This is a genomic window from Psychroserpens jangbogonensis, assembly GCF_000797465.1.
Lineage (GTDB): Bacteria > Bacteroidota > Bacteroidia > Flavobacteriales > Flavobacteriaceae > Psychroserpens > Psychroserpens jangbogonensis.
Genome location: NZ_JSWG01000009.1, coordinates 1 through 57,671, shown reverse-complemented (window position 1 = coordinate 57,671; position 57,671 = coordinate 1). Strand labels below are relative to the sequence as shown.

Here is a 57,671-nt window from a genome sequence, read left to right as displayed (position 1 = left end):
CAAGTTTCCTTTTTCCTTGGCTTTCTCTTGAAGTGTATCCCATAAATATCCCGAACTTGTTACGATATTTAAATTGTGTTCTTCTTTAGCTGTTGAAATAAATTCACCTTGATATGTGGTATTATGTAAAATTGGTTTTTCTTCGGAAGTCTTTGTTGGATTCCCAAAGCTGTAACTAAATCTGTCATCTTCCCAGTGATTAATTGACTTTAAATAATTAATAAATAAGCCTGAGTAGTTCTTTAGTTTTTCAGTTTGAGTTTTTTTATCCACATCAAATTCTGAGATGATATACAATTGTTCTATTGCTCTTGTAAGAACTACATAGAGTAAATTAATGCTATCTAATTCAAGTTCTGATTGGTATTCATTATATATGGTGTTGCTAACTTCATTATAATCTTCGAAGTCTTTGTTAAGATTCAGATACAAATTAGAAAATCCATTAAAATTATCTTTATCGACAGGAAACCAAACTTTTGGATTTAAATCAAAATAAATACCTTGATTAGCATAAGGAAAAATAACTACCGGAAACTCTAAACCTTTCGACTTATGAATTGTCATAATCTGAACTGCATTTTCACCTTGAGGCGAAACAATACTTAAAGTGTCCTTTTTCCTATTCCAATAATCCAAAAACCCAGAAAGACTTGTGTTATACTTTTGAGAATAGTCTAAAACTTCATCCAAGAAAAACTGAATGTAAGCATTTGACGAAGTATTAAGTTTGAATTGTCTAACAATACTTTCAATAGCTTCGTAAATAGGTAACTGTAAAAATCTAGTAAAATCAAATTCGTAACCAAAATCTTTGAGCGCATCAAATAAGGTGAAAATATCATTGTGAATTAATTGACTAAAAAACTCATGTTTATCATTTAGTGTCAATTGATGTTCTGCCAAATAACTTAAGACTTCCATCTTAACTTCATCGTTATTTGGTTGTATTACTAAGGTTAAAATATTGGCAATAAAATTAACTTCAGGAGAATTTTTAAGCATTAAAGTTTCTGAAGATATTATTGAATAATTTTTTCCGCTTAAATATTCTGCAATAGCAATACCTTCTTTTTTTCTCCTAACAATAATGCAAATATCTTTAAGTAAAAAGCCGTTTAACTCTGCTTTCTTAATGCTATTTAAGACGGCTTCGCAATACACTTCATTCTTGTCTTCATTATCTATATTCAAGAAGGATAGATCCACATAACCTTCATTTTCAAATATCAATTCTTGATGTGCATTTTCATAAATATGTTGATGCTGCGGATTAGAAAATGCGAATTCAGAAATATGATTAAAAAAAGTATTGTTGAATTCTACGATACTTTTAAAGCTTCTATAATTAGAGGGTAAATTTCTAACCGTTTTATCTATATGAAACGGATTTCCTTCAGAGTATAAATCAATAAATTGTTCAGCACGTCCACCTCGCCACCTATAAATAGCTTGCTTTGCATCTCCAACCAACATAGCTGTTCCTGTTTCGCCTTTTAAACTTTGACCAGTAATAGCACTATCAACTAACGGAATTAAGTTTTCCCATTGTAAAACTGAAGTATCTTGAAATTCATCAATAAAATAATGTTTAAACTTTTCACCAATTCGCTCATATATAAAAGGAGTAGGTTGTTCTTTAATTTCTTTATTGATGATCGCATTAAACTCAGAAATTAATAATAGGTTGTCTTCTTCTTTTAGTTCGTCTAGTGTTTTTTTAATGGCGCCTAAAACCGATAGAGGCGTAATATTGTTTAGTGCATTTTTCAGAAATTTAATTTGAAAGACAGCTTTTTTCGTTTTTAGAAACGCATCTGTTAATTGTTGTCGTATGCTTTCAATAGAATTACCAACGTCATCTGAAGCTTTTTTAGGATAAATTGGCAACCCTTCTACTAGGTCTTTTTGCCATTTAGTTGAAAACGATACTTTGAAATTTCCATCAGCTAGTTTAATGAAATGCTTTGGCAAATAACTACTTGAAAAATCATCATGAGCCAGATTAGACTGACTTATTAATTCAAGAATAGTTTCAGCGACTTCTGAAACCTGCTCAATTGCATTTTTGTGTTGCTTTTGCAAATTTGCTTTTAGAGCCCTAAAGTCTTTAAGGGTTTTGTCTTTGAGCTGATCGATATACGCAATTTCATTTTCATTAATTAATAATTCTGCAATTGAATTAAAGTCATATGAAATGTCCCAACTTCTATCGTCATCAGTTTTCTCTATAGCAAAATCAACTAACACTTTTGTTAACTCATTATCGCTTCCTGCCTTATCAATAAGTTTGTCGACAGCCTTTCCTAACATCGTTTTTGTGTCAAGTTCAACTTCAAAATTAACTGGAAGTTTTAAGTCATGAGCAAATGTACGAATGAGCTTATGATTGAACTTATCAATAGTAGAAATGTCAAATGCAGCATAATTATGAACCATGGTATGCAAGAGGATTTTAGACCTTTCATGAAGTGCTTTTGGTTCTAGATTCAAATCTTTTGCAATAGTTTCAAACATACTGTTTGAGCTTTCAAAAATAGATTCGTTAGAAAACGATTTTAGTGTTTCTATAATTCGCTCCTTCATTTCTCCAACGGCTTTGTTAGTGAAGGTGAGTGCCAAAATATTCTTGAAAGTTAATAGACTATTTGATGTAAAGAGAATCTTTAAATAGTCTTGAACCAAGGTATAGGTTTTTCCGCTTCCAGCGGATGCGTTGTAAATTGTAAATGGTGATTGCTTTTGCACGCTTAAAATTATAAAAACTATCAATGAGTTCATAGCTATTTAATATTTTTAATTGCGCTGTATTATATGTAAATTTGGTATCATTACATATTAACATATAAAACATAATATTATGGCTTTCGAATTACCGAAATTAAAATACGCATACGACGCTTTAGAACCTCATATTGATGCTCGTACAATGGAAATTCATCACTCTAAACATCATAATGGTTACACTTCTAAACTTAATGCCGCTATTGCAGGTACAGAATTAGAAGGGAAATCTATTGGAGATATTTTAACAAATCTTGACATGAATAATGCTGGTGTTAGAAATAATGGAGGAGGTTTTTATAACCATTCATTGTTTTGGGAAGTAATGAATCCAGAAGATCGAGGTTATTTATCTGGTGATTTAAAAGATGCTATCGACGCAGAATTTGGATCTAAAGATGCTTTTGTTGAAGCTTTTAGTAAGGCTGCAGCAACACAGTTTGGATCAGGTTGGGCATGGTTATGTGTTCATAAAGGAGGAAAGGTTGAAGTATGTTCAACACCAAATCAGGATAACCCGTTAATGCCTGGTGTTACTTGTGGAGGAACACCAATTTTAGGATTAGATGTTTGGGAGCACGCGTACTATTTAAATTATCAAAATAGACGACCAGATTATATTGAAGCCTTTTTTAAAGTTGTTAACTGGAATGAAGTTGAAAGACGTTACGCAGAAGCAAAGTAATATCTCTAAATATAAATTGAAGGAAAGCAGACTCTATTGGGTTTGCTTTTTTTGTGCTTTAGAAATAGAAAAGGATTTAGTTTTGATATGGACTAAAAATGAAAAAGGTGAACTTACGTTCACCTTTTTGCCCCAAATCTACCATAAACTTAACCTACTTATGTTATGGTGAAACAAATATAACTGGACTTTTTTCTAATTGTTAAATTTATTAGACTAACGACGAATAAATTGGCTTAAACGGGGAAAACGGCATCATTAGTAGCAATAAAGAAATGCTTTAATTGATTGTATAAAGAAATTGAGAAACAAGTCGTTATATAATTATTAACCTATGTTAATAAAAAAAGGTGAACTTACGTTCACCTTTTTTTGCCCCAAATCTACCATGAACTTAACCTACTTATGTTATGGTGACACCAATGTATGTGTATTTTGTTTAATCCTAAACAAAAATCAGACGAAAAGCATTTTTTTCGGACAAACAACACTTTTTTTCGGATAAAACGCTAATATTATGTATTTTGTCTAGTAGGCTCTTTCTTTATTCCCTTCGTAAAAATTAATAAAAGCCTTGTTAACCACACGATTACCACCAGCAGTAGGATAGTTTCCCGTGAAATACCAATCTCCTAAATTTTTAGGACATGCTTTATGTAGATTTTCTATTGGCTGAAAAATAGTTTTCACCTTTGCTTTTACAGTATCGTCTGATATCAATTCTGAAATCTTATCTGAAATCTGATCAACAGTAAATTCACTATATAAATCTTTTACAAAGTTTTTGACCTTACGGTCTTTTAATTTTAGTTGAGCTTTGCACTTATGATATACCTCTTCAATCATGTGGTATTTATCATTTTCTTTTAATAACTCAAGCATGGCTCTAAAAGCGATTAAACCTTCAAGGTTTGCCATGTCAATACCATAACAATCTGGATAACGAATTTGTGGAGCAGATGAAACCACGACAATTTGTTTCGGGTTTAAGCGATCCATCATTTTAATGATACTCTTTTTAAGTGTTGTACCTCTTACAATACTATCATCTATAATTACTAAGTTGTCAGTTGGTTTAATAACACCATAGGTGACATCATAAACATGAGCTACTAAGTCATCACGACTACTGTCTTCTGTAATGAAGGTTCTAAGTTTTACATCTTTGATGGCAATCTTTTCAATTCTAGGTCTTTCAGAAAGAATCTCGGTTACGTTTTCTGCTGAAAGTTTTCCGTTACCATTTAATATTGCTTGTGTTTTTCGTTCGTTGAGATGTTGTTCAACAGTTTCTATCATTCCGAAGAACGAAGTTTCGGCAGTATTTGGTATATATGAAAAGACTGTATTTTTAGTGTCTTCATTTATAGCTTCTAATACTTTAGGCATTAATAATTTCCCTAAAGTTTTACGCTCCTGATAAATCTCTGCATCACTTCCTCTTGAAAAATAAATACGTTCAAACGAACAAGCTTTTCGTTCTAAAGGTTCAATGATTTTTTCAATGAATACCTCTCCAGATTTCTTAGTAATAATAGCATGTCCTGGAGCTAATTCCTTTACATCTTCAAAATCAACATTAAATACAGTTTGTAATACAGGACGCTCTGATGCGACAGCGACTATCTCATCATCTTCAAAATAATAAGTTGGTCTAATGCCAGCAGGATCTCGCAGTACAAAAGAATCTCCATGACCTAATAAACCAGCCATAGCATAACCACCATCCCAGTTTTTAGATGCTTTTTTCAATATTTTAGCAACATTTAAACGTTCTGCAATTAAAGGAGAACATTCGCTTTTACTGTAGCCTTCTTTTTTAAGATTTTTATAAATTTTACTAACCGCATCATCAAGAAAGTGACCAATTTTCTCCATAATAGTAATGGTGTCAACCTTATCTTTAGGATGCTGACCAAGTTCAACTAAGCCATCAAACAATTCGTTTACATTGGTCATATTAAAGTTTCCAGCTACAATAAGATTTCTATGCATCCAATTGTTTTGTCTTAAAAATGGATGAACACTCTCAACACTGTTTTTCCCAAAGGTTCCATAACGAACATGACCTAAAAGCAATTCACCTATATATGGTATATGTTTTTTTTGAAGTGCCACATTATCTTGGTATTCAGGATGCTCATCTAACTCATCATTGATGCGTTCATTTATTTGAGCAAAAATATCTTGAATTGGCTGCTGAGCGATAGATCGTACTCGACTTATATAGCGTTCTCCAGGTAAAGTATCTAATTTAATACTTGCAAAACCAGCTCCATCTTGACCACGATTGTGCTGCTTCTCCATCATGAGATACATTTTGTTTACGCCGTAAAATGCACTTCCGTACTTTTCTTTGTAATACTCTAATGGTTTTTTAAGTCTTACGAGTGCAATTCCGCATTCATGTTTTAAAGCATCGCTCATTGTTGTATTCTTGTTTTTAAGTGTTCCAAAATTATAAATTTCGGATTTAGTATTAAATAAAAAACGCGCTCAATTTTGAGCGCGTTGGTTTATGATAATTCAATATTAAATTGAGTGAGTTGTTTGAACTCTTTTAGTCTGTAGTCAATTTCATCTTTCGTTAAATGTTGCATACGTTCTGTACCAAATTTCTCCACACAGAAGGAGGCCAAGTTTGAACCAAATATGACAGCATTTTTCATGTTCTCAAAAGAATAATCTTCTGTACTTGCTAAATAACCAGCAAAACCACCAGCAAAGGTGTCACCTGCTCCTGTTGGATCAAAGACTTCTTCTAAAGGTAAGGCTGGAGCATAAAACACATTATCCTCATGAAATAATAATGCACCATGTTCTCCTTTCTTAATCACAACATATTTTGGTCCCATCTCATGAATTTTACGAGCAGCTACAACTAAAGAATATTCTCCAGTTAACTGTCTTGCTTCTTCATCATTTATGGTAATAACATCTACTTTTTCTATGACCTTGTGTAAATCTTCAAGAGCACAATCCATCCAGAAATTCATGGTGTCTAAAATAACCATTTTTGGCTTATTAGTCATTTGATTTAATACACTCATTTGAACCATTGGATGCAAGTTTCCTAACATTACAACTTCGGCATCTTGATAGTGAACTGGAACTTTAGGGTCAAAATCTGCAAGTACATTTAGTTCTGTGGCTAAAGTATCTCTTGAATTCATATCATTATGATACTTACCACTCCAGAAGAAAGTTTTTCCTTCTTTAACGATTTCTATACCTTCTATGTTTACGTTTCTATCTGATAATAAGTCTAAATATTCTTGTGGAAAATCACCACCAACTACAGAAACTGCAGCAGAATCTACATCAAATTGAGATGCTGCTAATCCAATAAAAGTGGCTGCACCACCTAAAATTTTATCTGTTTTTCCAAAAGGGGTTTCGATAGCATCAAAAGCGACTGTACCAACTATAACTAATTTGCTCATAAGGCGTTTTAAAATTTGCTGCAAATATACGTTTTTTAAGGACTAAAAAACGAATTTATTTTCGGCCAAAATCTGCAGGAATTTCTCCCCAAGCTTTAGTTTCCCATTTAACAATAGTTGTAGTATAGCTATTGTTTTTTAACCAATCAACTGCACGATCAACCAATTCAAACAAAGCTTTGTTTTTAGCATTACGGTCTAGTTTAGTGTTGCAGGTTTTTTTTCTAACCCAACTCATTGCGGTTCTAGAATCGGTATACATGATGAGGTCGCTGTCTTTCTTTTTCAGAAATGCAAGTCCGTGTACAATGGCTAAAAACTCACCAATATTATTTGTACCTTCTTCAAATGGTCCTTGAATAAAGAGTTGTTTTTTTGTTTTTGTAACCACTCCACGGTATTCCATTTTTCCAGGATTTCCAGAAGACGCAGCGTCTACAGAAATGGATTTGTAATTTGGCACTCCTATTTTTTTGAGTTGATCTTCTGTAAGTTCGCTAGTGAACGATTTATTTTTCCCTATATAATCAAAATAGTTGCCTTTTAGAGCTTTTTTTGCGGCATCAAAAGTGGCGAATGATTTATATTGAGCGCCTTGAAAATCTTTAATTTGTGCTTTACAATCATTCCAAGATTCAAAAACACCAGTATGATGTCCTTTCCAAACGGTGTAGTATTTTTTTTTCTTTTTACTCATTTAAAAGTTTTTCAACTACTTTCGGAAAGTGTTCCATTTCTAATTCATGAATCTTATCGGCTACGTTTTGAGCAGAATCTGAAACATTTACATCACATGTTGCTTGAAAAATAATAGCACCTTCATCATATTTTTCATTTACATAATGAATTGTGATTCCGGTTTTTTTCTCTTTATTAGAAACTACAGCTTCATGAACATGCATTCCATACATTCCTTTTCCTCCGTATTTTGGTAAAAGAGCAGGATGAATATTAATGACTTTGTTTGGGAATGCTTTCAGAATATGTTCAGGAAATTTCCAAAGAAAGCCAGCTAAGACAATTAAATCTGGTTTAGAAGCTTCAAGGATATTAAGTACATCATTTGTTTTTGAAAACGCTATTCTATTGAAAGACAAAGCGCTAACATTTAAATTTTTTGCACGGTCTAAAACTTTGGCACGAGAATTGTTAGTTAGTACCTGAATAACAGAAGCATTTTCTCTGTTGTGAAAAAACTCAATTAAATTTTCAGCATTAGTGCCACTTCCGGACGCAAAGATTACAATACGTTTCATTTACAGACAATCAGTTACTATTATTCAGAACAAAAAAAGGAATAATAATTAACAATTAGACCGCAAAAGATAAATTCTTCAAAGTAATTTTAGTAAATTACAGACACATTTTTAGATTAAAGGCGTGTATTGAAATAAAGTTTTTTTATTTTTGCGACCTAATTAAAACTTAAAATTAAAAAATCATGTCAGACATTGCATCAAGAGTAAAAGCGATTATCGTAGACAAATTAGGAGTTGATGAAAACGAAGTTGTTATAGAAGCGAGCTTCACTAACGATTTAGGAGCAGATTCATTAGACACTGTCGAATTAATCATGGAATTTGAAAAGGAATTCGATATTCAAATCCCAGACGATCAAGCTGAAAACATTGCTACAGTAGGTCAAGCGATCTCTTATATAGAAGAAGCAAAATAATCCAATAAATTTTTATGGAATTAAAGCGAGTAGTAGTTACCGGTTTAGGAGCGCTTACACCTATAGGCAATACCAAAGATGAATTTTGGGATGCACTTATTAGTGGTAAAAGTGGTGCTGCACCTATAACATATTTTGATACTGAAAAGTTCAAAACAAAATTCGCTTGTGAATTAAAAAACTTTAACGCCGAAGATTTTCTACACAGAAAAGAAGCTCGTAAAATGGATAGATTTACACAGTATGCTATGGTGGCTTCAGATGAAGCCATTTTAGATTCTAAGTTAGATCTGGAAAAGGTAAATAAATTACGAGTAGGTGTTATTTGGGGAGCAGGAATTGGAGGATTGGAAACATTTCAAAACGAAGTTTTAAACTTTGCAGAAGGAGATGGAACACCAAGATTTAATCCGTTTTTTATCCCAAAAATGATTGCAGATATTGCGCCAGGAAACATATCCATTAAACATGGATTTATGGGACCTAATTATACAACTGTATCTGCATGTGCCTCTTCGGCCAACGCTATGTTCGATTCATTAAATATGATCCGTTTGGGTCATTGTGATGTTATCGTTACAGGTGGAAGTGAAGCGGCAGTAACCATTGCAGGCATGGGTGGATTTAATGCGATGCATGCTTTATCAACAAGAAATGAAAGCCCAGAAACGGCCTCTCGACCTTTTGACGCTACTAGAGATGGTTTTGTTTTAGGTGAAGGCGCTGGAGCTATTATTCTTGAGGAATATGAGCACGCTAAAGCTAGAGGAGCAAAAATTTATGCTGAAGTACTCGGAGGAGGTTTATCTTCTGATGCTTATCATATGACTGCTCCACATCCAGATGGAATTGGTGTTATCGCAGTAATGAAAAATTGTTTAGAAAATGCTGGAGTAAAACCTGAAGAAGTTGATCACATCAACACGCATGGAACATCAACACCTCTAGGAGATGTTGCTGAACTTAAAGCGATTTCTGAAGTGTTTGGAGACCACGCAAAAAACATCAATATTAATTCAACAAAGTCCATGACTGGACATTTATTAGGAGCTGCTGGAGCTATCGAATCTATTGCATCAATTTTAGCAATGGAATACGGCATTGTGCCTCCAACAATAAATCACAAAGTTGTAGATGAAAATATTGATTCTAAACTTAATTTAACATTAAATAAAGCACAAAAAAGAGACGTTAAAGTCGCTATGAGTAATACGTTTGGATTTGGCGGTCACAACGCTTGTGTATTATTCAAAAAAATAGATTAAAGGCGGATGAACATCATTCGTAACATATTAAATTCCCGTTCTAATAAAGACGGGAATTTTTTTTTAGAACTCTCTAAAATTCTTGGCTATAAGCCTAAAAACAAGGAGCTTTACATTAAAGCATTTACTCATAGGTCTTTAAATTTAAAAGATGATGATGGGAATGCAGTTAATTATGAGCGATTAGAGTTTGTTGGTGATGCCATGTTAAGCGCAGTTATTGCATCCTATTTATTTGAAAAAGTACCTCAAGGAGATGAAGGTTACTTAACTAAAATGCGATCTAAAGTTGTAAGTAGAGAACACCTTAATGAGTTAGGAAAAGAACTCAAACTTATAGATTTGGTTGAAAGTAAAATACCTACCTCAAATTTTGGTAACAATATACATGGCAACCTTTTTGAGTCTCTCGTGGGAGCAATCTTCTTGGATAGAGGATATAAACATTGCGAAAAGTTTATCTTTAAAAGAGTTATAAAGCCTCATGTTGATATTGAAACTTTAGAAGGAAAAGTAATTAGCTATAAAAGCTTACTTATAGAATGGTGTCAGAAAGAAAAAAAATCGTTTGATTATAACGTTTATGAAGACACAGGAAATGATGACTTAAAACACTTCTCTGTTAAATTATCTATAAATGATAAAGTCATTTCAAAAGCTAGAGCCACCTCAAAGAAAAAAGCAGAAGAAAAAGCATCCAGACGTGCGTTTTTTGCCTTCCAAAAAGAGATTTCCAAAGTATTTTAATGGCTTATATTCCATTCTCTGAAAAATATTTGTAGTACTATAACGTTTTCGAAGCCTTAGGCTGTTAAGATTAATAAAAACTTAATCTCAAACTAGTCATAATGTACTATATTTACATTTGATAGTGGTTAAATTATGGCTTTACACAAGTTACTTGTAGACGATTTTTACGACACTTCTTTTACGCTTTTGGCAATTCATTGCAGGCTGGAAGATTATAGATTAGCCTATCTTCTTAATAAACATCTAGGTCTCAATTTAAAGCGTAAGCCTCAAGATTTAGACTATAATTATTTTGCTGCTTCTTACGCCATTTATGAGTGGGATAATATAATCATGGATACTACATGGAATTTAGTGTCTAATATTTGTAAGAAAGAAGAAGCTGCGTTGCAGAGTTCTGGATCATTATTTGAGAGTCAGAATTCAATTATGAAAACCTACAATTTATTACCAGAATTTAAAAATGTAGATTATCTAATTAAAGTAAGTAATGAAAACCAAAATTTTAATGAGAAGAGTATTCTCAATAAAATACAATCAATACCTCAAGTAATTACATCTTATAATATTGATGTAGACCAGATAAAATCAAAAGATCATTTAATTTTTAATTAATGTTACGAAAAAAGAAAACCAAGATTGTTGCTACTTTAGGACCTGCAACGAGTAGTAAAGATGTTCTAAAAAGAATGCTTGAAGAAGGCGCTAATGTTTTTAGAATTAATTTCTCTCATGCCGACTATGATGATGTTAAAGAACGAGTTACTATGATTCGTGAGTTAAATGAAGAATTTGGTTATAATGCAGCAATTTTAGGTGATTTACAAGGACCAAAATTGAGAGTTGGTGTTATGAAAGGTGAAGTAGTTGTCAATGAAGGCGATGAAATTATTTTTGCAACTGGAGAACGTTTTGAAGGCACTAAAGAACGTGTTTATATGACATATGATAAGTTTCCTCAAGATGCAAAACCTGGAGAACGCATTCTGTTAGATGATGGGAAATTAATATTTGAAGTTGTTTCTACAGATAAAAAATCAGAAGTTAAAGCAAGAGTGATACAAGGTGGACCTTTGAAATCTAAAAAAGGTGTCAACCTTCCAAACACAAATATTTCTCAGCCTGCACTTACAGAAAAAGATATTGAAGATGCTATTTTTGCTTGTGAATTACAAGTAGATTGGATGGCTTTATCGTTTGTACGTCATGCAGAAGATTTAATGGAACTTGAAGAATTAATTAAAGAACATAGTGATCATAAAATTCCAATTATAGCTAAAATTGAAAAACCAGAAGCAGTAGAAAACATTGATAAGATTGTTGCATATTGCGACGGACTAATGGTTGCTCGTGGAGATTTAGGTGTAGAAATTCCTGCAGAGGAAGTGCCGTTAATTCAAAAGCAATTAGTATTACGTGCTAAACGTGCTAGAATACCTGTAATTATTGCTACCCAAATGATGGAAACGATGATTACAAGCTTAACACCTACACGTGCAGAGGTAAACGATGTTGCCAATTCTGTCATGGATGGTGCTGATGCTGTAATGTTATCTGGTGAAACTTCTGTTGGAAATTACCCAGTACAAGTTATTACCCAAATGGCTAATATTATTAAGAGTGTCGAAGACTCTAGTTTAATTAAGGTACCACAATCGCCTCCTCATATTCGAACGAAACGTTACATTACAAAATCTATATGTTTTCATGCAGCCAACATGGCTAACGAAATTAATGCTAAGGCAATTTCGACATTAACGAATAGTGGTTATACAGCTTTTCAAATTTCGGCATGGAGACCAAGCGCTCATATTTTAGTGTTTACTTCTAACAAGCGAATTCTAACACAATTAAGTTTACTTTGGGGAGTTGAGTCGTTTTACTACGATAGATTTGTAAGTACAGACGAAACCATTGAAGATGTAAATGCCATTGCCTGTAAAAAAGGCTATTTGGAAGTTGGAGACATGCTTATTAGTTTGGCAGCAATGCCTATTCAAGAGAAAGGAATGGTGAATACATTACGAGTTTCAGAAATCACAAGTTGTAGTTTTTAAAACTCAAACTTCAGCTGTACACTAATTGGTTTTTCAATCACTTTAGGTTTATTAGTTTTTGATGCATCTGTATTTAAATTTGATAGTGAAATACCTAACAAACGTACTGAATTATTCAACTTTTCTTGATACAATAAATCTTTCGCAGTTTCTAAAACTATACTTTTTTCACTTACAAAATATGGTAAGGTTTTACTCCTAGTTTGAAGTGTGAAGTCACTATACTTAATTTTGAGTGTTATTGTTTTGCCTGAGACCTTACTTTTGTTTAAACGCTTTGAAACTTCTTCAGCAATATGCTCAAGTTTTTCAAGCATAAATATTTCTGAAGATAGATTTTCACTAAAAGTGCGCTCGGCAGCAAGTGATTTTCTTATACGATTGGGTTTTACTTCACTTGTATGAATTCCTCTAACAATATAATAATAAGACTTTCCTGATTTTCCGAAGTGTTTATCTAAATATTCAAGTGATTTTGTTTTTAAATCGTTACCTGTGAAAATTCCTTTTTGATACATTTTTTCAGCTGTAACCTTACCAACACCATAAAACTTTCTGATATCTAAATCTTCTAGGAAAGCAATAACCTCTTCAGGGTTAACTGTTTTTTGTCCGTTAGGTTTATTATAATCACTGGCGACTTTGGCAATAAATTTATTGATAGAAATTCCAGCAGAAGCTGATAAACCAACCTCATTAAAAATACGAGTTCTGATTTCTTCAGCAAGGAGTGAAGCACTTGGGTTTCCTTTTTTATTTTCAGTGACATCTAGATAGGCTTCATCAAGTGAAAGGGGCTCTACTAAATCTGTATAATCATAAAATATTTTTCGAACTTGTTTTGAAATTTCAGTGTAACGTTCAAAATCGGTTTTAACAAATAATAATTCTGGACAAAGTTTAATTGCTAATCGTCCAGACATGGCACTTTTCACTCCAAATTTTCTGGCTTCATAACTTGCTGCACTAATCACACCTCGAGTGCCACCACCACCAACAACTACAGGTTTACCTCTAAGTTCAGGATAATCCATTTGGGCTACAGAGGCATAAAATGCATCCATATCAACATGAATAATTTTTCTAATAGGAAAGGTATTAACCATAAAACAAATTTATAATATCTTTGATTCAATTGATGACATAAATATGAAACTTATATATACTCTTTTAGGTTTAACTGTATTATTATTAATCTGGTCTGCCATCAGCCCTTATGAATATTTCACTTGGTTTTTAGAGGTTTTACCAGCAATTATTGGTGTTTTGGTCCTTATAATAACGTTTAATAGATTTAGGTTTACGAATTTTGTTTATGTACTTGTTTTTTTTCATTGTGCTATTTTAATTATTGGAGGTCATTATACGTATGCTGAAGTTCCGTTATTCGATTGGATTCAAGACGCCTTAAATCAAACTAGAAATAATTATGATAAGGTTGGTCATTTCGCTCAAGGATTTGTTCCTGCAATGATTGCAAGAGAATTATTAATTCGAAAACAAGTCGTCAATACAACAAAGTGGCTTAATTTTATTGTGGTTTGTATTGCAATGGCAATTAGTGTCACTTATGAATTTATTGAATGGGCAGTCTCATTAGGAACAGGAGAAGGCGGAGATTCCTTTTTGGGAACTCAAGGCTATATTTGGGATACACAGTCTGATATGCTATACGCCACCATTGGTGCCATTCTGGCTTTGGTTATTTTCGGAAAGTATCATTCAAGTCAAATAAAAGCGATGGAAACTAAAAATTAATTGTGAATATGATAGAAATAGAACGTAAATTTTTAGTGACTTCAGATGATTTTAAAACAGAATCTTTTAAACATACTCGAATCATTCAAGGGTTTTTAAATACAGATCCTTTGAGAACCGTTAGAATTAGACTAAAAGGAGAACAAGGGTTTTTTACTGTAAAAGGAAAATCAACAGATGATGGCTTAAAGCGTTTTGAATGGGAAAAAGAAATTTCAAAAACTGATGCAGAAGCACTTTTAAATTTATGTGAAGAAGGCGTAATTGATAAAATGAGATACGAAGTTAAACAAGGGCAACATGTATTTGAAGTTGATGAATTTTTTGGAGATAATAAAGGTTTAATCATAGCAGAAGTTGAACTTGAACATGAACACGATAGTTTTGAAAAGCCACAATGGTTAGGGAAAGAAGTCACAGGAGATATAAAATATTACAATTCTCAAATAAGTCAAACGCCATATAAAACGTGGTAATTTAAATGTGTTTATAATGAAGAACGTTATAGTTACAATTTGTCTAGCATTAGTATTTTTGGCATGTAAAGAAGATGCTAAAGCTACAACAGAACCAATTAGTGATGCAGCAAAGGAGGTTGTTGAAATCGAAAAGAATCAAAAAGATATTGATACTATTTCTTTAGTTAAAGAAAACAACTCCAAAGAAAAAGTTTCGATGAGCCAACTAAAAGAAGAGCTCACATCAAAAGGGTTTCAGACTTTTGATTATGTAGACGAAAAAACGCAAGACACTATTATAATGCAGCAATATTTTATAGCGTTTTTGAAACGTGGATTGATTCGTAATCAAAATGAAGAGGAAGCTAATCGACTTCAGAGTGAGCATTTAACGCATTTGGGTAAAATGTATGAGTTAGGTTATGCTGATATTTCTGGCCCTTTTGGGGATGATGGTGATATTAGAGGCATCACAATTTATAATGTACCAACACAAAAAATGGCGGATAGTTTAGCCAATTCTGACCCAATGGTTAAAGCAGGACGACTACAAATTGAAATTCATCCATGGTGGGCTGCAAAGGGTTTTTCATTAAGATAGGGTATAAAAAAAGCCACTCAATTTTGAGTGGCTTTTTTTATTATTGATAATGGACCTTAAGCTTTTTTAGCGCAACATGCTTCTTTACAATCTTTAGCACAAGCCATTTTTTCGGCTTCTGTTTTGTTTGCACAAGATGCTTTGTCACAGCTTGCTGTACATTCGTGTTTATCAGAAGAGAAAGACTTAACAGTTTTCATGTCTTTCACTTTATAAGTATCACCTGCTTTTGCAACAGCTTCTTCAAGAGAGTTAGTTGTTACTTTAGCTTCGTCGTATTCTACCATTGCGATTTCTTTTTCAAAATCAACTTTAGCAGATTTTACTCCGTCCATTTTTGCAATTTTCTTCTCTATGGTTTTTGCACAGCCCATAGCACAAGTCATTCCTTCAATACCAAATTCTGCTTTTGCATAAGTGGCATTAGGATCTAATTGTTTAGCCTCGCTTGTATTTACTTCAGAATTAACTTCAGTTTCTACAGTTTTAACTTCAGGTTGAGCTTCATTTTTACAAGCCATTACAACTACTGAAATAAATGCGACAACCAATATGTTTTTTAATGTATTCATAGATTTAAAGTATTGTATTTGTTACAAAACTAAGGAATATTGCCATTTCTTGCACTAAAATTAACGAATTTTGTGACTTAGTTAAGAGATCTTATGAAAAACGCTAATAGTAAGTGGCTGTATTTAATTGTGTTAGCATTAATTTGGGGAAGTTCCTTCATTTTAATAAAGAAGTCATTATTAGGTTTAACGCCTTATCAATTGGGTGCATTACGAACTATAATTACAGGAGTATTTCTTTTCGCTGTTGGTTTTAAAAGTTTAAAATCTATTAAAAAAAAAGAATGGAAATGGGTCATTTTAACTGGATTTCTGGGTTCATTTATTCCTGCATTTTTATTTGCAATTGCCGAAACTGAAATTGATAGCACTGTCACCTCAATTTTAAATTCGTTAGTTCCATTAAATACGGTGTTGTTTGGCTTTGCTATTTTTAAAATAGCATCTACTAAACGTCAAATTCTAGGTGTAATAATTGGTTTTATTGGAACAAGTCTTTTGATTTTGAAAGGTGCAGAACTTAATCCTGAACAAAATTACTTGTACGCTGGATATATTATTATAGCGACTTGTTTGTACGCGCTTAATGTGAATATTATTAAAAAATATTTACAGTATGCCAAGCCTCTAAGTATTGCTACTGGAAACTATGTGGCAATCATTATACCTGCAATTGTAATATTATGTTTTACAGATTTCTTTAACGAAAGTACATATGCACATCCAGAATTTGAAATGTCTATGGTGTACATTGTTATTTTATCACTTTTTGGGACTGCATTAGCCAAGGTTTTATTTAATACATTGGTTCAGAGTTCTACTCCTGTATTTGCATCTTCTGTAACTTATTTAATGCCTTTAGTTGCTTTAATTTGGGGAATATTAGATGGCGAAGGGTTTAGTTTAATGCAAGCTGTTGGAAGTTTAATAATTCTACTTGGTGTTTATCTTTCACATAAAAGACAACGATAAAAAAAATCCGAAGCAGAAATGCTTCGGATTTTTAGTATTGAATAATTTATTGTTTAATTAAAATCAGCATCTGTTACGCCTTCATTAAACTTTACGTCTGTCGACTTTAAAGTAATGATTTGAGGACCAGCTGTGATTCTTTGAGTTTGAGGGATCATTACTCCATTAACATCTAAATAATCTGAGAAATCATATGTAGTAGTAACACTTTGCCCTTGTTGTTCACTAGTTGATTCTGTACGAATTAAGTAACCTGTTTCAGTATTATAATATCTATGGGATACATCGTCTCCTGTAGTTACTTTTACTTTGTAAGCATCTTTTCCTTCTACAGTAGTAATAGATTCTAATTCCATATTAGCTACATCAACATATAGTTCAGGAAATAATCCTTTCTCTTCCTTTTTACCATCCAACTCTTTATCAGTCATAGGCACTTTCATTCCTTGTTGCTCTCTATAACCGGTAGCACCATCAAATTTTTGTTTCATTATAGTTCCCATACCTTCTATAGTCATTTCCATAGATTCCTTGTTAGGAGCCATAGCTTTAATAACTGCAGTTGGTTTAAAAGGAGCACCTTCTATAGTAACATTTGCATTAGTTAAAACAGTATTGATGTTTTGTAGTTTATCTTTTCCTCCTACAGCCTTCAAGTAACTAGCAACAACAGTTTCAGCAGTAACTCCCGAAGGAATTGGCTTAGAGAAAACAGGCTTATCAACAGCATTTGCATACTTGTCAAAATACTTAATTGGAATTCCTGTTTTTTCAAGATTTTCTAACACTTCACTTCCTTTACCTACAATTACAATTCTTGCGTTTTCAGGCTTTATATATTTATTAGCTACACGTTTTACATCATCAGCAGTAACTGCATTAATTTTTTGTAAATACGTTGTGTAGAAATTTTTAGGTAAATTATTAAGCTTGATATTTAAAGCATAACGTGCAACGGTTTGAGGATCTTCTAATCCCATAATGAAATTACCAACGTACTTAGCTTTAGTGTCTTTAAGGTCTTGTGCATCTACCTTTTCTGTTTTAAGACGATTGATTTCTTTCATTGCTTCAACTACAGCACTATCAGTAACCATGTTTCTTACTTTGGTAGTTGCATTAAAACTTCCTGCTCCATATCTGTTAGCTCTTATTCTTGAATTAGCACCATAGGTATAACCATTAGTTTCTCGAAGATTTTTATATAAATAGCCTGTAAAACTTGCTCCTAAGATATCATTTGTAATTATAGAAGCATGATAATCTTCATCACCCATTTTTAAATCTACGCTGTTTTTTATTGCAATACTAGATTGTGATGCATTAGGCAAATCCACAAAATTAATTTGAGTGTATTGTGCATTTGGATTAACTGCTGGAACTGTCGTTGACACGTCAATAGATTGTTCCCAATCTTTAAAATATTTTTTAACCTGTTTTCTAACAGTACTTAAATCAACGTCTCCAATAATTACTAAATAAGCATTGTTTGGGTTGAAATGTTTTTCATAATAGGCAACAGCATCACCAAAGGTTACATTGTTAATAGTTTCTTCAGTAACAAACTCACCATAAGGGTGTTTTGCACCATATAGCAAGGCATCACCTACTCGGCCACTAATGGCATCAATACTTTTCTCTTGTGTTTTAAGACCTTCAATACTTTTCTCTTTTTCTTTATTAAATTCTTCTTCAGTTAATAAAGGATTGATAGCTGCATCAGCCATAAGTTCTAATATTCTTTCAGAATATTTTGAAAGCGATCTTGCAAAACCACCATTAATACCTAAGTTTAAATTGGCGCCTAAAAAATCGATTTCTTCATTAAATTCGTCTTTAGGAATACTTGTAGTACCATTTCCTAACATACTTCCAATTAAACTTTCAACACCAGCTTTTGCTCCAGTGGCAACAGGCTTATTATCTATATTTAAAGAATACGTAACTCTAGGTAGTTTATGATTTTCAACAACAAGAACCTTCAAGCCATTTTTTAATTCAAATTCACTAGGAACTTCTAAAGAAATAGATGGTTCTGGACCCGGTTTAGGTTGAATAGATCTATCTAATTGTGCATTTACACTTGTTACTGACATTAAGAACAGTAAAATAAATGCTGATAATTTTGTTTTCATATTATATATTGTTTTCATCTTATTGTTCGTCTTTTTGTGGTAAGTATTCAATTTCTACTCGTTGATTTGGGCTTAAGTATTTTTGAGCTACCGCTTGAATGTCCTCTCTTGTAATCCCTCTATAAATTTCTATTTCTTTATTGATTAAATTTACGTCTCCATATAATAGATAGTAACTAGCAAGTGATTCTGCAATACCTTCAATACTGGCGTTAGCGTTTACAAATTGATTTTCAAATTGATTGACTAGTTTTTGATGATCACGCTCAGAAATTAATTCGTTTTGCATTTTAGAAATTTCTTCATCCATTTCTGTTAATAAGTTACCTAAAGTAACATCACCTAATGGAAGTGCAAACAGTGCAAATATATTATGATCCATTTGTGGAATATTTACAGCTTGAACAGCTAAAGCTTGTTTTTGGTTATCAACTAACTTTTTGTAGAGCACAGAACTTTTACCTCCACTTAAATATGAAGAAATCATATCTAAAATATAAGCATCTCTTGTTCCAAAACCAGGTGTTCTGTAGGCTGCAAGAATAGCAGGGATTTGAATGTTTTTATCGAAAGCTTTAGCATTTTCTGTAACTGTTATTGGTTGCTCTTTAGGGAAATTCCTAACGACTTCGGGTCCTCTTTTGACTTCACTAAAGTATTTTTTTACAAGCTCTTTTGTTTCGCTAGAATCAATATCTCCAGCAACTACTAAAACAGCATTGTTTGGACTATAATAATTTTTGAAATACGTATTAAATTCTTCTAGAGTAGAAGCATCCAAGTCTTTCATAAAACCAATGTTTGGATCTTTATATGGGTGAACTTTAAAAAGATTCTTTCCTAAAGTTTCAAATATTTTACCATAAGGAGACTCATAGCGTTGACGCTTTTCTTCTTTTACAACTTCGTTTTGAGTGTCAACACCAACTTGGTCAATAACAGGGTGTAACATACGCTCTGATTCTAACCAAAGGGCTAATTCTAATTTGTTTGAAGGGAAGATGTCATAATAATATGTTCTGTCTTGAGACGTATTAGCATTTAATGTTCCACCATTTGCTAAAACTATCTTTGCATATTCTCCACGTCCAATGTTTTCAGTTCCTTCAAATAAAAGGTGTTCAAAAAAGTGAGCAAAACCTGTGCGAGGTGCTTCAGGACCTCCTCCTACATCTTTTCCTCCTACATTAAACATAACCGATGTAATAACTACTGGAGCAGTGTTATCTTGATGAAGAATTACATGTAATCCATTGTCTAGATCAAATTCTTCAAATTTAACTTCTTGTGCATTTGTAGCAAATATTGCAAGTACAAAAGCAGCTAAAGTAAATAAGCCTTTTTTCATTGTGAGTTTGTTTTAAATTAGTTTTTACGAGTTGTAAGTGTATGATTTACAATTAATGTTACATACGTTTTACAAAAATAGTAAATAGCTAGCCTTTTTTAGAATGTTAAAATGTAAAAAAAATCTTAAATGTTATTAAAACAGCTTTGATAACCGTTTTTATGCCGATATCAATCAATTTGATACTGGATTTACTGAAAAAATTATTTGCGATTGATTTATTGATTATGAGGTAAGCGCTGATAATATCATTATAAATAGGAGTAGCTTCTGGAGTGAATTGGGCTATAACATTTATACAACTTTTTAAAAAAAGCGACTATATTCCTCAAAACGCTTAAAAACGTTTGTAGGTTAATTAATTAGAATGTATATTTGCACCCGCTTTCTGAGGAGAAAGCACACATTTTGAACAAATTAATTAATAAAAACGTTTACGCTATGTACGCAATTGTAGAGATAGCAGGGCATCAATTCAAAGTTGAAAAAGACCAAAAAGTTTTTGTTAACCGTTTAGCAACAGAAGAAGGTAAGAAAGTTTCTTTCGATAACGTTCTTTTAATTGACGACGGTAACAATGTAACTTTAGGCGCCCCAGCTATAGACGGAGCACAAGTAAGTGCAAAAGTCTTAAAGCACCTTAAAGGTGATAAAGTAATAGTCTTCAAGAAGAAAAGAAGAAAAGGTTACCGTGTTAAAAACGGACACAGACAATCTTTATCTGAAATCGTAATTGAAAGTATTGTCGCTTCAGGAGCAAAGAAAGCAACTCCAGCTAAGGCTGAAAAAGCTGCTCCGAAAAAAGAAACTAAAAAAGTAGAACCTAAAGCAGAAGCTAAGCCAGTTTCAGAAGTTAAAGAGGAGACTCAAGACTTAAGTAAAATGACTGTTGCTCAGTTAAAAGACATGGCAAAAGCTAAAGGGATTGAAGGTATTTCTTCTATGAAGAAAGCTGATTTAATTACCGCTTTAAGTTAATCATTAACAATATAAAACCTTAAGACAATGGCTCATAAAAAAGGAGTAGGTAGTTCTAAAAATGGTAGAGAATCAGAATCGAAACGTTTAGGTGTTAAGATATTTGGTGGTCAAGCTGCATTAGCTGGTAACATTATCATTAGACAAAGAGGTAATACACATCATCCAGGTGAAAATGTGTATGGAGGAAAAGATCACACTTTACATGCTAAAGTTGATGGTCTAGTAAAATTCACAAAGAAAAGAGATAATAAATCTTATGTTTCTATTGAGCCTTTTGAGGCTTAATTGAATTTTAAACCGATACTATAAAAAAAACCCATTCTTATTTAGAGTGGGTTTTTTATTTTATATAATCTCCATCTTCTTCAGCAGAAAACTAGCATTCATATTTTGACAAATACCTTTTTTGAATTTGTAATCAAAGTAGAGTTCGTCATCTACGATTTCAGCATCAAAATAATAGTTTTTAACTTCGTCGAGTTCATTAGAAATTTCACAAAGGCTTAAATCATGTGTGGCTATAATGCCAGTCGCATTTCCAGCAACTAATTTTTCGACAAATTTTCTTGAACCTATTGCTTTATCTGTACTATTCGTCCCTTTTAAAATTTCATCTAGAATGATAAAATAAGGTTCTTTTTCAATAGCATCTACAATAAATTTTAAACGTGTTAATTCTGAAAAGAAATAACTACTATCATCTGTTAATGAATCGCTAGTACGCATACTTGTAATGAGTTTTACAGGAGAATAAGAACTAGATTTAGCACAAACCGGTAAGCCTACATTTGCCATCATTATATGCAAAGAAACTGTTCGTAAAAATGTGCTTTTACCAGCCATGTTTGCTCCAGTTACAATGAAAAATTGCTTATTACCAATTACCACATCGCTATTAACTCGTTTTGTTTTAGTAAGTAAAGGATGGCCTAAATTCTCGGCCTTTATAATCGTTTTACCATTTGAAATTTCAGGAAACACATGTTCCACATGATTAAAAGTATAATTCCCTAAACTATTATAGGCATCAAAAAATGAGACGACTTCAAACCAATCTTCAACTTTGTGTGCATATTTAGAAATCCATTGCTCAACTTTATATGCATTTTTAATATCTGAAAGCAAATAACCGTTTCCAAAAATTGCTCCAATGAGATTATTACGATTGTCTAAAGCATCTAAGTGTTTTGAGAATTCAGAGAAAATTTCTGAAGCTTTATTGCCTTCTGATTGAATTTTTTTCTGCTTTTCTTGAAGTAATTTTGATTTAAATTCTTCATTTTCTATTTGAAGTAATAAGGAGGCATATTGTTTAAAAGTGTCTTTAGTTTTATCTGAATTAATTGCTAGAGCATTGATTTTTTTTAAATACAAACCAGTGAAACCTAATCCAACAAATAACCAATAACCAAAAAACGAAATATCTAAAACGTTAAATATAGCCATGATCAATAAAGCTACTGAGATTATGGTAACTATCCATGGTGCCCATTTCATCTCCTTAGGAATAAAACTTTTATGGTTTTTTAACCAATAGATAATTTTTGAAGCTGGAGTTTCAGTTTCTATTAAACTTCCGGTTGCCGCATAGAACTGTGTCCATTTTGTTTTTTCAGATAGTTCTATAATAGCGTCTTGGCGCTCTTCAATATTAGAAATTTTATTTGCTTTTAAAGCATTTGAAAGTCTGTGCTGACCTTCTGAAGAGATGGTTCTATTTATGTATTGAAAAAAAGACCCTTTTCCGAATAGATCAACATCTAAACTATAAAAATGTTTTGGATCTTGAAATTGTAAGCCAGTGTCCCTATCATGAAATTCTCCAGAGGCAATTTTTAGTTCTTCAGTATTTATTTTTAATAATGCTTTATGAAGTTCACGCTTAGCTTTTGTATCTGTATATTTTGATAGCAAGTATATAAAGACTCCTATTCCTAAAAGTCCAATCACCATTGCTATTTGCCATTTCGAAAACGTAAAATATACTGCAATACCAGTAATTGCGAATGCTAGTAAACGCAGAGCGCTAAGAAGTAACAAACGTTTTCTATGTGAAACGACTTCTGTTTTATGTTTCTCTAATTCTTGTTTATAGAATTTTATTGGGTCAGTCATGATTAAATTTATGTGGTAAAGAAACAAAAAACCCCAAGATTGCTCTTGAGATTTTCGTTTATAATTTGAGTTTAAAAGGTTATAAATTACCCTTTAAGGCTCGCTTTTAAATATTCGCGATTCATACGTGCAATGTTTTCTAAAGAAATTCCTTTAGGACATTCAATCTCACATGCTCCTGTGTTGGTACAGTTACCAAATCCCTCTAAGTCCATTTGAGCTACCATGTTCTGAACACGATCTGCTGCTTCTACTTGTCCTTGTGGTAATAAGGCATATTGTGATATTTTAGCACCTACAAATAACATAGCTGAAGAGTTTTTACAAGTGGCAACACATGCACCACAACCAATACAAGCTGCTGCATCCATAGCCTCATCTGCATCGTGTTTTGAAATAGGAAGCGCATTAGCATCTTGTGTATTTCCAGATGTGTTCACAGAAATGTAACCTCCTGCATGTTGAATACGTTCAAAAGCCATTCTATCCACAACTAAATCTTTTATAACTGGAAATGCCGCAGCTCTAAATGGTTCTATTGTAATTGTATCACCATCGTTGAACATACGCATATGTAACTGGCAAGTTGTGATGCCTCGATCTGGACCATGAGCTTCACCATTAATATATAATGAACACATTCCACAAATACCTTCACGGCAATCATGATCAAATGCTACAGGCTCTTCACCAGAATTTACTAATTGCTCGTTCAAAACATCTAGCATTTCTAAAAAAGACATATGCTCTGAAATATCAGTTACTTTATAATCGACCATTTGACCCTTTGTATTTGAGTCTTTTTGTCTCCAAATTTTAAGTGTTAGATTCATCATCATATCTTTTCTTATTTGTACGAACGTTGTTTTAATTCGATATCTTTAAATTCTAATTCTTCTTTATGAAGAACAGCATCAGAAGGTTCTCCTTTGTATTCCCATGCAGATACAAAAGCATAATCTTTATCGTTACGTTTTGCTTCTCCTTTTTGCTCACCATCTAATTCTACAGACTCTTCTCTAAAATGTCCACCACAAGATTCATTTCTTATTAAAGCATCTTTAGCAAATAACTCTCCTAATTCTAAAAAGTCAGCTACACGCCCAGCTTTTTCTAATTCAGGGTTCATTTCGTTGGCAGTTCCTGGAACTTTAACTTCTTTCCAGAATTCTTCTCGAATAGCTTTAATTTCAGCCATAGCTTCTTTTAAATCTTTTTCATTACGTGACATTCCAACTTTATCCCACATTACTTTTCCTAAACGTTTGTGGAAATGGTCTACAGATTTTGTTCCTTTATTATTGATAAAGAATTCGATTCTATCTTTAACTTCGTTTTCAACGTCCTCAAACTCTTTTGTATCCGTAGAAATTTTTCCTGTTCTAATATCGTCTGATAAATAATCACCAATTGTATAAGGTAGAACGAAATAACCATCAGCTAAACCTTGCATTAAAGCAGATGCTCCAAGCCTGTTTGCACCATGGTCTGAGAAATTAGCTTCACCAATACAATATAAACCAGGAACGGTTGTCATTAAGTTATAATCAACCCAAACACCACCCATTGTATAGTGAGTTGCAGGATAGATCATCATTGGAGTTTCATATGGGTTTTCAGCGATGATTTTTTCATACATCTGAAATAAATTCCCGTACTTTTCTTCAATAATTTCCTGCCCTAATTTTATAATTTCTTCTTTCGAAGCGTTTTTAAGTCCTTTTATTTTTGCTTGCTCTTTTCCATAACGTTCAAAAGCAGCAGCGAAATCTAAATACACAGCTTCACCTGTCGCATTTACTCCGTAACCTGCATCACAACGTTCTTTAGCAGCTCTAGACGCTACATCACGAGGAACCAAATTACCAAATGCTGGATAACGACGCTCTAAGTAATAATCTCTATCTTCTTCAGCTATTTGTGTAGGTTTTAATTTACCTTCTTGAATGGCTTTAGCATCTTCTATTTTTGCTGGAACCCAAATTCTACCATCATTACGTAATGATTCAGACATCAACGTTAACTTAGATTGGTAATCTCCAGAACGTGGAATACATGTTGGATGAATTTGTGTAAAACAAGGATTTGCGAAATACGCTCCTTTTTTATGAATTTTCCAAGCTGCAGTAGCATTACTTCCCATTGCATTTGTTGAAAGGAAATAAACGTTTCCGTATCCACCAGAAGCAATTACAACAGCATGTGCAGAATGACGTTCTATCTCACCTGTAATTAAATTACGTGCAATAATCCCTCTTGCTTTGCCATCAACTTTTACAACATCTAACATTTCGTGACGATTGAACATTTCAATTTTACCACGAGCAATTTGACGATTCATTGCAGAATAAGCTCCTAATAAAAGTTGCTGCCCTGTTTGACCTTTAGCATAAAATGTTCTAGATACTAAAACACCACCAAATGAACGGTTGTCTAATAGTCCACCATAATCACGAGCAAAGGGAACACCTTGAGCCACACATTGGTCAATAATATTTCCAGAAACTTCTGCCAAACGATATACGTTTGCTTCACGAGAACGATAATCGCCTCCTTTTACTGTATCATAAAAAAGACGATAATTAGAATCACCATCTCCCATATAATTTTTTGCCGCATTAATACCACCTTGAGCTGCAATTGAATGCGCTCTACGAGGTGAATCTTGATAAGCAAATGCTTTTACATTATAGCCTAATTCTGCTAAGGTTGCAGCAGCAGAACCTCCAGCAAGCCCAGTACCAACAACAATAACATCAATATGACGCTTGTTGGCAGGATTTACTAAATCGATTTTATCTTTATACGTTGTCCATTTATCTTTAATTGGACCTTTTGGTACTTTTGAATCTAAAACCATATTAGATATTTTTTAGTGATTAAAGTGATGAAATAATGCAATAAAAATGAATCCTAATGGAATAACAATTGCGTAAAATTTCCCGAACCCTTTTAATCCTTTAGTGTATTTATTATTTGCTCCAACAGATTGGAATGCAGAATCAAAACCGTGTAATAAGTGAAGTGCTAAGAACACAAAACCTATACAGTATAATGCTATTCTCCAGATAGGAACAAACTTTTCTTGTAGTTCATGAAAATATCTGAACTCACCATTGTGCATACCAGACATGTCTCCAACAATATACTTAGTATTTATTTCTGGGATCCAGAAATCAATAAAGTGAATGACTAAGAATACGAGAATAAATCCTCCACTCCAAACCATGTTTCTACTCATCCAAGTAGAATTTGCAGCACCATTGTTTTTGGCATATTTAATACCATTTGCTTTGTTGTTTTTAATTTCGAGTACAAATCCCATTACAAAATGAAAAATGACACCAATAATCAATACAGGTTGTATTAGATATTGAATCACCCAAAATGTTCCCATAAAGTGAGATACTTCGTTGAAAGCATCTGGACTAAATACAGAAAGACTATTAATAACAAAATGTTGTAGTACAAAAACCATTAGGAAGAGTGCCGAAAGTGCCATGGCAAATTTTCTTCCAATTGACGAATTTAAAATTCCGCTCATTATAATTGTAGTTAATTATTTGAATAGCAAAGATAAGGTTCATTGCGTTGTACAACAAATTTTGGCTACAATTTTAATTATTTAGAATGGGTTTAATTAGAGACCATCGGAATTAAACCACGAAGTCCCATATCGACTACTTGTTCTCCAACTCCAGGTTCGTATTTTCCATCTGAATTTACTTCGGTCCATTCAAAACTATTATTGATTGAAAATGAAAGGGTAACCGTAATATCTTGGGTTTCATTTCCTGTAATATGCAATCCGTTTTCGAATTCTCCGGTGACCACACAAGATCCAGGAGGAATAGGAGAGGAATCAAATAAGGGGTTTGGAACTGTTGTAGATCCTTCGGGAGCTTGACCTTGAGTTGAAAAGCCTAAAGCTTCAAAAGCCCAAAAACCCTGAGGGCGATTATCATTAATATCAAAATCATTTCCGTTAAGATCAAAAGAGGAGATATATGAATTATAACCTACAAAGCTACCTAGTGTTCCAGTGATATCTTGTCCGTTTACTAAAACATCGATATTGCCTTCTTGATATGCTAAGGAAACTCTAACCCATTCATAAGTTCCAGTTGTTATTTCACTTAAAGGAATTGTTATAAACGTTTCGTTATTTCCTGCAAAAATTGCGTTTTGAAAATTGATAGCCTGAGCACCACCAGCTGTAGTTTCATCACCTACAAATATAATTTCACCAGTTTCTAAAGGAGTTATTGCTGTTGGAGCTAGTTCAATATAATTCGCACTCATACGATTTATTGAAGGTGATTGCGCAGCATTACCAAGAGGAATAGTAACAGGTTGACCTAAATTACCAAGGCGATCTTGATTAGGATCAAACTTTAACTTAATTACTAAATTGGGTTCAGAAGGTAGTTGCGCATTGTCATCATTATCTTCACTACAAGACAAAATTAATCCACAGATTAACAAGATGCATAGTTTAACGTATTTCATTGATTTAGTTTTTTAGTATAACTCTAAAAATATAGTATTTATTTTATTTCAAAGTTTGTTTTTTCATCATTAATTTGAACGGTGTATGAGCCTTTTGGTAAGTAATACTTGTCATTTTTAGCTTTCTCTATTTCAATTGATGTGTTTTCTTTAAGGAGCGCTTTCCGACCTTTTTCAGAAAGTGTTATGTCATAACCTGTATAGTTAAGTCCTTTATCGGCTTCAATTTTCATTTGATTTAGAAGCGTTCCTTTTTCAGATAAAATTTTAACTGTTTTCTCTTCTGAAAAATTAGAGTAAAAAGCAATTTCCATTTCAGGTTCATATGCATCATACCATTTCCCCCAAGAACTTCCCCAACGAGATGAATGTCTTACATCATCAGTTTTAAATAACGTTACAGCTTTATTCATCACGTTAGAATCCATTAACTGAAGCTCTGAAACACTAATTTTGTAAATACCTCTTCCATGTGTACCGATTAAAAGGTCTTTAGCATCAGGTTGAACTACAATATCATGAACAGCAACACTTGGAAGCCCTTCACTAAATGCTTCATAGCTTTCACCTTGATTAAAAGAGATATAAGCGCCATTATCTGTTCCTATATAAAGGATGTTTTCATTTTCAGAATCTTCTCTTATGACATTTACTGGAGACGATGGAATGTTTGAACTAATGTCTTTCCATGTTTGTCCATAGTCATTACTCATGTACGCATAAACTTTAAAATCATCCCAACGATACCCATTTAACGTCACGTAAACTCGTTCTTTTTTATGCTGTGAAGCAATTACTCGACTTACCCATAAGTCTTTTGGTAAGGCATTAGAAATGTTCGTCCAATTTGCTCCAGAATTTTTTGTTACATGAATCAATCCGTCATCACTTCCTGTGTAAATCAATCCAAATTGAAAAGGCGATTCACTCATAGAAGCTAAAGTTCCGTAAGCTACATTTCCTTTTTCCCCACCATTGGTTAAGTCATCACTAATGGCAATCCAATCATTACCTTGATTCATTGAACGCATTAGTTTGTTTCCGCCTAGGTATAAAATGTCTTGATTGTGAGGTGATAACAAAATAGGTGTTTGCCAATTAAAACGATATGGATTCTCACCTAATTTATGCTTAGGTTGAATGTATGTTTCTTCTTCAGTTTCGAGATTAATTCTGTAGTAGTTTCCAAATTGATAACCTGTATAAACGACATTGTGATTTCTACTATCGATTTGAATTTGCATTCCGTCTCCACCCATGATGCCTTTCCATGGATATTGACCTCTTTGGTGCCAACTTTTATCTTCTCTAGCGTTATTTGCTCCAACCCAAACGCCATTATCTTGTAAACCACCATACACATTATATGGTTTTTCATTATCAACATTAATCGCATAAAATTGACCAACCGAAGGCGAATTGTTTTTAATCCAATTTTCTCCATCATCATAAGTAATATTCACACCACCATCATTACCATTGATGAGGTGATTAGGGTTTTTTGGATTGATCCAAAGCGCATGATGATCGGCATGAACATTTTCAGCACTAATAGAGATGAAAGTTTTTCCGCCATCTTTAGATTTTACGATTGGAACACCGTAGATGTAAATGTTCTCTGCGTTATTAGGCGCAACATAAATATGACCAAAATAGTAACCATAACTGTAATAAATATCGTCTAGATAATCGTTGTGTGTTTTGTTCCAAGTTTTCCCACCATCAATACTTTTATAAACTTCGGTTCCAATAACAGGCGTATCAAATAACATGGAATTAGCATCTTCTAGATATTTAGCGAGATCAATAGGTTTTACATTTCCACTTCTAACCATTTGCTTCACATTGTTTGCTCTGTATTTCTCCTGAAATCCATTCATTTTTAAATAAGCATTTAGCTTTTTGTCGTCAAGATTCAAAAACGCATCAGTCGTCATGGATTTAAAATCATCTTTTGTTAAGATTTTCGATTCTTTTTTATTTGAATCTTCAGTAGGTCTTCGGAATTGACTATCATGAACAGCGTAAATAATAGAATCATCATAAATTGCTAAACCGATTCTTCCAACACCATTTCCTGTTGGAAAACCACTGTTTTCCGTAGAGACTTTTGTCCACGTATTACCAGCATCTGTGCTTTTATATATGGCAGAATTATTACCGTTGCCATCAAAATTCCAAGCTTTTCGATCTTTAGTCCAAGATGAAGCGAACATCAAATTGTAATTATTAGGATTGGTTTGCAAATCAATAATTCCACTGATATCATCTACAAATAATGATTGCGACCATGTATTACCACCATCGGTAGTTTTATAGATACCACGTTCTTGATTAGGAGAATACAAATGACCTGTAACTCCAACAACTACGTCATCAGGATTATTTGGATTGATTAAAATTCGACCTATATGATGTGAGTCTTTAAGACCCATATTTTGCCAAGTTTCTCCATTATCTGTAGATTTTAAGATTCCGATTCCTGCATAACTAGATCTAGATGAGTTATTTTCACCAGTACCAACCCAAATGGTTCTGTTCTTCCAATCTACGGCTATATCTCCAACGTTTTGCGTATTTGAACTGTCCAGAATTGGCGTAAATGTTGTTCCGTTGTTTACTGTATGCCAAACACCACCAGATGCGTAACCAACATAAAATTCAGTTGAGTTTTCGGGATTTACAGCAAGATCAACAACACGTCCACTCATAACCGTTGGACCAATATTTTCAAAGGCAACGTTTTTAACTAATGAGGACTTGATAAGTTGTTCTTTTTGAACAAGTGCGTCTTCAATAGTTTTTGAAGAGGTTGCTGGTTGCTGAGCATTTACAATTGCTGAGGCTACTAATAGGAGAGAACAAATTTGTTTAAGCATAATGGTTGTTTTTTAAGAGCACTAAAGATAAGAAATATAGCTTATGATAAGTTTCTGATGGAAACAAAAAAAGCGTCTCATTTTATTGAGACGCCTTTTTTGATAAATTATTTAATTAAAGTTTTATTCTACAATAAACTTCTTCGTTAAGGTATTTCCTTTTGTGTCATCAATCTTTATAAAATAAACTCCAGAATGAAGTTGATTAGTGTTTATTGATGTTGTGTTCTTTAGGTCAACTTTAGAAATCAATCGTCCTCTTACATCATACAGTAGTGCTTTATCTAGAATGATATTTGCTGAATGCTTAATATTAAGAATACCTCTTACTGGATTGGGATATATAGATATATTATTTGCAATTTCATTATCATTGATGCTTAACGTTGAGCAATCAAAAGCAATCATTACTGGAGCTCCACAAGGCGTAAGTGTTGTGTTTCTTGATTGTATATCGTTTGCACCTGCAATATCACTAGCGCTTAATACACGATTATTTGTGCCTCCACCTATAGCGTAATGCATTATTTTGTTTGTATCAATTACATGAGTTAACTGATGCCCATGTCCTAATTCGTGAACAGCCACAGTTTCAAAATCTATTTGAGAGTTATTAGCATTTGTTGGTCCAAATTGCCAATTAGTAGTGTCGTTAAAAACAATATCAAGTTCGGATGCTAACCATTGCATTTCTGTTGTTGGTTGTGCTTGTGTATAACAACCACCAAAACGAGAAGTACAAACTCCTAGAGTTCCTGACGCAAGCTCAGCGCCATTATCAAATCTAATTATATTGATGTCATCATCAGCAACAACATCTACTGCAGTAACAGCTCCAATAGTCCAATTTATACCAGTTTCACATCTCCATGTATCAAAAGCTCTAATGAACGATTCATTTGCGGCTGTATTGTTATTAAAATCGGTTTCCATTTGCCATATGTAACCACCACTTCCATCATTGTTTATGTGTTGAGTAGGGTACGCATAGTTCCCATTTCCATCTGGATTAAAAACAGCATTTATTTCAGCATATGTGATATCTAAATTCCCTGATTGAGCTAATACAGCTGTTGCTCCAGAATTAATTAATGCAAAAGGACCAGAACCACCTTGAGAAGGTATTTCTACAGTAACCTGAGTATCAGTCCAAGTTAATATTTGAGACTCTAATGCTAAGGTAAAAGTAGCACCTCCATCATTTGCATTAGCAAACCCAACGTTTTGTTTCGTTGCACCAAACCCAACACCATTAATGGTTAAAACTGTCTGTGTTCCAGCCGTAGCTGTTGCTGGATTAAATGAAGATATATTTATTGAGCCTCTATTAGCTTCATTTGAACTTATAATGTCATCTATACTGAAATCTCCAACGTTCTTAAATGCACTATTAGTTAGGTTTTCAATTTCATTATAAAAGCTAGTAATACCTTGTTTTGCTATAAAAGGATTCGCTGCTACATTAGTTAGCGTATTGTATTTGTAAAATCCTTGAGCTTCACTAAATGGCTGAAATGCAGAAGTTGAGTTAATATTGACATTATTGTTGTGTAACGTGAATATTCCAATGTCATATAGTCCTAATTGTAGGCTAGGTGTAACAATTTCGGCTTCAAGCCCAACAGTACCTCCTCTTGTGATAATTTCAATAGTAGTTAAAGATTCGCCTTTAAACACCTTATATACATCTATTGTGTTTGTTGTATAAATGTTTTCTTGATTGGCATCCCAAAAAGATGTTTTGGCAATAACTTTTCCTTCTATTATTTGAGTAGAAGCCTGTACTTGTGTGGCTAAAGGAACTTCAAACATAAGTTCTTGAGCAGATAAATTTGCAATCATAAACAGCATTATTACTGTTGTAAACAAATTTTTAAATGTAATTTTTTTCATAATGGTTGGTATGGGTTAAACATTGAATCTCTGCCGTTCATCGGTAAATATAGTAATTTAGCGATAAGTTGCGATACTTATTTAAACTATTTACCTTTACCATATTAAAACATCATACTATGAAATATCACTTGATTGATCAAAATCTATTTATAAAAAATCGAAAAAACTTTGTAGCTAAAATGCAATCTAGAAGCCTAGCGGTTTTTAATTCGAACGATATCTATCCTGTAAGTGCAGATAGTACAATGCCATTTGAACAGCATCGAGATATTTTCTATTTGAGTGGCGTTGATCAAGAGGAAAGTATTTTGGTATTGTTTCCTGATTGTCCTAATGAAAAGCACCGTGAAATTTTATTTCTAAAAGAAACCAATGAGCATATTGCGGTTTGGGAAGGTGAAAAACTAACAAAAGAAGCTGCTTTAAAAACAAGTGGAATAAAAACGGTTTACTGGCTTCAAGACTTGGAGAAAATCATGTTTGAGTTGATGACCCAATGTGATACGGTTTATATCAATACAAATGAACATTATAGAGCTAATGTAGAAACTGAAACTCGTGAAGATCGGTTTACAAAATGGCTTAAATATAAATATCCAGCTCATTCGGTCGCTAAGAGTAATCCAATATTACAACGCTTGCGTTCAGTAAAAGATTCTGCTGAATTAGACTTGATGCAAAAGGCTTGTGATATTACAGAAAAAGGCTTACGTCGCGTATTAAACTTTGTAAAACCAGATGTTTGGGAGTTTAATATTGAAGCCGAATTCATGCATGAATTTTTAAATAATCGTTCAAAAGGATTTGCTTATACACCAATTATTGCTTCAGGAAATAATGCTAATGTATTGCATTATATTGAAAACAATCAACCCTGTAATGCTGGTGATTTAATCTTGATGGATGTTGGTGCAGAGTATGCAAATTACTCTAGTGATATGACACGAACGATTCCTGTTTCTGGTCGTTTTTCTGAACGTCAAAGAGCAGTTTACGATGCGGTCAATCGTGTAAAAGATGACGCTACAAAAATGTTGGTACCAGGAACTATTTGGGCAGATTATCACGTTGAGGTCGGTAAATTGATGACATCTGAATTATTGGGTTTAGGATTATTAGATAAAGCTGATGTGCAAAACGAAAACAAAGATTGGCCAGCATATAAAAAATATTTCATGCATGGAACAAGCCATAATATTGGTTTAGATACGCATGACTACGGAATATTAACCGAACCTATGCAAGCCAATATGGTCTTTACGGTTGAGCCAGGTATTTATATTCCTGATGAAGGCTTCGGAATTCGTTTGGAAGATGATTTAGTGATTCAAGAACATGGTGAGCCTTTTAATTTAATGCGCAACATACCAATTGAAGCAGAAGAGATTGAGGATCTTATGAATTCTTAATAAGAACTATCAAATAATAAAAAGCCTAAAGTATTCGTTTTAGGCTTTTTGCTTTTTTTGACTTATATAGGACGTTGCCAAGAAAACTACAAAAGCAGGTAACACCCAACCAAAACTATATTGTGCTAAAGGAATGTATTCTGCAATACTTTGTAGTGTTTCTGACGGACTAATAAACCCAATCACGTCTGGTAAACTGAATAAAAAAGTTATTAGTACTACAGCTCTAAAAACTAATGGCGTAGCAAGTTTATCTGGTAATACATTCAGTAAAATAAGTACAATTGTAATTGGATACACACATAATAAAACTGGAATAGCAATTACAATAATCGAATTAAAATCTAATTGTCCAACAACAATTCCGAGTATACAAGCAATAACAGCTGTAATGATGTAAACCGTTTGAGAATTGTTGAGTAATCCCTTAAAATAATCTGCTGCGCCAGCAATAATACCAACTGCTGTTGTAAAACATGCTAATGAAATTAAGACACTTAAAATGGTGTTTCCAAAGCTTCCGAGTGAGGTAATACTGATACCTCTTAAAAGATTTGCTCGTTGCATATCATTACTTAAAGTATCATTGATGTTTATTTCTGAACCATAATAGGCGCCAACCGATATAAGTCCAGCATAAATGATAAATAAACCGAATCCAGCAATCCAACCTGACTTTCTAATGAGTTCTCTTTTCTCTTCAAAACTCGCATCAATTTTCAGATTGATAGAAATTATAATTACAGCACCAACAACCACTGCACCAATGGCGTCAAACGTTTGATAGCCTTCTAAAATCCCAATGACTGCAGCAGGTGTGTCTAAGTTGATCACTTGAGTTGTCATTTCTGAAGAAAATAAACCAATACCAATCACCATTAATAACATAATCACAATAAAAGGTGTTAGGTATTTTCCAATTAAGCTGATTATTTTAGAACGATTTAGAACAAAAACCAAAACCAATGCAAAGTAAATAGCACTTGTCAACAACGGACTTGTTCCAAATGCAGGATGAATCGCAATTTCATGTGTGGCAGCAGCTGTTCTTGGAGATGGAATGGCTACAGCAATCACATATATAATGATGCAATAAAGTAAACTAAATTTTGGTGAGACTTTTTTTCCGAAATCATAAAGCGTGCCTTGCAATTTGGCATGAGCAAGAATACCAATAATGGGAATTACCACAGCTGTAACCATAAATCCAAAAGCAACCCATAACCAATGTTCACCAGAATTATAACCTAAAAGAGGAGGTAATAGTAAATTACCAGCTCCAAAAAACAAGGAGAACAAAGCAAAACTTACAACTAAGAGGTTTTTAGTTTTATTCATGTTGGTTTTTCTAAATTAACGATTATGACAAAATAGAGATTTTAAGCTCAAAACTCTTATTATCTTTGCCCAAGATAGTTTAAAAATGATTTTAGAATACAAAGGGAGTCAAATATTTTATACTGATGAAGGGCAAGGGGATCCAATTGTTTTATTACATGGATTTCTTGAAAACAGTACTATGTGGCAATCTCTTCTACCATATTTAACTGCATCTTGTAGAGTGATTTGTATTGATTTATTAGGTCATGGCCAAACAGAATGTTTAGGTTATATCCATACTATGGAAGACATGGCAGAAGCTGTAAAAACGGTTATTGATGAATTGAAAATTGAATCGTGTACTCTTATTGGTCATTCCATGGGAGGTTATGTTTCATTGGCTTTTTCTGAAAAGCATTCTGGTCTAATTAATGGCTTGTGTTTAATGAACTCTTCTGCTTTAGAGGATAATGCAGAAAGGAAAACGAATAGAGACAGAGCTATAGAAGCCGTAAAGACGAATCACAAAACATTTGTAAGTATGTCGATCGCAAATCTTTTTGCTCCAGATAATAGAGAGCGATTTGCAAAGGATATTGAATTGGTAAAACTAGAAGCGCTTAAAACTCCACTTCAAGGAATAATTGCTGCTTTAGAAGGCATGAAAATTCGACCAAATAGAGAGTTTATCTTACAAAATACAACTTTCAAAAAAATGATGATTATAGGACGCGAAGATCCTGTTTTAGAATACAATACACTCATTAATCAAACCTACGACTCAAATGTTGAAATTGTCGAATTCCCGGATGGTCATATGAGTCATATTGAAAATATGAACGAATTAACCTACAAAATAAAACGTTTTATCGAAAAATAGAACCTTTAAACGTTTTTGTTTGATATTTTTCTCTATGTTAGTAGTCCCCAAATCATTAAGCCATGAAAAAAACTACAAACGCTCCTGCTCCAATGAGATTTTACTGCGACCTTTTTGGGCATAATTACGAAATGACAAAGAAGGTAACTTTACATGTTAAAGAATATACATGCAAGTGCTGTAAACGTCAACTAACAACGAATAGTAATGGTAAACTTACCGAGTTAACACCTAAATTTCAGGAGATTAATAACATACTTGAAGAGATTTACACACGTCGAATGATGCGTTTAAAGAACAAAACACTCACTTCGTCGATTTATTAAAGAAAAAACACACGTTAACATTTGGTTTTCAATATATTTAGACTAATCCATCTAAAGTAATAACTAAATATAACTGTAATATGAAAAGTATCTACTGCTCATTTTTTGGACACCAATATGAGGTCTCTAAAAAAGTTACGTATCACGTTAAAGAATATAAGTGTACCCATTGTAGTGCACAGATGACAACAAATGGAAAAGGCGACCTAACTCCACTCACGCCTAAATACAAAGAAATTAATTCAGTACTAGAACGTATCCATAATAATAGAATGTCTAAAAAGCGATTCAATCAAGACAGAACATTTATTACTAGTAATGAAGAAAGTTTGATAGGTTTTACGCCTCATTTTTCATAGCATTAAATCCTTTTGCGATTATCGGAATTGCTTGTTCACCTCTTGTAATTAAATGCATACCTCTTGCCTTTTCTGTAATATAACCAATCACAGTTAGGTTAGGGTTTCCTTTTATTTTCGGAAAGTCTTCTTGAGAAATTGTCATTAATAATTCATAGTCTTCACCACCATTTAAAGCAATTGTGGTACTGTCAATATTAAACTCTTCACAAGTTGAGATCACTTGAGGGTCTAATGGAATTTTATTTTCATATAATTCAACACCAACATCACTGTTTTTACACAAGTGAATTATTTCCGACGATAAACCATCACTAACATCAATCATAGAACTCGGTTTGACTTCCAGCTTTTGTAATAATTCTACAATATCTTTTCTAGCTTCAGGTTTTAACTGACGCTCAATAATATAGGTGTACAAACTTAAATCTGGCTGACTTTGGGGATTTACTTTAAACACTTCTTTTTCACGTTCTAAAACTTGTAAACCCATATATGCAGCTCCAATATCTCCAGTAATAACAACTAAATCATTAGCTTTTGCTCCTGATCTTAATACAACATCCTTTTCGTCAACTTCACCTATTGCAGTTATTGAAATAATAAGACCAGTGGTTGAAGAAGTTGTATCTCCACCAACAACATCAATGTTATATATTTTAGCCGCAGCTTCAATACCAGCATACAAATCTTCAAGTGCTTCAAGCGGGAAGCGATTTGAAACAGCTATAGAGACTGTAATTTGTGTAGCATTAGCATTCATAGCGTAAACATCTGAAAGATTTACAACTACAGCTTTGTAACCCAAATGCTTTAATGGTACATAGCTTAAATCAAAATGAACATTTTCAATTAGTAAATCTGTAGTAACTACAATTTGTTTGTTTTTGAAATCTAAAACAGCCGCATCATCACCAATGCTTTTAACAGTGGATGTATGCTTAATATCAAAATTTTTAGTCAAATGGTCTATAAGTCCAAATTCACCTAAATTTTCTAATGCCGTACGTTGTGGGTTTTTATCTTCAATCATGATGCAAAAATAGTATGTTTTTTGAAGACCATACTATTTTGAGTGCATTTTCAAAGCTTTGGTTTTGAATATTTGTGCATTTCATCGAAAAAATAAGCATTTAAACCTAACTCTAGAACATTTTCATTAAGTTTCTAATCCCAAATGAATACCTACTTATGAAAACTACTACTAATAACGATATGTCGTGCTCTGTTTTTGGGCACAATCTTGAACGTTTATCAAAAGATTCTCACGAGCTTACTTGTAAGACTTGCAAATCAAAAATTGCAATTGATGATAGTGGTAAATTTGAAACACTTCCATTAAAAAACGAAAATATTAAAACGGCTTTAAGGCAATTGTTTCTATTGCAAAACAGGTATTCTCCTCAAAAGCTTTCTGCTTAAAAACACGTACTACAACTGAATTTTTATTCAGAATCTGAGATTTCTCGTATTTTCATAGTCTAATTCTATGCTATTATTTGCTAATATAATGTTAGGAAACATGGTTAAAGGCTACTTATACCATATATTTGCAATCTATTTAGAAGAAATCTATATAAGAAATGATTAAAGTATCAGAAACAGCTAAAAAGAAAGTTATTCAGCTCATGAATGATGATGGTTTTAATAGTGCTATCGATTTTGTTCGTGTAGGAGTGAAGAGTGGAGGATGTTCAGGATTATCATACGATCTAAAGTTTGATAAAGAACAAAAAGAAGAGGATAAAGTTTTTGAGGACAATGGTGTGAAAATTATTGTCGACAAAAAGAGTTTTTTATACCTCATAGGTACTACGTTAGAATATTCGGGAGGACTTAATGGAGCAGGATTTGTATTTAATAATCCTAATGCCAACCGTACTTGTGGTTGTGGTGAATCATTTTCACTTTAAAATTTAAAACAAACATGTCAAAATATACTGAAGACGATTTAAGGGAAGAATTAAAAACCAAAGAATATGAATATGGTTTTTTTACAGATATTGAATCTGAAACTTTTCCTATCGGTTTAAATGAAGATATCGTTCGTGCAATTTCTAAGAAGAAAGAAGAGCCACAATGGATGACAGAATGGAGACTTGATGCCTTTAAAGTCTGGAAAGAAATGACTGAGCCAGAATGGGCAAATGTTAATTACAAAAAACCTGATTTTCAGGCTATTGCTTATTATTCTGCACCAGTAGCTGTCGATCCTAATAAAACATTAGACGACGTAGATCCCGATCTTTTAGCCATGTATAAAAAGCTAGGAATTTCAGTGGATGAACAGAAAAAAATGAACAATGTCGCTATGGATATTGTTGTGGATTCAGTTTCTGTTGCAACAACATTTAAAAAAACATTGTCTGAAAAAGGCATTATTTTTATGAGTATTTCGGAGGCTATTAAAGAGCATCCAGAGCTTGTGAGAAAATATATTGGTACAATAGTACCAACAAAAGACAACTTTTATGCGGCCTTAAATTCGGCTGTGTTTAGTGATGGTTCTTTCTGTTATATTCCAAAAGGAGTGAGGTGTCCAATGGAATTGTCAACCTACTTTAGAATTAACCAAGGAGGAACAGGACAATTTGAAAGAACTTTACTTATAGCAGATGAAGGAAGTTATGTAAGTTACTTGGAAGGTTGTACAGCACCAAGTAGAGATGAAAATCAATTACATGCAGCAGTTGTTGAGTTAATTGCAATGGATGATGCTGAAATAAAGTATTCAACAGTACAAAACTGGTATCCAGGAAATGCTGAAGGTAAAGGCGGAGTGTACAATTTTGTGACAAAAAGGGGACTTTGCGAGAAAAACGCAAAAATCTCTTGGACTCAAGTTGAGACAGGTTCTGCTGTGACATGGAAATATCCAAGTTGTATTTTAAAAGGAGATAATTCAGTAGGTGAATTTTATTCTATTGCTGTAACAAACAATTACCAGCAAGCTGATACTGGAACAAAAATGATTCACTTAGGTAAGAATACCAAGTCAACCATTATTTCAAAAGGAGTTTCTGCAGGAAAATCTCAAAACTCCTACAGAGGACTAGTTCAAATTAGCTCTCGTGCAGATAATGCACGAAATTTCTCTCAATGTGATAGTTTATTGATGGGAAATGAATGTGGTGCACATACATTTCCGTATATAGAAGTGAAAAATAAATCGGCTCAAATTGAGCATGAAGCAACAACGAGTAAAATTGGTGAAGACCAAATATTTTATTGTAACCAAAGAGGAATTTCAACGGAAAAGGCAATTGCACTTATCGTGAATGGTTTTAGTAAAGAAGTCTTAAATAAATTACCAATGGAGTTTGCTGTTGAAGCTCAGAAACTTTTAGAAATTAGTCTAGAAGGTTCAGTAGGATAATCATTAATACAAGCAATATTTTAAAATGAAAAAATTACTTACACTCTTTTTAGTAGCTAGTCTTTTTACAGGTTGTAAAAATGACACAAAAACAGAAACAGTTCCTGTAGATGAAAATGCAGTTACTGAAAATGGAAAAACAGCCAAACAAAATGATGGTTTAAAATTGATGGTTGGGCAGTTTATTTATTATGCAGATGCAGCTGTTTTGCAAACACGTAATGATATTTATGGTGTTGTCATTAACGACAAAATGCACGAATTAAATGACATGGCAAAATCGTATAAAAATGAACCTACAGATTATGTAACTGTTCAAGTAAGAGGTAAACTGATTCCAAAACCAGAAGGTGAAGAAGGTTGGCCATTCAGAATTGATATCAAAGAGATTGAAAACGTAAAAAAACACGAATCTAAAGAGAACGACGTCATTAAACTAGGAGATAGTAAGACCGAATAATTGAAATTTATATTATGTTAAAAATAAAGGATTTACACGCAAGTGTTGAAGATAAAGCCATCTTAAAAGGAATTAACTTAGAAGTTAAACCTGGTGAAGTTCATGCTATTATGGGACCAAATGGTTCTGGTAAAAGTACATTAGCTTCTGTTATTGCTGGAAAAGAAGAATACGAAGTTGAGCAAGGAGAAATTCTTTTAGAAGGAGAAAACATTGATGAATTAGCTGCTGAAGAACGTGCTCATAAAGGTATTTTCTTATCGTTTCAATATCCAGTTGAGATTCCAGGTGTTTCTGTAACTAACTTCATGAAAACGGCAATTAACGAAACAAGAAAAGCCAAAGGCTTAGCAGATATGCCAGCTAATGAAATGCTTAAAATGATTCGCGAAAAGGCCGAAATGCTTGAAATAGATCGAAAATTCTTATCACGTTCTCTTAATCAAGGGTTTTCAGGTGGAGAGAAAAAACGTAATGAGATTTTTCAGATGGCAATGCTAGAACCTAAATTGGCAATTTTAGATGAAACAGATTCAGGTTTGGATATCGATGCGTTACGAATTGTTGCTAATGGTGTAAATAAATTGAAAAGTAAAGATAACGCTGTTATTGTAATTACACATTACCAACGTTTATTGGATTATATCGTTCCAGATTTTGTTCATGTATTGCATAATGGACGAATCGTAAAATCGGGAGGTAAAGAATTAGCTCATGAGCTAGAAGAAAAAGGTTACGATTGGATTAAAGAAGAAGTGAACGCATAGAAAAGTACTTCGTCTACAATTTATATTGTGACTGAAGACTTATACTTTGCTAACTGAAGATTAAAAAAATGGATTTAAAAGATAAATTAGTATCGTCATTCATGGCATTCGAGGATTTGGTAGATGTAGAAGCTGCCGTTCACGATGTGCGAAGTGAAGCAATGAAAACGTTTGAAAATGAAGGCTTTCCTTCAAAACGTGACGAGGCTTGGAAATATACATCTCTCAATAGTGTTTTAAAACATGATTATAGTGTGTTTCCTAAAAAAGAAAGTGCATTAGAATATCGTGATATAAAGAAATATTTTATTCATGATATAGACAGTTATAAGATTGTATTTATCGATGGGAAATATTCATCACACTTGTCTCAAACCACACATGATGGTATTGATGTATGTTTGATGTCTGCAGCCTTATCAAAACCAAAATACAGAATTCTTATTGAGAACTATTTCAATAAAGCAGCTACAAAAGATAGCTTGTCATCATTAAATACAGCGTTTTCTCAAGAAGGTGCTTACATTCATATTCCAAAGAATAAAGTGGTTGAAAAACCAATTCAGATTTTACATTTTTCTACAGGAAATGAATCGGCTTTAATGCTACAACCTCGTAACTTAATTGTTGTTGATGAAAACTCTCATGTTCAAATAATCGAACGCCATCAAAGTTTAACTGAAAACCCTGTATTAACTAATAGTGTTACTGAAATTTTCACAAATAAACGTGCCATTATTGATTATTATAAAATTCAGAATGACAAGCAAAACGCATCGCTTATTGATAATACGTTTGTAAAACAAAAACGAGAGAGTCATGCCTCTGTGCATACGTTTTCTTTTGGTGGACAATTGACACGAAACAACCTTAACTTTTATCAAGAAGGAGAACGTATCGATTCTACTTTAAAAGGTGTTACCATTATTGGAGACAAACAACATGTAGATCATAACACATTAGTTCATCATATAGAACCTAACTGTGAAAGCCACCAAGACTATAAAGGTATTTTTGCTGATAAGTCTACAGGTGTTTTCAATGGAAAAGTTCTCGTAGATAAAGAAGCTCAAAAAACAAATGCTTTTCAAGCGAATAACAATATTCTTTTAAGTGATAGTGCATCAATAAACACAAAACCACAATTAGAAATTTTTGCAGATGATGTAAAATGTTCTCATGGTTGTACTATTGGTCAGTTAGACGAAAGCGCAATGTTTTATATGCGTTCAAGAGGAATTCCAGAAAAAGAAGCAAAAGCATTACTCATGTTTGCCTTTAGTAATAATGTTTTAGATTCGGTTAAAATTCCAGAAATAAAACAACGTATCACTAAGATTATTGCAAACAAATTAGGTGTTAATTTAGGGTTTGATTTGTAATGAATGGTACTTTAAAACATACAAATTTTGATGTTGAAACCATAAGGAAAGACTTCCCTATTCTTCAAAGAAAAGTCAACGGGAAACCTTTAGTGTATTTTGATAATGCGGCAACCTCGCAAACACCACAACAAGTCATTGATACAATTGTAGATTATTATTCTAACTACAATGCCAATATTCATAGAGGTGTTCATACGTTGAGTCAGGAAGCAACAGATTTGTATGAGCAAGCACGTCTTAAGATTCAAAAGCATTTTAATGCAAAACATAGTCATGAAATTATCATGACTTCAGGGACTACACATAGTATTAATTTAGTAGCAAATGGATTTTCTTCTCTATTAGAAAAAGGGGATGAGATTCTTGTGTCTGCTTTAGAACATCATAGTAATATTGTGCCTTGGCAAATGTTATGTGAACGAACTGGAGCAACTTTGAAAGTCATTCCTATGAATGAACTTGGCGAATTAGTCATGAGTGATTATGAAGCTTTACTTTCAGAAAACACAAAATTAGTTTTCGTTAATCATATTTCTAACGCATTAGGAACTATTAATCCTATTGAAATAATTATAGATAAAGCACATCAGGTTGGAGCTGCCGTTTTAATTGATGGCGCACAATCTTGTCCGCATTTAGTGCCAGATGTTCAAGCTTTAGATGTTGATTTTTTTGTTGCATCCGCTCACAAAATTTGTGGACCAACTGGAGTTGGAATGCTATACGGAAAAGAAGAATGGCTTAACAAATTACCACCATATCAAGGAGGTGGTGAAATGATTGCTGAAGTTACTTTTGAAAAAACCACTTATGCCGATTTGCCTCATAAGTTTGAAGCAGGAACGCCAAATATTTGTGGAGGTATTGCCTTTGGAACTGCCCTTGATTATATGAATTCTATTGGTTTTGAAAATATTGCGGCTTATGAAAAAGAGCTTTTAATTTATGGTACACAACAGCTTTTAGAAATTGAAGGTTTGAAAATTTATGGTACTTCAGCTAATAAAACGTCTGTTATTTCTTTTAATATTGAAGGAATACATCCTTATGATATTGGAACCATCTTAGATAAAATGGGAATTGCTGTTCGTACTGGGCATCATTGTGCTCAACCAATTATGGAATTTTTCAACATACCAGGAACAGTAAGAGCGTCATTTTCATTTTACAATACTAAAGCCGAAATAGATGCTTTAGTTTCAGGAGTGAAAAAGGCGAAAATGATGTTGTCGTAAAGTTTGGCGTCCTTTTTGTAATATTATATACAAACTATAAAATTTAAGAGCCATGAAACATTTAGCAATTTTAATAAGCATGATTATATTAAAGTCTTGTGGAAGCTCGCAAGATGTCGCAAGCGCAGCCAATACAACAGATATGATTACTAACGAAACAATTTCAGGTACATACGTGTTAGAGCAATTGGATACAACAAATGTTACTGATGAACTCACATTAGAATTTGATTCTAAAACAAATAAGGTATCGGGTTTTGCTGGTTGTAACCGTTTTTTTGGGACCTATACAACAGATGGAAATACAATTTCTTTATCTGAATTAGGAGCTACGAGAATGATGTGTGAAGATGAAGCGAATAAGATTGAACTAAAAATGTTTCAAACTTTAGCGAAGGTAAATGCATATGAATTAACAAATGGAAAATTAAGTCTAAAAAACGATGAAGACATCTTGATCACAGCTAATGAGAAAATGATGTCTAAATCTAGACAAGGCGAGACAATTAATATCACATATAGAGCATCGACTAGAGGTTTTTTTGAAGCGATTTGGATTGAAGGGAGTGTCCTTAAATATACTAATGATAGAAATTTAATAGACATTGAAAGACGTCATTTATCTGACGAACAACTTTCTGAGCTTATGGCTCTTTATAATGATCTAGATGTGGAGTCAATTCCTTCATTAGAGCCGCCATCAAAAACGTTTCAACATGATGCAGCAGCAATGGGAGTGCTTAAAATAAATGTAGGTGAAACCATTTATACATCAAATGGTTTTGATCATGGCAATCCGCCAAAACCGATTGCTTTATTTGTTGACAAAGTGTTATCTATTAAGGAAACAATGACTAAACAATAGAGATATTGTATTTTTGTAATACACTTATCTTAATGCTTAATTAAAGAAAAACAATGACTATTACAGAGATAAAAAATGATATCATTGAAGAGTTTGCAATGTTTGATGATTGGGAAGAGCGTTACCAATATATGATTGATCTTGGTAAAACTTTACCGCTTATTGATGGGCAATATAAAACAGAAGACAACATCATAAAAGGCTGTCAAAGTAAAGTTTGGGTACATGCTGATATGAAGAATGATAAAATAGTGTTTACGGCTGATAGTGATGCGATTATTACTAAAGGTATCATTGCTATTTTAATTAGAGTTTTTTCTAATCAACATCCAAAAGATATTATTGAGTCAGATACTGATTTTATCGATCAAATAGGATTAAAAGAACATCTATCACCTACCAGAGCAAACGGTTTAGTGAGTATGATAAAGAAATTAAAGATGTATGCTGTTGCATACCAAACACAATTGAATTAATATGGAAACTACTATAGATACAAATGCATTAGGAGAGAAAATTGTAAGAGTTATAAAAACTATTTTCGATCCAGAAATACCAGTAGATATTTACGAATTAGGTCTAATTTACGACGTATTTGTAAATGAAGATTACGAAGTTAAAATTTTAATGACGTTAACGACGCCTAACTGTCCAGTTGCAGAAACTCTTCCATTAGAAGTTGAAGAAAAAGTAAAATCGTTAAACGATGTAAAATCGGCTGAGGTTGAAATTACTTTTGATCCGCCTTGGAGTCAAGATTTAATGAGTGAAGAAGCAAAACTTGAACTTGGAATGCTTTAAGATAATTTCAAAATGGCAGACGAAATTATAAATAGAGTTGCGCAAAGTAAACTTGTGGTTATTGATTTAGAAGATTTTTATCCTCAAGGAAAGCGCGTACTATTTGATATTAAAGATTGGCTTTATGAAGGGCTTGTGCTTCGCGAAAAAGACTTTAGAAAGCATGTTGCAGATCATGATTGGTCACAATATGAAAACCAATATGTAGCTCTTATTTGTTCTACTGATGCCATTGTTCCTGCTTGGGCATATATGCTCATGACTATAGAACTATCCTCTTTTTCCAAAAAGGCCATTATAGGTGATTTAAACACCTTAGAGACATCTATTTATCAAAACATTATTAATGATTTAGATCTTGACTCTTATCAAGACAAACCAATTATTATTAAAGGCTGTTCTAACAAACCAGTACCAGATAATGCATATATTTTACTTACCGAAGCATTAAAACCGGTTGCTAAATCTATTATGTATGGTGAAGCGTGTTCTTCTGTTCCACTATTTAAAAGAAAATAATACTATAAAAAATGTGACTTTTGTATAATTTTATTGTCTTAATTTATACGATATAAAAAATCAACATGTTTAACAAATGTTACTAAAGATTAAACACTTATATTTGTAAACGGATAATAATTTTTATTTATTAAATTTTAAGACATTATGAACAAAAAATCACTTTTAGCAGCATTCTTTATGTTTGCAATTACTTTTAGTTTTTCGCAAACTAAAGAAGAATTAGAAACTCAAAAATCTGAAAAACAAGCTATGGCAGATGCAGCTCAAGCAGAAGCAGATGCATTACAGTCCCAAATAGATGCTTTACCTGGATGGAAAATAGGTGCATTTGGAACTATAGGTGGGAATTTATCAAATTTTAATAATTGGTATTCTCAAGGAACTCCTAATAATTCTTCAGGAAGTATTGGTATTACAGTTAATGGTTATGCTAATTTAATTGAAGAAAAACATTTTTGGAGAAATTCTTTAACAGCAAATTTAAACTGGGTAAAATTAGATGATAAAGACACAGATTTTGATGATGATGATTTCAATCCAACTACAGACGTTTTTAGTATTTCATCACTTTATGGAAGAAACATAACTAAAAAACTGGCTGTTTCTACATTAATGGAATATAGAACAACACTTTTAGATAACTTTAATGATCCTGGATATTTAGATGTTGGTGTTGGTTTCACATGGTTACCAATTCAAGACTTAATTGTAGTGGTTCATCCTTTAAACTACAACTTTGTTTTTGCTGATAATGACAATGTATTTGAATCATCTTTAGGTGCTAAAATTGTTGCAGATTATACAAGACAAATTGGAGCAGTAAACTTTAAATCTAATTTATCTGCTTTCCAAAGTTATAAGAGTGGAGACTTATCCAACTGGACATGGACAAACTCTTTCGGTTATACCCTTTGGAAAATGATTGGTGTTGGTTTTGACTTTGGTTTAAGAAGTAATAAACAAGAAGCACTTAATTATGGTTTAGCGACATTTGATGGTATGGGAGATACTCCAGACTTTGATAATGTTGATAATGACTTACAAACATATTGGACTATTGGTTTGAGCTATAAGTTCTAATCAAATACTACCAAATAAAAAAGCCTTTTGTAATTCACAAAAGGCTTTTTTATTATATATAATAACTTGTTATTCTTTCTTAGGTGCTTTCATTGCTTGTAAAGCATCTTTACTTATTTGAGCTAAATTAAAGTTTGCATCCATTACAAGAGCTTCATCTAATAAACCAATTGCTTGATCTAAATTATCGATTTTATTCATGTTAAATAAAACTATAGCTTTTAAATAAGTTAATGCTCCTTTCATAGATACATCATAAGGTTGCTGCGTTTCATAAAAGGCTTTCTTCATCTCATCTTTTACATTAGCTAACCCATAATCCACGCTAGCTTTTGCTCCCGCTAAATCTTGTGTTTGTGTTTTTAGATCGGCAATTTCATAAGCTAAATATGAATTTGGCTCTTTTTGAAATAACACTTCGTAAAAAATAACAGCACGTTGAGGCTGGTTTAAAGCTTTTAATGCAAGTGCTTTTACTTCTGTACTGATATTAGAATCTGTAGCATTATTATCAATACCAATGGTGTTTAAAGCCTCTAGGTTTCTACCTTCTGAAACATAAATATATGCTAGAGTGTCTAATCGTTGTTGACTAGGCTGTAATACATTAAGATGTGTCATAGCATTTATCACGCCTTGAACATCGCCTTGGTTTTTCATTTGTTTGTAATACCCTTCAAAGTGCTTTAAAAGCTCCGTTTTTGTTTGCGCTGTCATGCTCATTGAAGCCATTATAACAACTAGGCAAAGAATTTTTTTCATAATCATAATTATTTTGTGTGTCAAAACTAAAAAAATAAACAAAACAGAATCTTAAAAAGATGCTAATTATTGTAGTTTAATTTCAAACGAGTAATCCAAAACACGTGCCAGCTTTGTTGAATCTATGATTTTACCCTTACTTTTTAAGGTATTATCAAATATTGGTAATGGTAAATTTTGGGCTTTACAAACCATAGTATAATACTTTTGCTTAGTAGGATGATCCGTTGAAGACGCGTTAAATGTGTCATTCCAAGCGTTTTCTTCTATAATTTTTTCAATGATTGCTACACAATCATTTAGATGAATCAGGTTTATTGGTGCTTCAGGGTCTTTTATATTTTGTCTTCCTGATAGGAATTTTGCAGGATGTCTATCCACTCCAAATAATCCTGAAAAACGAAGTACTGTTGTTTTAAAATTTACGTTATTCTGAAATAATTCTTCAACAGCAACTATTTGTTGAGCAACATTTGATGTTTTTGATGTTTGACTAGTTTCAGAAATTACAGGACACAATTCATGATCATCATATACCGAAGTCGAACTTACAAACAAGACATTTTTAATAGAAGATGCTTCTACGTAAGGTAAAATATGTTGCATTTGCTTTACATAATTTGCTTCAGGGTTTTTTCTTAATCCAGGTGGAATATTAAGTACTAAGGTTTCACAATCTGAGAGGCAATCTTCAATGTCTCCAGTAATACCTTCCGAAGATAATTGTACTAAAAAGCCTTTAATTTCATGTGAGTTTAAAATACTTATTTTTTCAAAAGAGGTGGTAGATCCTTTTACAAAGAAGTCTTTTTTTATCATAGATTTTGCAAGTGGTAAACCCAACCAACCACAACCTATTACGCAAATCTTTTGTTTCAAAATTTTATTTTTAAGTGCTTCGAAATGTACAAATTATTAGCTTGATTTTTGCTTTAGCATAATTCACTTATTTTCAGTAACTTTAAATTCAACACAAAAAAATTGGTTATGGGCATTAAAAGTTTTCAAGGGGCAAGAAAGCTGCAACAGAATACAATAGAAGTTGCATCATTAAAAGTAAGTGATTATATGTCACGTGAGATAATCACGTTTAGACCTGAGCAAAAGGTTGAAGAAGTGATACAAACGCTAATTAAATACAAGATTTCTGGTGGTCCTGTAGTTAATAATAATAATGAACTGGTTGGTGTCATTTCTGAAGGTGATTGTTTAAAACAAATAAGTGAAAGTCGATACTATAACATGCCAATGGAACAACATACTGTTGAAAATAGAATGGTAAAGCACGTAGAGACTATTGATGGTAACATGAATATATTTGATGCTGCTAATAAATTTTTAGAATCTAAAATACGTCGTTTCCCTATTGTTGAAAATGGGAAGTTAGTTGGACAAATTAGCCAAAAGGATGTTCTCAAAGCTGCTATAGAGATGAAAGGACAAAACTGGAAATAATTTAGCGTCTTTTATGACGTATTTCGGGCAAGTCAGTAATAATAATCTTTTGTTTATCTACACTTTCTAAGGTTGCAATTTTTGAATATGGATATTCAGGCATTGGTTCGCTTAGTGTTTTCCATTTAGCTATTCCAGCAACAGTAATTTCTTCTCCAATTTCGATAACACCTTCTTTATATCGTAGACGTTTATTAAAACCAAATAGTGTAGTATGATCGATATGATAGTGTTGTAAAAGAGCTATAAATTTTTGAGTCGGATTATTGAATGTGCCAGAATTTTGATCTTGATCTTTTACTAAATAGCATTTGTAGTTTTTCGGGTTTTCTTCTGGAGAAACAATCACAAAATCATTTTTAGTTTGAATAAAGAATTCTTGAGAACGTTCTTCATCAACAATTGTTTTCCAATGTGAACTCTTTCCCGTATTTACTTTTTGTTGAATAACAATTTGATAAAACACACATTTCCGTTTTGAATATGGAGCAATTAAAGGTTCTTTTACGTGTAGTGCTTTCCCGCTTACTTTTGACAGTTGATTCGTTTTTAAACTCGAAGCAGGTTTGTGTGGTATTTTTGAAAGTGTTCTAATAATCACATTTTTTCTGCTGAAATAATAGGTGCAGAAAATAATAATTCCGACAACGCTAAAGACACAGGCAATAATGATTGGTTCACTCATTTAGTTTGATGTTATACTTTATAAGTATTGAATTGTCACAAATAGTTACAACTAACTCTCTCGTTTCACCAACGCGTAGTAATCTCCTTCAAGCGGTAAATAGCCTTGGTCATAAACAAAATAGTACACGGTTCCTGCTTTAGTGGTGTAAATGCTGGTGAAGTAATTGAAATCAAATCCTTTTTCAATTAACTTGGCTCTAGAGACCTTCGTTTTTTGATTTGGATTTAAAACTTCAAGAATTCGGTAGTTTTTACGTAACCAATTATTAGTGTTTCTAATTAGGTTTTTGTTGTCTTTATTTATGGTGTTGTTATAAGAATTACGGCAGGCATCACTACAGAATTTTTTATCAATTCTGCCAACGATTTTATCGCCACATTCTGGACATTGTTTTTCCATAATTTATGAGTTTATTTTGGTTATAATGATTGCGAAATAATTACAGTATTTGTGTCATTTACTTTATTGTATACATCAACTTTATAGACCTTAGTTTTTAAAAATTCGATAACAGATTTTAATTTATTACTCTTTTTATCTTCTAATGACGCGTTAAATAAAATCACACCATTTGTAGATTTTGACTTCACCACATCTTCCCAAAATGACAGTTCTAAAAATTGCTGAGGCACTTTAATATCAATAAATAAATCAATTATGATAAGGTCAAATTTACTCGTGTTATCTTTTATGAATTTAAGCGCATCTTCACAAATAATAGTAGTATTTGAATTGCTTTCAAGTTGGTATTCTGTTTTAGCTATATCTATAATTACAGGATCGATATCTATTGCTGTAATCTGTTTTTGATAGTTAAAATCTTGTCGAAGCGTTTCAATCACACTTCCTCCACCAAGTCCTAAAAGCAAAATAGAGTTCATGTTTTTTAATTCAATTTTCTCTAGCCCAAACTTTAAAATGGCTTGTAATGATCCATAAGAATAGTTTGCGTTTTTGGTGTTTAGGTGTTTTTTCCCATTGTGCCAAGTGATTTCTAAAGTGTCACTGTACTTAGATGTCACTTTTCGTGTCATAGGATATAAATAGCTGAGATACTTGATCATAGTTGGCAAAGATAGCGAATTATTATCCGTTTACAAACGACAACAAATAATTACAAACGAATTTAAACACGTAACAACCGACTAAAGTCTGCAGGCTGTTTCATATTTGCAATGTTGAATCGAACTAATGACATTCAATATAATTAAAATCTTATCTTATGAATACGTTAAGAAACAAAGTACAATTGATCGGTAACTTAGGAAACGATCCAGAAATCATTACTCTTGAATCAGGAAAAATATTAGCTAAATTCTCAATAGCAACTAATGAAAGCTATAAAAATGCACAAGGCGAAAAAGTAACAGATACACAATGGCACAATGTGGTAGCTTGGGGGAAAACTGCAGAGATTGTAGAAAAGTTTATTACCAAGGGAAAAGAGATCGCTATCGAAGGTAAGTTGACCACAAGAACTTGGGATGATAAAGAGGGAAACAAACGTTATACTACTGAAGTAGTTTGTAATGAATTACTCATGTTAGGAAAATAAACAGTTGATTTAAAAACAGAAAGGCGCTCAAACGAGTGCCTTTTTTTATTCTGAAATTGAAATTTTTCGCTTTGCTTCATTTCCAAATTCATCGACTACTGTAATAAGATGTTCTCCAGCTTTTGGAATAATAGCCAATTCATGAATGTCTTTAGTTGTGCCAACATAGCGTTCATCTAAATACCAATACACACTAGATTCGGGTTTTGAGTGAGTGATTTTTAAAATCAAATCATTAGTTTCTCCATCGAAATCTTTAGGAAGAAATACCGAATTGTTCCTCTTTGGATATATAAAATCCATAGTAATTTGATTTTCACCCATACAATCTATTCGCAGTTTTGGCAACGGTTTATAAAACGGGTTTTTAGTTTTATAGTAATAGGCTTTTAATGGCGACAATACAAACCAAGGCTTATGCTTAATAGAACTTAATTCTTCACAAGAAGAGTTCACTTGATAAGTTTCATTAGCATCTACATGAGCAAGAATATGATATGGACAAGGTTCTGTTTTTAAACCGCTAATCTGAACAAAAGTATCTTCGGTGTTATCGCAAATCGAAGACGCACGATGTCCACTTTTAGTACATATACTAACCTCTTGCATTTCATCAAATGGTTTTGCAAACCAATCGCTATTTGGCAATATATCAAATACATCAAATAGAATTGGAGCAGCAGTTTGCACGCCAACTAAACCTGGTCGACCTTCGCCATCTGCATTGCCAACCCAAACACCAACTACATAATCTTTAGTTGTACCAATTGCCCAAGCGTCACGAAATCCAAAACTTGTTCCCGTTTTCCATGCGATTTGTTTGGAGTCATCAAAAAACTCCCAGCTTTCATCACCTTCAGGGCGATTCACTTTTTTTAAACTATCGTAAGTCAGATAAATTGAAGCAGCATCAAACAAGGTTTTGTCAGTTGATGTCTTTCCGAAGTCTATATTTTCTGAAGCCATAAAGGTTGGTTCAACAAACTCATTGGAATAATATTCACTTGATGTTTCCGAAAAATGGTTTAATGTTGATGATAAAGCAGCATAGCTTTTACATAAATCCCAAAGATTACTTTCGGCTCCTCCAAGAATGAGCGATAATCCATAATGGTTGGCATTGTATTTTAAGTCTTTAAGTTGTAATTGTTTTAAATATTGATGAAATCGATCCAATCCAAAGTCTTGAAGCATTCTAACGGCAGGAACATTTAATGAACGTGATAAAGCTCTACTTGCAGGAACCACACCATCAAATTCTTTATTGAAATTTTCAGGATTATAACTTCCAAATTGTGAAGGGATATCTGCCACTAAAGTATTTGGCAATAAGTCTCCAGAATCTAACATGGCTGCATATAAAAAAGGTTTTAGAATACTACCTGTACTTCGTGGTTTGTCTATAACGTCAACATCTTTTTGATGAGCCCTATCTGTTGGTGAATTACCAATATATGCTAGAACTTCTCTAGTATGAACATCCAAAACTAAGACAGCAGTATTATGTATTTCGTTTTGTTTCAGAATATTATATTGATTTTTTACAATGTGATTCACACGTTCTTGAAGCTTTGTATCGATAGTTGTTTGAATGATTTCACCTTTATTTTTTTGAGCAACTTTTTGTAATAAATGTGGAGCCAATTGAGGCAAGGCATATGGTTTTTGAGGTAAGCCTTCAGCAATTGACAACTTATAAGTAAGCGTATCTATAATCGTATTTGCTAGAAGTTTTTTAAGTAATCGATTGCGTTTTTGTAATAGACGTTCTTGGTTTTTCCCAGGATATATTAAACTTGGTGCATTTGGTAGCACTGCTAGAGTGGCACTTTCAGCCCAAGAAAGTTGATGTACATCTCTATTAAAGTAACGCCAAGAAGCGGCATCCAAGCCAACAACATTACCTCCAAAAGGCGCATTGCTACTATAGAACGCTAAAATTTCCTCTTTTGAATCGCGAAGTTCTAATCGAGTAGCTAAAATTATTTCTTTAACTTTTTCAAAGTAAGTTCTTGATTGTCCTTTTCGAGAAAGCCGAATAACTTGTTGTGTTAACGTGCTTCCACCACGTTTCACTTCCCCAGAACTAATATTACCTTTTAATGCCTTAAAAATTGAAACGGGATTAAAACCTGGATGTCTGTAAAAGTATTCGTCCTCAAACTGTACAATACAGATTTTAAACTTTTCAGGAACACTATCATTATGAGGAAATCGCCATTGCCCATCAGTAGCAATTTGTGCTCCTAACAATTCATTGTTTTTGGATGTAATAACTGTAGCTGTAGGATCTTTAAATAAGTCCTTTGGTAAACAAAAAAAGTAACAAATAAGTAGCACTCCTAGTACAATTGTTTTCTTTTTATGGATCTTTATTAAGTTGGTTAACCTATACATTAGCTCTACTATAACGTTATAGTAGCTATAACGGTTTGATAATTTGATATTATATAATAATACTCATTATTTTCTCTATATATTTAAACGTGAGAAAGAATAAATTATATCATAATATAATCATAATTTTTTGTGTTTTTTTCTCTTCAGAATCCACATTTGCGCAATTAGATTTTTGCCAAGGAAATTCTGGAGATCCAATTTTTGTTGAAAACTTTGGAACTGGCACTGGATATGGACCTCAATTACCAGCTGGAACATCAACTTATAATTTTGTGGGATTTGATGGTCCACAAGATGGTGAGTATACTATCGGCAGCAATACCTTTGCTTATGGTTGGAATATGCCAAGCGATCACACACCTGGTGACACTAATGGAAAGGCACTAATAGTAAATGCAAGTTTTACTACTGGTGAATTTTATACCACTTCAATTAATGACCTGTGTGAAAATACTACCTATGAGTTTTCGTCTTGGCTTCTTAATATTTTACCTAGTTCTGGTTGCGGAGGTAATGGGATACCCGTAAATGTTAGATTTCAAATTTGGGACATAACAGACACTAATCTGTTAGCTACTGGTGATACAGGCAACATTTTTGGCACAGGAACACCAAATTGGCAGCAATATGGATTGGTTTTTCAAACCTTAACTGGACAAACCTCAGTCATCTTAAAAATGATTAATAATGGAGTCGGAGGATGCGGAAATGATTTAGCTATTGATGATATTGTCTTTAAAAGTTGTGGTGATTTTATTTCGGTAATAGACCCTTCCAATAATACATCTGTTTCTGTGTGCAGTAGCGAAACGCCTTATTCAACAACCTTAACAGCAATTCCAGATAATTCTGTTTTTAATGATCACTTTTACCAATGGCAAGAAAGTCCGGATGAAATTAATTGGACAGATATTGTTGGAGCAACAAATGATAATTTAGTACTTACAGGAGTTACAACTAGCACTTATTATAGAGCTAAAGTTGCTGAGTTTGCAACAAATCTAAGTAACAATGATTGTATCACGTTTTCCACTAATTTTGAAATTTCTATTATTCAATTGCCCAATCCACCAACTTTAGAATGTTGGGAAACAGCTAGTGTTAATTCTGCAACATGTAGCTGGGAAATTACTGGATCACAACCAATAGAACCTACAGGTTTAGAGTGTTGGGAAATCGCAAACTTTGTTAGTTTGACATGTAGTTGGATAATTTCAGGAACTCAGGTTATTCCTATATTTGATGCTGTAGACTCTATATGTGCAGGAGAAAATTTAGCACAGCTACCTACTACATCAAACAACGGTTTTACTGGAAGTTGGAATCCAGCTATAAACAATACAACAACAACTACATATACTTTTACACCAGACGCTGGTCAGTGTGCAGACTTGGTAACACTGACAATTGAAGTAAGTTCAATAGATACTGATGATGATGGTGTTTTTGATTTTTGTGATATAGATGATGACAATGATGGTATTACTGATGCTATTGATTCCCCTTATAAGGGTATTGAAAGTTGGGAAGTAGTGACTTTAGGAACTTCCTTTTATATAAATAGTGTTACCGATGATTCAGGTTTAGCATCATCAGCTTGGCAAACTGCAGTATTAAACTCAGGAATGACACAAATTAATAATGTTGATGATTTTACGGGTAGTGAGCCTAATTTTTCTGGAACAGGTCTAAATATTACAGCCTCAACTACAGGACCTGCTGACCCTATAAATTTGACTACTAATCAAGTTAGTGGTCCAGATAATACTTCAGGAAACGCTATAAACTATGAAATTAATTCTAATGGTTCAATTGTGATTTTTGATATTATATTTGATAACCCAGTACGTGCAGCAGGGTTTGAAATAGTTGATTTTTACGATGCAGATAATAATGCTATTTACACAACATCAATCCTAATTGATGATATAAATATTACTACGTTTTCTAATCCTAGTGCTGGCACTAATATTTCAGATACTGAAACCTTAACTGATGGCTCTAATAGCACTTCACTTATTATTGGGCATATGGTTGAATTATTTTTTGGCTTTGTGTCCGATGTGAATTTTACCAAATTAACGCTTGTTCTAACTAAGACCTCTCCTTCAACTGGTGATTTTGCATCGCTTGATGCTATAAAATATGCATTAGCTACTGATTTACCGGATTCTATATTTCACCACAAAGATTTAGATAGTGACAATGATGGTATTCCTGATAATGTAGAAGCTCAAAGTACCGCTAATTATATTCCTCCAAGTGGAGCACCAAATACTGGCTTTGAAGATTCAAATATGGACGGATTAGATGACCGTTATGACGATACTCAAACAGGAGTTGGATCTAATGTTTCTGCTACCTATACACATACAGGAATAGGCTTAAACCCAGTAAATACAGATAGTTCTGACGAAGTAGATTATTTAGATTTAGATAGTGATAATGATGCTTTGTTAGATGCTAATGAAACTGGTTTTTCACTTTCGGGCGTAACAGGCTCAAACGGATTAGATAACGATTTAACTGTAGAAGTGATAGACAACTATACAGATGTAAATGGTTTAGCATTTGATGGTATAAATTTCTTATTATTGGATACAGACGATGATACTTTAGATAATGGTAGTAATGCTAATCCTCTAACTATTGATTTTGATTACAGAGATTTTTTAGTTGAAACTCCTCTTTTTGATACTGTTACACCGATATGTAGCGGTGATCTTTTGTCGCCATTACCAACTACATCGAACAATGGTATCAACGGAAGTTGGAGCCCTGCTTTAGATAACACGACAACTACTACCTACACTTTTACACCAGATCCAGGACAATCTGCAACTACTGCTACATTAGAAATTATTATTATTGCTAATGCAATACCTGTTTTTGATGTTGTCGATTCTATATGTATTGGTGATACTTTAGGACTATTGCCTACAACATCAAATAATGGTTTTACAGGTAATTGGAGTCCAGCTATTGACAATTCAACTACAACTACTTATACCTTTACACCTAACACAGGACAAGGATGTGTCATTGGAACAACTCTAGAAATTATTGTAAATCCATTACCATTATTAGTATTTCCGACTGATTTAGAGGTTTGTGATGATGGAGTACCTGATGGTTTAACGAGT

The 57,671-nt window shown here is 33.0% G+C and carries 55 protein-coding genes (1 of these 55 running past the window's edge); 31 read left to right on the top strand and 24 right to left on the bottom strand.

Annotated elements, in window-relative coordinates:
* A protein-coding gene (locus RH81_RS07350) for a UvrD-helicase domain-containing protein (protein WP_052172462.1) crosses the window boundary here: on the bottom strand, positions 1 to 2,781 show its 5' portion. The gene continues 405 nt to the left of window position 1, outside the view; only the first 2,781 of its 3,186 coding nucleotides appear in the window; its start codon is at positions 2,779 to 2,781; its stop codon lies off the left edge, out of view.
* Between the two features lie 79 nt (positions 2,782 to 2,860).
* Between RH81_RS07350 and RH81_RS07345 the strand changes: the two genes are divergently transcribed.
* Positions 2,861 to 3,469, top strand: coding sequence for a superoxide dismutase (locus RH81_RS07345; RefSeq protein WP_033959409.1), 609 nt, complete (start codon positions 2,861 to 2,863; stop codon positions 3,467 to 3,469).
* 528 nt (positions 3,470 to 3,997) lie between these two features.
* Here RH81_RS07345 and RH81_RS07340 read toward each other — a convergent pair.
* The 4 genes from RH81_RS07340 to purN form a co-directional block, all read right to left on the bottom strand.
* Entirely contained in the window at positions 3,998 to 5,896 is a 1,899-nt protein-coding gene (locus RH81_RS07340) for an amidophosphoribosyltransferase (RefSeq protein ID WP_033959408.1), read from the bottom strand.
* Between the two features lie 89 nt (positions 5,897 to 5,985).
* The gene (locus tag RH81_RS07335; protein WP_033959407.1) at positions 5,986 to 6,912 is read right to left on the bottom strand and encodes a PfkB family carbohydrate kinase; all 927 of its coding nucleotides are present in this window, start codon (positions 6,910 to 6,912) and stop codon (positions 5,986 to 5,988) included.
* Positions 6,913 to 6,967: 55 nt separating this feature from the next.
* On the bottom strand, positions 6,968 to 7,609 hold the full coding sequence (locus RH81_RS07330) for a ribonuclease H1 domain-containing protein (RefSeq protein WP_033959406.1): 642 nt from the start codon (positions 7,607 to 7,609) through the stop codon (positions 6,968 to 6,970).
* On the bottom strand, positions 7,602 to 8,168 hold the full coding sequence (gene purN / locus RH81_RS07325; RefSeq protein ID WP_033959405.1) for a phosphoribosylglycinamide formyltransferase: 567 nt from the start codon (positions 8,166 to 8,168) through the stop codon (positions 7,602 to 7,604). The genes RH81_RS07330 and purN overlap by 8 nt, the downstream gene beginning before the upstream one ends.
* Before the next feature lie 185 nt (positions 8,169 to 8,353).
* Here purN and RH81_RS07320 point away from each other — a divergent pair, with 185 nt between their 5' ends.
* The 5 genes from RH81_RS07320 (at position 8,354) to pyk (ending at position 12,659) form a co-directional block, all read left to right on the top strand.
* Complete coding sequence (locus RH81_RS07320) at positions 8,354 to 8,587, top strand: acyl carrier protein (RefSeq protein WP_033959404.1); 234 nt, start codon at positions 8,354 to 8,356, stop codon at positions 8,585 to 8,587.
* A 14-nt stretch (positions 8,588 to 8,601) separates the two neighbouring features.
* Positions 8,602 to 9,852 (top strand): beta-ketoacyl-ACP synthase II, encoded by a 1,251-nt coding sequence (gene fabF / locus RH81_RS07315; protein WP_033959403.1) that lies wholly within the window; start codon positions 8,602 to 8,604, stop codon positions 9,850 to 9,852.
* 6 nt (positions 9,853 to 9,858) lie between these two features.
* Positions 9,859 to 10,599, top strand: coding sequence for a ribonuclease III (gene rnc / locus RH81_RS07310; RefSeq protein WP_033959402.1), 741 nt, complete (start codon positions 9,859 to 9,861; stop codon positions 10,597 to 10,599).
* 135 nt (positions 10,600 to 10,734) lie between these two features.
* Entirely contained in the window at positions 10,735 to 11,217 is a 483-nt protein-coding gene (locus RH81_RS07305; protein WP_033959400.1) for an IPExxxVDY family protein, read from the top strand.
* Positions 11,217 to 12,659: a pyruvate kinase gene (pyk, locus tag RH81_RS07300; RefSeq protein ID WP_033959399.1), complete on the top strand. Its 1,443-nt coding sequence runs from the start codon at positions 11,217 to 11,219 to the stop codon at positions 12,657 to 12,659. The genes RH81_RS07305 and pyk overlap by 1 nt, the downstream gene beginning before the upstream one ends.
* On the opposite strand, the gene dinB is transcribed toward pyk, so the two are convergent.
* Positions 12,656 to 13,765, bottom strand: a complete 1,110-nt coding sequence (gene dinB, locus RH81_RS07295; RefSeq protein WP_033959398.1) for a DNA polymerase IV — start codon at positions 13,763 to 13,765, stop codon at positions 12,656 to 12,658. The two genes, pyk and dinB, sit on opposite strands and share 4 nt — an antisense overlap.
* 43 nt (positions 13,766 to 13,808) lie before the next feature.
* Between dinB and RH81_RS07290 the strand changes: the two genes are divergently transcribed.
* From RH81_RS07290 to RH81_RS07280, 3 genes are read left to right on the top strand one after another with little or no spacing between them, the layout of a single operon-like run.
* Complete coding sequence (locus RH81_RS07290) at positions 13,809 to 14,417, top strand: DUF2238 domain-containing protein (protein ID WP_033959397.1); 609 nt, start codon at positions 13,809 to 13,811, stop codon at positions 14,415 to 14,417.
* An 8-nt stretch (positions 14,418 to 14,425) separates the two neighbouring features.
* Positions 14,426 to 14,893 (top strand): CYTH domain-containing protein, encoded by a 468-nt coding sequence (locus tag RH81_RS07285; protein ID WP_033959396.1) that lies wholly within the window; start codon positions 14,426 to 14,428, stop codon positions 14,891 to 14,893.
* A 16-nt stretch (positions 14,894 to 14,909) separates the two neighbouring features.
* Complete coding sequence (locus RH81_RS07280) at positions 14,910 to 15,476, top strand: YciI family protein (RefSeq protein ID WP_033959395.1); 567 nt, start codon at positions 14,910 to 14,912, stop codon at positions 15,474 to 15,476.
* 56 nt (positions 15,477 to 15,532) lie between these two features.
* On the opposite strand, the gene RH81_RS07275 is transcribed toward RH81_RS07280, so the two are convergent.
* A complete protein-coding gene (locus tag RH81_RS07275; protein WP_033959394.1) occupies positions 15,533 to 16,048 on the bottom strand; it encodes a heavy-metal-associated domain-containing protein in 516 nt (171 codons plus the stop codon).
* 93 nt (positions 16,049 to 16,141) lie between these two features.
* Between RH81_RS07275 and RH81_RS07270 the strand changes: the two genes are divergently transcribed.
* A complete protein-coding gene (locus tag RH81_RS07270; protein WP_033959393.1) occupies positions 16,142 to 17,020 on the top strand; it encodes a DMT family transporter in 879 nt (292 codons plus the stop codon).
* A 53-nt stretch (positions 17,021 to 17,073) separates the two neighbouring features.
* Here the strand turns inward: RH81_RS07270 and RH81_RS07265 are convergent, their stop codons facing one another.
* Entirely contained in the window at positions 17,074 to 19,155 is a 2,082-nt protein-coding gene (locus RH81_RS07265) for an insulinase family protein (RefSeq protein WP_033960231.1), read from the bottom strand.
* Positions 19,156 to 19,174: 19 nt separating this feature from the next.
* The gene (locus RH81_RS07260) at positions 19,175 to 20,503 is read right to left on the bottom strand and encodes a M16 family metallopeptidase (RefSeq protein ID WP_033959392.1); all 1,329 of its coding nucleotides are present in this window, start codon (positions 20,501 to 20,503) and stop codon (positions 19,175 to 19,177) included.
* A 441-nt stretch (positions 20,504 to 20,944) separates the two neighbouring features.
* Between RH81_RS07260 and rplU the strand changes: the two genes are divergently transcribed.
* Positions 20,945 to 21,481 (top strand): 50S ribosomal protein L21, encoded by a 537-nt coding sequence (rplU, locus tag RH81_RS07255; RefSeq protein WP_033959391.1) that lies wholly within the window; start codon positions 20,945 to 20,947, stop codon positions 21,479 to 21,481.
* Positions 21,482 to 21,508: 27 nt separating this feature from the next.
* Positions 21,509 to 21,769 carry a 50S ribosomal protein L27 gene (rpmA, locus tag RH81_RS07250; protein ID WP_033959390.1) on the top strand — a complete coding sequence of 87 codons (261 nt, stop codon included), beginning with the start codon at positions 21,509 to 21,511 and terminating at the stop codon, positions 21,767 to 21,769.
* Positions 21,770 to 21,829: 60 nt separating this feature from the next.
* Here rpmA and RH81_RS07245 read toward each other — a convergent pair whose 3' ends face one another.
* The 7 genes from RH81_RS07245 to RH81_RS07215 form a co-directional block, all read right to left on the bottom strand.
* On the bottom strand, positions 21,830 to 23,599 hold the full coding sequence (locus RH81_RS07245) for a MutS-related protein (RefSeq protein ID WP_033959389.1): 1,770 nt from the start codon (positions 23,597 to 23,599) through the stop codon (positions 21,830 to 21,832).
* Between the two features lie 86 nt (positions 23,600 to 23,685).
* On the bottom strand, positions 23,686 to 24,432 hold the full coding sequence (locus tag RH81_RS07240; protein ID WP_033960230.1) for a succinate dehydrogenase/fumarate reductase iron-sulfur subunit: 747 nt from the start codon (positions 24,430 to 24,432) through the stop codon (positions 23,686 to 23,688).
* Positions 24,433 to 24,446: 14 nt separating this feature from the next.
* The gene (locus RH81_RS07235) at positions 24,447 to 26,459 is read right to left on the bottom strand and encodes a fumarate reductase/succinate dehydrogenase flavoprotein subunit (protein WP_033959387.1); all 2,013 of its coding nucleotides are present in this window, start codon (positions 26,457 to 26,459) and stop codon (positions 24,447 to 24,449) included.
* Positions 26,460 to 26,471: 12 nt separating this feature from the next.
* Complete coding sequence (locus RH81_RS07230; protein ID WP_033959386.1) at positions 26,472 to 27,143, bottom strand: succinate dehydrogenase cytochrome b subunit; 672 nt, start codon at positions 27,141 to 27,143, stop codon at positions 26,472 to 26,474.
* 92 nt (positions 27,144 to 27,235) lie between these two features.
* Entirely contained in the window at positions 27,236 to 28,108 is an 873-nt protein-coding gene (locus tag RH81_RS07225; protein ID WP_033959385.1) for a hypothetical protein, read from the bottom strand.
* Positions 28,109 to 28,146: 38 nt separating this feature from the next.
* Entirely contained in the window at positions 28,147 to 30,987 is a 2,841-nt protein-coding gene (locus tag RH81_RS07220; protein ID WP_033959384.1) for a VPS10 domain-containing protein, read from the bottom strand.
* Positions 30,988 to 31,110: 123 nt separating this feature from the next.
* Positions 31,111 to 32,880 (bottom strand): T9SS type A sorting domain-containing protein, encoded by a 1,770-nt coding sequence (locus tag RH81_RS07215; RefSeq protein WP_081988247.1) that lies wholly within the window; start codon positions 32,878 to 32,880, stop codon positions 31,111 to 31,113.
* Between the two features lie 119 nt (positions 32,881 to 32,999).
* Between RH81_RS07215 and RH81_RS07210 the strand changes: the two genes are divergently transcribed.
* Positions 33,000 to 34,292 (top strand): aminopeptidase P family protein, encoded by a 1,293-nt coding sequence (locus RH81_RS07210; protein ID WP_033959382.1) that lies wholly within the window; start codon positions 33,000 to 33,002, stop codon positions 34,290 to 34,292.
* A gap of 39 nt (positions 34,293 to 34,331) precedes the next feature.
* Here the strand turns inward: RH81_RS07210 and brnQ are convergent, their stop codons facing one another.
* Complete coding sequence (brnQ, locus tag RH81_RS07205) at positions 34,332 to 35,630, bottom strand: branched-chain amino acid transport system II carrier protein (protein ID WP_033959381.1); 1,299 nt, start codon at positions 35,628 to 35,630, stop codon at positions 34,332 to 34,334.
* 85 nt (positions 35,631 to 35,715) lie between these two features.
* Between brnQ and RH81_RS07200 the strand changes: the two genes are divergently transcribed.
* The 3 genes from RH81_RS07200 to RH81_RS07195 all read left to right on the top strand — a co-directional run bounded on the left by RH81_RS07200 (position 35,716) and on the right by RH81_RS07195 (position 37,177).
* On the top strand, positions 35,716 to 36,492 hold the full coding sequence (locus RH81_RS07200; protein ID WP_033959380.1) for an alpha/beta fold hydrolase: 777 nt from the start codon (positions 35,716 to 35,718) through the stop codon (positions 36,490 to 36,492).
* Positions 36,493 to 36,554: 62 nt separating this feature from the next.
* Positions 36,555 to 36,818: a hypothetical protein gene (locus RH81_RS16750; RefSeq protein WP_081988245.1), complete on the top strand. Its 264-nt coding sequence runs from the start codon at positions 36,555 to 36,557 to the stop codon at positions 36,816 to 36,818.
* Positions 36,819 to 36,898: 80 nt separating this feature from the next.
* Positions 36,899 to 37,177 (top strand): hypothetical protein, encoded by a 279-nt coding sequence (locus RH81_RS07195; RefSeq protein WP_052172460.1) that lies wholly within the window; start codon positions 36,899 to 36,901, stop codon positions 37,175 to 37,177.
* Here the strand turns inward: RH81_RS07195 and thiL are convergent.
* On the bottom strand, positions 37,158 to 38,210 hold the full coding sequence (gene thiL, locus RH81_RS07190) for a thiamine-phosphate kinase (protein WP_033959379.1): 1,053 nt from the start codon (positions 38,208 to 38,210) through the stop codon (positions 37,158 to 37,160). The genes RH81_RS07195 and thiL overlap by 20 nt on opposite strands.
* 158 nt (positions 38,211 to 38,368) lie before the next feature.
* Here thiL and RH81_RS07185 point away from each other — a divergent pair, with 158 nt between their 5' ends.
* The 12 genes from RH81_RS07185 (at position 38,369) to RH81_RS07130 (ending at position 47,668) form a co-directional block, all read left to right on the top strand.
* The gene (locus RH81_RS07185; protein ID WP_033959378.1) at positions 38,369 to 38,599 is read left to right on the top strand and encodes a hypothetical protein; all 231 of its coding nucleotides are present in this window, start codon (positions 38,369 to 38,371) and stop codon (positions 38,597 to 38,599) included.
* 161 nt (positions 38,600 to 38,760) lie between these two features.
* A complete protein-coding gene (locus RH81_RS07180; protein WP_033959377.1) occupies positions 38,761 to 39,090 on the top strand; it encodes a HesB/IscA family protein in 330 nt (109 codons plus the stop codon).
* 14 nt (positions 39,091 to 39,104) lie between these two features.
* Positions 39,105 to 40,553, top strand: coding sequence for a Fe-S cluster assembly protein SufB (sufB, locus tag RH81_RS07175; protein ID WP_033959376.1), 1,449 nt, complete (start codon positions 39,105 to 39,107; stop codon positions 40,551 to 40,553).
* Between the two features lie 25 nt (positions 40,554 to 40,578).
* Entirely contained in the window at positions 40,579 to 41,013 is a 435-nt protein-coding gene (locus RH81_RS07170; protein ID WP_033959375.1) for a hypothetical protein, read from the top strand.
* Between the two features lie 14 nt (positions 41,014 to 41,027).
* Positions 41,028 to 41,780, top strand: coding sequence for a Fe-S cluster assembly ATPase SufC (sufC, locus tag RH81_RS07165; RefSeq protein WP_033959374.1), 753 nt, complete (start codon positions 41,028 to 41,030; stop codon positions 41,778 to 41,780).
* A gap of 68 nt (positions 41,781 to 41,848) precedes the next feature.
* Positions 41,849 to 43,162, top strand: a complete 1,314-nt coding sequence (gene sufD, locus RH81_RS07160; protein WP_033959373.1) for a Fe-S cluster assembly protein SufD — start codon at positions 41,849 to 41,851, stop codon at positions 43,160 to 43,162.
* Positions 43,162 to 44,400 carry an aminotransferase class V-fold PLP-dependent enzyme gene (locus RH81_RS07155; protein ID WP_033959372.1) on the top strand — a complete coding sequence of 413 codons (1,239 nt, stop codon included), beginning with the start codon at positions 43,162 to 43,164 and terminating at the stop codon, positions 44,398 to 44,400. The genes sufD and RH81_RS07155 overlap by 1 nt, the downstream gene beginning before the upstream one ends.
* A gap of 52 nt (positions 44,401 to 44,452) precedes the next feature.
* On the top strand, positions 44,453 to 45,265 hold the full coding sequence (locus tag RH81_RS16420; protein WP_052172459.1) for an META domain-containing protein: 813 nt from the start codon (positions 44,453 to 44,455) through the stop codon (positions 45,263 to 45,265).
* Positions 45,266 to 45,318: 53 nt separating this feature from the next.
* Positions 45,319 to 45,741: a SufE family protein gene (locus RH81_RS07145; RefSeq protein ID WP_033959371.1), complete on the top strand. Its 423-nt coding sequence runs from the start codon at positions 45,319 to 45,321 to the stop codon at positions 45,739 to 45,741.
* Between the two features lies 1 nt (position 45,742).
* Positions 45,743 to 46,066 carry a DUF59 domain-containing protein gene (locus tag RH81_RS07140; RefSeq protein WP_033959370.1) on the top strand — a complete coding sequence of 108 codons (324 nt, stop codon included), beginning with the start codon at positions 45,743 to 45,745 and terminating at the stop codon, positions 46,064 to 46,066.
* Positions 46,067 to 46,078: 12 nt separating this feature from the next.
* Entirely contained in the window at positions 46,079 to 46,585 is a 507-nt protein-coding gene (locus RH81_RS07135) for a DUF2480 family protein (protein WP_033959369.1), read from the top strand.
* Positions 46,586 to 46,732: 147 nt separating this feature from the next.
* A complete protein-coding gene (locus RH81_RS07130; RefSeq protein WP_052172458.1) occupies positions 46,733 to 47,668 on the top strand; it encodes a DUF3078 domain-containing protein in 936 nt (311 codons plus the stop codon).
* Positions 47,669 to 47,737: 69 nt separating this feature from the next.
* Here RH81_RS07130 and RH81_RS07125 read toward each other — a convergent pair whose 3' ends face one another.
* Positions 47,738 to 48,430, bottom strand: a complete 693-nt coding sequence (locus RH81_RS07125; RefSeq protein ID WP_033960225.1) for a hypothetical protein — start codon at positions 48,428 to 48,430, stop codon at positions 47,738 to 47,740.
* A 66-nt stretch (positions 48,431 to 48,496) separates the two neighbouring features.
* Positions 48,497 to 49,309 carry a Rossmann-fold NAD(P)-binding domain-containing protein gene (locus RH81_RS07120; RefSeq protein WP_033959368.1) on the bottom strand — a complete coding sequence of 271 codons (813 nt, stop codon included), beginning with the start codon at positions 49,307 to 49,309 and terminating at the stop codon, positions 48,497 to 48,499.
* 108 nt (positions 49,310 to 49,417) lie between these two features.
* Here RH81_RS07120 and RH81_RS07115 point away from each other — a divergent pair, with 108 nt between their 5' ends.
* Positions 49,418 to 49,885, top strand: coding sequence for a CBS domain-containing protein (locus RH81_RS07115; RefSeq protein WP_033959367.1), 468 nt, complete (start codon positions 49,418 to 49,420; stop codon positions 49,883 to 49,885).
* A 1-nt stretch (position 49,886) separates the two neighbouring features.
* Here RH81_RS07115 and RH81_RS07110 read toward each other — a convergent pair whose 3' ends face one another.
* The 3 genes from RH81_RS07110 to RH81_RS07100 are packed head-to-tail and all read right to left on the bottom strand — an operon-like array spanning position 49,887 to position 51,637.
* Positions 49,887 to 50,570 (bottom strand): GIDE domain-containing protein, encoded by a 684-nt coding sequence (locus RH81_RS07110; RefSeq protein WP_033959366.1) that lies wholly within the window; start codon positions 50,568 to 50,570, stop codon positions 49,887 to 49,889.
* Between the two features lie 51 nt (positions 50,571 to 50,621).
* Complete coding sequence (locus RH81_RS07105) at positions 50,622 to 50,972, bottom strand: hypothetical protein (protein WP_033959365.1); 351 nt, start codon at positions 50,970 to 50,972, stop codon at positions 50,622 to 50,624.
* Positions 50,973 to 50,992: 20 nt separating this feature from the next.
* Positions 50,993 to 51,637 (bottom strand): fused MFS/spermidine synthase, encoded by a 645-nt coding sequence (locus tag RH81_RS07100; RefSeq protein ID WP_033959364.1) that lies wholly within the window; start codon positions 51,635 to 51,637, stop codon positions 50,993 to 50,995.
* A gap of 158 nt (positions 51,638 to 51,795) precedes the next feature.
* Between RH81_RS07100 and RH81_RS07095 the strand changes: the two genes are divergently transcribed.
* Positions 51,796 to 52,128, top strand: coding sequence for a single-stranded DNA-binding protein (locus tag RH81_RS07095; RefSeq protein WP_033959363.1), 333 nt, complete (start codon positions 51,796 to 51,798; stop codon positions 52,126 to 52,128).
* Between the two features lie 45 nt (positions 52,129 to 52,173).
* Here RH81_RS07095 and pbpC read toward each other — a convergent pair whose 3' ends face one another.
* Complete coding sequence (gene pbpC, locus RH81_RS07090) at positions 52,174 to 54,525, bottom strand: penicillin-binding protein 1C (RefSeq protein ID WP_033959362.1); 2,352 nt, start codon at positions 54,523 to 54,525, stop codon at positions 52,174 to 52,176.
* A gap of 89 nt (positions 54,526 to 54,614) precedes the next feature.
* Between pbpC and RH81_RS16415 the strand changes: the two genes are divergently transcribed.
* Positions 54,615 to 57,671, top strand: a 3,057-nt coding sequence (locus tag RH81_RS16415; RefSeq protein WP_479551605.1) for an autotransporter outer membrane beta-barrel domain-containing protein, incomplete at its 3' end; no start/stop codon positions are given.

Bases quoted from the DNA above. Each gene is read 5' to 3' on its own strand.
- RH81_RS07225 (WP_033959385.1), bottom strand. From the start codon at position 28,108: ATGAAATACGTTAAACTATGCATCTTGTTAATCTGTGGATTAATTTTG.
- RH81_RS07180 (WP_033959377.1), top strand. From the start codon at position 38,761: ATGATTAAAGTATCAGAAACAGCTAAAAAGAAAGTTATTCAGCTCATG.
- rplU (WP_033959391.1), top strand. From the start codon at position 20,945: ATGTACGCAATTGTAGAGATAGCAGGGCATCAATTCAAAGTTGAAAAA.
- RH81_RS07305 (WP_033959400.1), top strand. From the start codon at position 10,735: ATGGCTTTACACAAGTTACTTGTAGACGATTTTTACGACACTTCTTTT.
- sufD (WP_033959373.1), top strand. From the start codon at position 41,849: ATGGATTTAAAAGATAAATTAGTATCGTCATTCATGGCATTCGAGGAT.
- RH81_RS07220 (WP_033959384.1), bottom strand. From the start codon at position 30,987: ATGCTTAAACAAATTTGTTCTCTCCTATTAGTAGCCTCAGCAATTGTA.
- brnQ (WP_033959381.1), bottom strand. From the start codon at position 35,630: ATGAATAAAACTAAAAACCTCTTAGTTGTAAGTTTTGCTTTGTTCTCC.
- rnc (WP_033959402.1), top strand. From the start codon at position 9,859: ATGAACATCATTCGTAACATATTAAATTCCCGTTCTAATAAAGACGGG.
- RH81_RS07135 (WP_033959369.1), top strand. From the start codon at position 46,079: ATGGCAGACGAAATTATAAATAGAGTTGCGCAAAGTAAACTTGTGGTT.
- RH81_RS07100 (WP_033959364.1), bottom strand. From the start codon at position 51,637: ATGATCAAGTATCTCAGCTATTTATATCCTATGACACGAAAAGTGACA.
- RH81_RS07230 (WP_033959386.1), bottom strand. From the start codon at position 27,143: ATGAGCGGAATTTTAAATTCGTCAATTGGAAGAAAATTTGCCATGGCA.
- purN (WP_033959405.1), bottom strand. From the start codon at position 8,168: ATGAAACGTATTGTAATCTTTGCGTCCGGAAGTGGCACTAATGCTGAA.
- rpmA (WP_033959390.1), top strand. From the start codon at position 21,509: ATGGCTCATAAAAAAGGAGTAGGTAGTTCTAAAAATGGTAGAGAATCA.
- RH81_RS07340 (WP_033959408.1), bottom strand. From the start codon at position 5,896: ATGAGCGATGCTTTAAAACATGAATGCGGAATTGCACTCGTAAGACTT.
- sufB (WP_033959376.1), top strand. From the start codon at position 39,105: ATGTCAAAATATACTGAAGACGATTTAAGGGAAGAATTAAAAACCAAA.
- pyk (WP_033959399.1), top strand. From the start codon at position 11,217: ATGTTACGAAAAAAGAAAACCAAGATTGTTGCTACTTTAGGACCTGCA.
- dinB (WP_033959398.1), bottom strand. From the start codon at position 13,765: ATGGTTAATACCTTTCCTATTAGAAAAATTATTCATGTTGATATGGAT.
- RH81_RS07130 (WP_052172458.1), top strand. From the start codon at position 46,733: ATGAACAAAAAATCACTTTTAGCAGCATTCTTTATGTTTGCAATTACT.
- RH81_RS07335 (WP_033959407.1), bottom strand. From the start codon at position 6,912: ATGAGCAAATTAGTTATAGTTGGTACAGTCGCTTTTGATGCTATCGAA.
- RH81_RS07140 (WP_033959370.1), top strand. From the start codon at position 45,743: ATGGAAACTACTATAGATACAAATGCATTAGGAGAGAAAATTGTAAGA.
- sufC (WP_033959374.1), top strand. From the start codon at position 41,028: ATGTTAAAAATAAAGGATTTACACGCAAGTGTTGAAGATAAAGCCATC.
- RH81_RS07105 (WP_033959365.1), bottom strand. From the start codon at position 50,972: ATGGAAAAACAATGTCCAGAATGTGGCGATAAAATCGTTGGCAGAATT.
- RH81_RS07330 (WP_033959406.1), bottom strand. From the start codon at position 7,609: ATGAGTAAAAAGAAAAAAAAATACTACACCGTTTGGAAAGGACATCAT.
- RH81_RS07195 (WP_052172460.1), top strand. From the start codon at position 36,899: ATGAAAAGTATCTACTGCTCATTTTTTGGACACCAATATGAGGTCTCT.
- RH81_RS07275 (WP_033959394.1), bottom strand. From the start codon at position 16,048: ATGAATACATTAAAAAACATATTGGTTGTCGCATTTATTTCAGTAGTT.
- RH81_RS07320 (WP_033959404.1), top strand. From the start codon at position 8,354: ATGTCAGACATTGCATCAAGAGTAAAAGCGATTATCGTAGACAAATTA.
- RH81_RS07185 (WP_033959378.1), top strand. From the start codon at position 38,369: ATGAAAACTACTACTAATAACGATATGTCGTGCTCTGTTTTTGGGCAC.
- RH81_RS16750 (WP_081988245.1), top strand. From the start codon at position 36,555: ATGAAAAAAACTACAAACGCTCCTGCTCCAATGAGATTTTACTGCGAC.
- RH81_RS07145 (WP_033959371.1), top strand. From the start codon at position 45,319: ATGACTATTACAGAGATAAAAAATGATATCATTGAAGAGTTTGCAATG.
- RH81_RS07345 (WP_033959409.1), top strand. From the start codon at position 2,861: ATGGCTTTCGAATTACCGAAATTAAAATACGCATACGACGCTTTAGAA.
- RH81_RS07115 (WP_033959367.1), top strand. From the start codon at position 49,418: ATGGGCATTAAAAGTTTTCAAGGGGCAAGAAAGCTGCAACAGAATACA.
- RH81_RS07155 (WP_033959372.1), top strand. From the start codon at position 43,162: ATGAATGGTACTTTAAAACATACAAATTTTGATGTTGAAACCATAAGG.
- RH81_RS16420 (WP_052172459.1), top strand. From the start codon at position 44,453: ATGAAACATTTAGCAATTTTAATAAGCATGATTATATTAAAGTCTTGT.
- RH81_RS07125 (WP_033960225.1), bottom strand. From the start codon at position 48,430: ATGAAAAAAATTCTTTGCCTAGTTGTTATAATGGCTTCAATGAGCATG.
- RH81_RS07240 (WP_033960230.1), bottom strand. From the start codon at position 24,432: ATGAATCTAACACTTAAAATTTGGAGACAAAAAGACTCAAATACAAAG.
- RH81_RS07095 (WP_033959363.1), top strand. From the start codon at position 51,796: ATGAATACGTTAAGAAACAAAGTACAATTGATCGGTAACTTAGGAAAC.
- RH81_RS07110 (WP_033959366.1), bottom strand. From the start codon at position 50,570: ATGAGTGAACCAATCATTATTGCCTGTGTCTTTAGCGTTGTCGGAATT.
- RH81_RS07235 (WP_033959387.1), bottom strand. From the start codon at position 26,459: ATGGTTTTAGATTCAAAAGTACCAAAAGGTCCAATTAAAGATAAATGG.
- RH81_RS07200 (WP_033959380.1), top strand. From the start codon at position 35,716: ATGATTTTAGAATACAAAGGGAGTCAAATATTTTATACTGATGAAGGG.
- RH81_RS07265 (WP_033960231.1), bottom strand. From the start codon at position 19,155: ATGAAAACAAAATTATCAGCATTTATTTTACTGTTCTTAATGTCAGTA.
- RH81_RS07260 (WP_033959392.1), bottom strand. From the start codon at position 20,503: ATGAAAAAAGGCTTATTTACTTTAGCTGCTTTTGTACTTGCAATATTT.
- thiL (WP_033959379.1), bottom strand. From the start codon at position 38,210: ATGATTGAAGATAAAAACCCACAACGTACGGCATTAGAAAATTTAGGT.
- pbpC (WP_033959362.1), bottom strand. From the start codon at position 54,525: ATGTATAGGTTAACCAACTTAATAAAGATCCATAAAAAGAAAACAATT.
- RH81_RS07170 (WP_033959375.1), top strand. From the start codon at position 40,579: ATGAAAAAATTACTTACACTCTTTTTAGTAGCTAGTCTTTTTACAGGT.
- RH81_RS07280 (WP_033959395.1), top strand. From the start codon at position 14,910: ATGAAGAACGTTATAGTTACAATTTGTCTAGCATTAGTATTTTTGGCA.
- RH81_RS07245 (WP_033959389.1), bottom strand. From the start codon at position 23,599: ATGACTGACCCAATAAAATTCTATAAACAAGAATTAGAGAAACATAAA.
- RH81_RS07290 (WP_033959397.1), top strand. From the start codon at position 13,809: ATGAAACTTATATATACTCTTTTAGGTTTAACTGTATTATTATTAATC.
- RH81_RS07270 (WP_033959393.1), top strand. From the start codon at position 16,142: ATGAAAAACGCTAATAGTAAGTGGCTGTATTTAATTGTGTTAGCATTA.
- RH81_RS07210 (WP_033959382.1), top strand. From the start codon at position 33,000: ATGAAATATCACTTGATTGATCAAAATCTATTTATAAAAAATCGAAAA.
- RH81_RS07285 (WP_033959396.1), top strand. From the start codon at position 14,426: ATGATAGAAATAGAACGTAAATTTTTAGTGACTTCAGATGATTTTAAA.
- fabF (WP_033959403.1), top strand. From the start codon at position 8,602: ATGGAATTAAAGCGAGTAGTAGTTACCGGTTTAGGAGCGCTTACACCT.
- RH81_RS07215 (WP_081988247.1), bottom strand. From the start codon at position 32,880: ATGAAAAAAATTACATTTAAAAATTTGTTTACAACAGTAATAATGCTG.